We start from the raw sequence: 54,183 nt of genomic DNA, 5'->3' as shown, positions 1-54,183 counted from the left end.
CGCTGCTGACCCTGCACACGGACACCCCGGAGAAGTTCGACTACGCCCTGAGGTCCCTGGACGGTTCCTGGGACATCGCGGCGGAGGGCACGGCGTTCACCCCCAAGCCGATCGTTCTCGACCGCATCGCCTGATCAGGCACCGCCCAGAGCCGCCCAGGCATCCCGCTCGTTCGGCAACCGCAGACCCCCCAGGGTGATCCTGCGGTTGCCGTTCGCCGGCGCCCACAGCCCGTCGCGGGCGGCGATCTCCCGTGCCAGGGCCCGCTGCTCGCCCGTCGGCTCCTGGGGCCAGCCGGCCGCGAAGCCCACCTCCAGATAGGGGCCCAGGTCAGGGCACGGGGCGACCTTGAAGGCGTACGGAAGCACCGCCGTCGCCGCCTCCTGGAGCCGGGCGAAGTCCCGCACCCGGCTGCACAGCACCGCGATCAGCGTCCACCGGGCCGGTTCACCCTCGAAGCGGGCCAGGGGGGACAGCTCGTCGAAGGCCGTCGGCGTACGGGCCATCGACAGCAACTCCGCGTGCGCCGCCGGGTCCTCGGCCAGCACGGGTGTCATCGCCGCCGCGCAGCGGACCAGCGGACTGGGGTCCGACAGGAACGGACCGGCCTCGCCACCCAGGCCGCCGAGGTCCATGACCAGCGAGGCCCGCTCCGCCACCGACTCGGCCGACCGCGCGAGGTCCGCCAGCCGGGGCAGGAGCCCGGGTGTACGGACGGCCGCCGCCGGATGGTTCAGCAGGCGGGCCGCCGTCGCCCACGCGAGGGCACGGACGCCCGGGTCCCGGTCGTCGAGGAACTCCGCCACCGGATCGAGGAGTTCGGGCAGCAGGTCCCAGCAGTCGAGCGCCGCCCCCGCGAGGACGAGAGAGCCCGTGTCGTCGTCGTCCGACCACATGTCGAGCTGGTCGTCCCCGTCCAGGGCCACGTACCGGGCGGTCCACTCCCCGGTCGGCGCCGCCGCCACCTCGCCCCGCAGTTTCTCCGCGTGCCCGCCCAGGTTCACCGCCGACGCCACGTCCCGTACGAAGGACAGCGCGAGCAGCGGCGCTTCCCGCAGCCGGCCCGCCACGATCCGCAGGACCGGCGGCGTCGCCGGCCAGACACCGCCCTGGTGCAGGATCGCGGACCACAGATGCTCGCGCGCGCCCTCCAGGGAGCCCCGCAGCACCTCCGCCGTGTCCGTCGCCACCCCGTAGGCGTGGAACAGCCGGTCCCACGCCACCTCCGCCTCGGACCCGCTCATCCCAGCGGCTCCCCGAGGAGCTTCGGCAGCTGCCGCATGTCGTCGAAGACCAGCGTCCGCGGGCCCATCAGCCGGTCCGCCCGCGTCAGACCCCCGCAGTAGCCGAAGGCGCGCATCCCGGCCGCCCGGGCCGCCGCCACTCCGTACGGGCTGTCCTCCACCACCGCGCACCGCTCCGGCGCCACGCCCATGCTCTCGGCCGCGTGCAGGAACAGGTCCGGCGCCGGCTTGCCCCTGGCCACGTCGCGCGCGCTGAACATCCGGCCCTCGAAGCGTTCCAGCAGGCCCGTGCGCGTCAGATTGCGGCGGATCGTGGCATGGCTGCCGTTCGACGCCAGACAGAACGGCACCTCAAGGGCGTCGAGCGCGTCCGTGACGCCCTCGACCACCGTCAGCTCCGCGTCCAGGGCCCGCTCGTAGACCGGCCGGTAGGGCAGGTGCCAGTCGGCCTCCAGCGGCCGCCCGAGCCGCTCCTCCAGGATCGCCGTGAGCACCTCGCTGGACGAACCGAGGAAGTGCTCGACGATCTCCGCCTCGGTGAACTCGGCGCCGAGCTCCGCGAAGACCTCCCGGTCGATACGGCAGTAGATCCGTTCGCTGTCCACCAGAACGCCGTCACAGTCGAAGATCACCAGTTCGACAGGCTCGTGCATCATGCGCGCAGCTTAGGGGGTGTCGTGTGGATCTTGCCGGGCTCCCGCCCGATCCGGCCGGATCCACAGGACTCCCCGACCGGGTCCGATGAGTTCCGGCCGTGGCGCGGGTCTCCTAGGTGTGGACACCAGTCAACCGCTCGTTCTGACCCTGGGCGCCCGGGCCACCCCGGACGAGGTCGCCCGCCTGTGCGCCGTGCTCGAAGGGGTGCCGCCCACCGAGGTCGTCTGCGAGATCGGCGCGCTCGCGCACGCCGATCTCGCCGCCGTCGACGCCCTCGCCAGGCTGCGGCTCGCCGCCGGGCGGCTCGGCCACCGCCTCACCTTCCGGGGAGCCGGGGCCGAGCTCCGGCTGCTCCTCGGACTCGTCGGCCTGAGCGACCTCGTATGACCGCGCCCCGGCGAACGCCTACGCCTCCAGCCGCTCCGGCAGGTCGAAGAGCGGGAACCACCGCTTGGTGTCCAGGAAGAAGTCCATGCCGCCGACCTTGCCGTCCCTCAGCTCCAGGACGATCAGCGCCCACGGGCTGTAACCGCCCTCCGGGTCCGGGTGGTAGTGCGCGAACGCCGGCGAGCCGTTCGCCACCGTCGGCACCAGCTTCGAACCGCGGCAGACGTCCCCGACGCCGAGCATCCAGCCCACGATGTCGTCGTGCCCCCGCAGCCACAGGTCGTACGGCGGCATGGACATCGTCGCGTCCTCGTGCAGGAGCGCCGTCAGCGCCTTCATGTCGTACCCCTCGAAGGCGGCGACATAGCGCTCCAGGAGCTCCTTCTGTTCCTCGTCGAGCGGGTCCGCGGCGTCCGAGGCCGCCGGTTCGTTCTCGGCGATCGTGGCGCGCGCCCGCTGGAGCGCGCTGTTGACCGAGGCGACCGTGGTGTCGAGCAGCTCGGCGACCTCGCTCGCCTTCCAGGCCAGCACCTCGCGCAGGATCAGCACGGCCCGCTGCTTGGGCGGCAGGTGCTGCAGCGCGGCGACGAACGCCAGGCGCACGGTCTCGCGGGACACGGCCGTCTCCGCCGGGTCGGCCACCGACGGCAGCACCCGCCCGTCCGGCACCGGCTCCAGCCAGGTGATCTCCGGCCGGGCGTTCAGCTGCGCCTGGGCGACCGGTGTCGCGGCGGTCAGATCCATCGGCCGGGCCCGCCGGTTGCCCGCGTTGAGGGAGTCGAGGCAGACGTTGGTCGCGATGCGGTACAGCCAGGAACGCAGCGACGAGCGCCCCTCGAAGGAGTCGAGGGACCGCCAGGCGCGCACCATCGTGTCCTGCACGGCGTCCTCGGCCTCGAACGAGGAGCCGAGCATCCGATAGCAGTAGCCGGTCAACTCGGTGCGGTACTTCTCCAGTTGAGAGTTCCGGTCATCGGTAGCGGTCGCCAGGTCACTCATGCAGGTCCACCCCACTCGCCCCTCACCGGCACCGGTTCTGTGCCGATGAGGGGAAGCTACCGCAGCCCACTGACAGCCGGGGTCAGGTTCCCGGCTTCCGCCCGTAGACGTACACGTCGTCGCCGTTCCTGAGCAGGTTCCAGTACGCCTTGGCGTCGGCCGGACGCATATTGACGCAGCCCCCCGAACCCGGCGGGTTCCACATGGACTTGGTGGTGGAGTGGAAGGCCTGCCCGCCGTCGAAGAACTGCGCGTACGGCATGGACACGTGGTAGATCGTCGACCAGTGGTTGATGTTCCGCCAGTAGATCCTCTTGGCGCCGGTCCGGGTCTCCGTCCCGTCCTTGCCCGTGCGGACGGGCACCGGGCCGTACTTCAGCCGCGAGCCGTCCTGGATCCAGCTCAGCTGGCGGGTCAGGTCGACGCAGGCGATCCGCCCCTTGTTCGTCGGGCAGGCCCCGGCCCTGTTCGGGTTCGTGCCGGCCGCCCGCTGCGCCAGCATCGTGGACATCGTCCGCCAGGTCAGCGGGCCGGCGTACCCCTGCGTCGGGGTGATGCCGTGCGTCCGCTGGAACGCCTGGATCGCCCGGCAGTCGGCGAGCGACTGCCGCCCGTCCACCGCCCGCCCCAGGAACTTCTCCACCTGCTTCTGGTACGGCCCCGTCGTCACGTTGCACGAGGCCGCCTGCGCCGGCGCCGCCCCGAGCGCCACCGTCAACGGCACCACCATGGAGGTGATGCCGAGGACGATCCCGGCCCGCCTTCGTATCCCGTTCATGATCACCAACTCCCCCTCGAGTCCTATGACTCAGGACGACCGGGGGAGCGGTTCGGTTGTACGGATCCGGGACGGATTCAGTGCGCCGTGCGGAGCCGGGGGCGCCGCGCCTCGCCGCGCGCCGCGACCCGCGCGCTGTGGCTGCCGTAGAGGGTGATCGACATGACGCCGAGCACCGCGACCAGACCCAGCAGGACCGTGCCGGCCCAGCCGCCCGAGTGGAAGGCGATCGCGCCGAGCGTGCCGCCGGCGCTGCTGCCCAGGTAGTACGCCGACTGGTAGAGCGCCGACGCCTGCGCGCGGCCGGTCGTGGCGGTACGGCTCACCGAGGAGGAGGCGACTGCGTGCCCGGCGAAGAAGCCCGCCGTGATCAGGACCAGGCCCAGCAGCACGGCGGCGAGCACGTCGGCCAGGGAGAGCAGCAGACCGGCCGCGGTCGTGCCGACGGCCAGGTAGAGCGCGCCGCGTCGGCCGAGCCGGCCGACCAGCTTCCCGGCCGCGGCCGAGGAGACCGTACCGACGAGGTAGACCAGGAAGATCGAGCCGATCACACCCTGCGGGAGCGAGAACGGGGCCTCGACCAGGCGGTACCCGATCACCGTGTAGACCGCGCCGAACACCGTCATGAACAGCGCGCCGATCGCGTACAGGCGCATCAGCAGCGGGTCGGCGAGGTGGGTGCGGACCGCCGTGGCCAGCGCCTTCGGGCTCAGCGAACCGGGCGTGAAATGACGGGCCCCGGGAAGCAGGACGCGGAAGACGACCGCGCAGGCCACCGCCATCAGGCCGACCGCGAGGAGCCCCGCGCGCCAGCCCCACATCTGCGCCGCCCAGCCGGTGACGATCCGGCCGCTCATGCCGCCGATCGAGTTGCCCGCGACGAACAGGCCGATCGCGGCGATCAGCGCCCTCGGCCGCACCTCCTCGGCGAGGAACGCCATGGCGGAGGCGGGCAGGCCCGCGAGCGCCGCGCCCTGGACCGCCCGCAGGGCGATCAGCCATTCCAGGTTCGGGGCGAAGGGGACGAGCAGTCCGACGACGACCGCGACGGCGAGCGAGGCGGTCATCATCGTGCGCCGGCCGAAGCGCTCGGAGAGGGCGCTCAGCGGGAGGACGAGGAGGGCGAGGGCGCCGGTCGCGGCGGAGACCGTCCAGGAGGCCGCGGAGGCGCTCGCTCCGAACTCCGCGGAGATCGCGGGGAGGAGGGCCTGGGTGGAGTAGAGGAGCGCGAAGGCGGCGAGTCCGGCGGCGAAGAGGGCGAAGCTCATGCGGCGGTGGCCGGGGGCGCCGGGGGCGAGGCGGGTGTCGGCGGCCGTGCTGGTGGCGGCCGCCTTGGTACTGGCGGAAGGCATGTCTCGAACGTAGGCCGATCCGGTTCATGCGTCCAATGCACGGAACTGCTGTAATCGTTCCCATGGTGCATGAGTACAGGTCACAGAGTCGGCTGTCACCGGGTAGTTACGAAGAAGACATGGGACTGCTGCTCGCGCCCCGGCTCGCGTACTTCGCGGCGGTCGCCCGGCACGAGCATGTGACCCGGGCGGCGGCCGAGATGGGGGTCCCGCAGTCGACCCTGTCGCGGGCCATGGTCCGGCTGGAACAGGACCTCGGGGTCGCGCTGTTCGCCCGCAAGGGGCGCACCGTCTCGCTCACGCCGGCCGGCCGCACGTTCTACGCCTCCGCCGAGCGGGCGCTGGCGGAGGTGGAGCGCGCGGCGGACTCCGTACGGGCGGACGCCGACCCGACGGCGGGCCGGGTGGCGTTCGGGTTCCTGCACACCATGGGCTCCGAGACCGTGCCCGGGCTGATCCGCGCCTTCCGTGTGGACCACCCCCGCGTCCGCTTCACCCTCGTCCAGAACTACGGCGAGGCGATGATCGAGCGCCTGCGGGCGGGCGACCTGGACCTGTGTCTCACCTCGCCCGTGCCCGACGCGCCCGACCTGGTCGCCCGCCGCATCGACGAGCAGCGGCTGCGGCTGGTGGTGCCCGACGACCACCGGCTCGCCTCGCGCAAGCGGGTCCGGCTCGCGGAGGCGGCGGACGAGACGTTCGTGACCCTGGAGCCCGGCTACGGGCTGCGCCGCATCACCGACGACCTGTGCGCCGAGGCCGGGTTCAAGCCCAGGGTCGCCTTCGAGGGCGAGGAGGCCGAGACGCTGCGCGGCCTGGTCGCGGCCGGTCTGGGCGTCGCCCTGCTGCCCCCGCCGGCCGTCCCGCGCCCGGGCGTCGTCGAGCTCAATGTGACGGCCCCCCGCGCCGTCCGGGAGATCGGCGTCGCCTGGCTCGACGGTCATCCGGACACGGCGCCGGTGGCCGCCTTCAAGAAGTTCCTGCTGAGCAAACGGGGAAATCTGTTGCCGGAGTGAACATGTGTGAATTTCCCGTACGGTCTTCGGCCGGTTTCTGCGGACGAGGGCGAAGATAATGCAGTTGGTCCGGTGAGGTGGTCTTTTCCCGGGGCCCGGTGAATGCAACGTTTCTGCATTCCCGGTGGCACTTAGCTGGAGTGTGAAATCGCAAGCAATTGGTCGCTCGTCCGCGCGAGGGCGAGCGGTTCGTCCGGGAGGTGCTGTGTCGGGGTTGACCGCGGTGGGATGGGAGTCGGCCGTCTCGCCGTCTTCGCTGTTCGGCTGGGCCCGCGATCTGGTGGCCCCGGCCCTGCGCGCGGCCGTCGCCGGCCTGCCGGAGCCGGAGCGCCGGATGACGGGTTACCACCGGGGCTGGCACGAGGCCGACGGAAACGGCCCGGCCGGCGAGGCGCCGGAGGGAGGCAAGGCGGTTCGCCCGGCGCTGGCGCTGCTCGGGGCGCGGGCGGTCGGCGGCTCCGCGGAGTGCGCGGTGCCGGCCGCCGTGGCCGTGGAGCTGGTGCACGACTTCTCGCTCCTGCACGACGACGTGATCGACAAGGACTGCCTGCGCAGGCACCGCCCCGCCGTGTGGGCCGTCTACGGCACCGGCGCCGCGGTGCTCGCCGGTGACGCGCTGCTCGTCGTCGCGTTGCGGACGCTCTTCGACGTGCCGGGGCCGCGCGGCGAGGCGGCGGTCCGGGAGCTGGTCGCGGTCCTCGGCGACCTGATGCGGGGGCAGAGCCAGGACGTCGCCTTCGAGAAGGCCGAGTCGGTGGAGACGGCGGACTACCTGGCGATGGCGGAGGGGAAGACGGGAGCCCTCATGGGCGGCGCCTGCGCGCTGGGCGGCCTGCTGGCGGGAGCCGACGCGGAGCGGGTCGCGGGCCTGCGGGACTTCGGGCGGTGCCTGGGCGTCGCGTTCCAGTGCGTGGACGACCTGCTGGGCATCTGGGGCGCCAGTGAGCGCAGCGGCAAACCGGTGGGCGCGGATCTCGCGGCGCGCAAGAAGTCCCTGCCCGTGGTGGCGGCCCTGTCGACGACCGGGGAGGCGGGGAGGAGGCTCGCCGCCCTCTACGGCGGTACGCGGCCCCTGGACGAGGCGGACGTCGCGCTCGCGGCGACGCTCATCGAGGAGGCCGGCGGGCGCGAGCGGACCGAGCAGGAGGCGAAGCGTCAACTGACGGGAGCCTTCCGGGCGCTGTCACGTGCCCAGCCCGCTCCGGAGGTGTACCGGCAGCTCCAGGACGTGGCGCTGCTGCTCACCCGGCGCGACCACTGACCACGCCCCTGACCGCGACCCCGGGAAGGCCGTAACCTGCGGCCGTCCCGGCGGGTTCTGCATTCCGGCGGGCCGTGATTCTTCCGCTTTCCGGGCCGACTATCTGAAGACAGTGGTTTTGTGAGGCAGAGCGATATTCACATGAGGAGTCGGCGCATTCCCGGCCCGTCGGCGGTGAGTGTGTACGGACTGCACGTCATGCGCGGCCGTCACGCCATTCTGACGGACATCAGTTTCACCGTTCCGCGGGGCTCGATCGTCGGGCTCCTCGGGCCGAGCGGCTGCGGGAAGACGACGCTTCTGCGGGCGGTCGTGGGGATCCAGCCGTGCACCGCCGGACACGTACAGGTGTTGGGCATGCCCGCCGGGGTCCGCGCCCTCAGCTCACGGGTGGGGTACGTGACCCAGGCGCCCTCGGTCTATCCCGACCTGACCGTGCTGGAGAACCTGCGGTACTTCTCGGCCGCCCTGGGGCTGCGGGGCTGGCGCCGGGAGAACGCGGTCGTGCGCGTGGTGAAGGAGGTTGACCTGGCGGAGTACGCGGACAAACCCGTCGCCCGTCTGTCGGGCGGACAGTACTCCCGCGTCTCCCTCGCCGTCGCCCTGCTGGGCACCCCCGCTCTGCTGGTCATGGACGAACCCACCGTCGGGCTCGACCCCATGGTCCGGCGCGAGTTGTGGCTGGTCTTCAAACGCCTCGCGCAGGAGGGCACCACGTTGCTCGTCTCCAGCCACGTCATGGACGAGGCCGACCGCTGCGACCGGCTGCTGCTGATGAGGGCCGGCCGGCTCCTCGCCTCGGCCGGACGGGCGGAACTGCTCGCGCACACCGGGTGCCAGAGCGTGGAGGAGGCCTTCATGCACCTCGTCCGGTCGTCCCAGACCCTGGAGGAGGAAGAGGAGCACCTCCTCCCCGGCAGGGTGCCGGGACCCCTGCTCACCGACGACCCGCTGCCGGACCCGGACCTGCCGTACTTCGCAACGGAAGCCCGCTCATGACCTTCGCCGGCGAACCCTCCTCGGAGGTGCGCTGCTTCGGCCGCGCTCTGCCGTTCACGCCCAGCATCACCGCCGCCACGGCCCAGCGGGTCCTCCAGCAGATCTCCCGGGACCGCGGCAGCACCGCGCTGATGCTCGCCATCCCGTGCATGCTCATGGTCCTGCTCAAGCTGATGTTCCACGACGCGGAGGCGTCCTTCGAGCGCATCGGACCCCAGGTCTTCGGGATCTTCCCCGTCATCGTCATGTACCTGGTCGCGTCGGTCTCCACCCTGCGCGAACGCACCTCCGGCACGGCCGAGAGGCTGCTGACCCTCCCGGTGCAGCGGCTCGACATCGTCTTCGGCTACAGCCTGGCGTTCGCCTTCCTCGCGCTCGTCCAGGCGGTCCTGTCGACCTTGCTGTCCGTCGGTCCGCTGGGCCTGGACATCAAGGGCCCGGCCTATCTCCTCATGATCATCGCCATGCTCGGGGCGCTGCTCGGGCTGGCCCTCGGCCTCCTCGTGAGCGCCTTCGCACGCAACGAGTTCCAGGCCGTGCAGTTCCTCCCCGCGGGCGTCCTGCCACAGTTCCTGGTGTGCGGACTGTTCGTGCCGCGGGCGGAGATGCACGGGTTCCTCGACGGCCTCGCCCAGCTCATGCCCATGACGTACGCGGTGCAGGCCGCCACCGAGGCCGCCTCCCACGAGGGCGTCACCGGCGTCTTCGTGCGCGACGCCGCCCTCATCCTGCTCTGTGTCGTCGTGGTCCTCGTCGCGAGCGCCGCCACCCTCAAGAGATGACGGCGGACGGGGCGCGGACCCGTCCCGGACAGCCCGATGGGGTGCGGCGTCGCCGCACCCCATCGGGCTGTCCCGCGTGCCGAGGCGGTCGCTAGCCCCGGTTCGACGTGCCCCAGGAGAAGCCGGCCCCGAAGTGTCCGTTGCGCGGGATCTCGAAGGGGCCGAAGTGCAGCGGCTGCTCACCCCGCCCACCGAAGCCGCCGTACGGACCGTCGGCGGTCACGGCCGGCGCGGCGGCGGCGGCGTACGCCGAGGGCCCGACACCCGCCACGACGATCGCGACGGACAGGACGGACACCGCGGCGGCGCGGCGAATGAACGACATGAGAACTCCTTGGAATCAGAGGGGAAGGACTGCGATCAGCCTATCGATATTCCGTTGTGCAGCCCGGTGGAAAATGCCGTGATTCCCTCAAAAGGGTCCGCATGCAATATCACATGAACAGCCGGATTGCCGTTCACATTCCTTCTGGTGAAAGCGCGCCAGGATTTCGGGGATTTATGGCTGTACGAAAAGCGTGTCGTTTCCTCACGCCAGATCCCTGTCCCACCACCAGGCCACGGTCGGTGCCCCGGGCAGCGGCTCGGGCGTGGCGTCCGACGGCTCCTCCGCCCAGGCGAGCGGCGCCGCCTCCATCGGATCGGGTACGCGGCCCAGGCTGACGTAACGGGGAACCTGGAGCCCCCACTCGGCGTTGCCGCGAATGCCGTGGCGCAGGCCCTGGAGGTAACTCGCCAGCTCGACGCCGGCCGTGGGCCGCACCCGGTCGTACAGCGCCATGAAGCGGGTCAGGACCCGGTCCCTGATCCGGTTCGCCTCCTCCACCGCCTCGGCGAGCGCCATCCCCCGATGGTGCGTGAGCACGCTGTAGATGTTCTGGTCGGTGTGCCCCCGGCTCATCTCCTTGCGCAGGGAGTGGCGGTCGTTGTCCAGCGCGGCGACGAGGATCGCCATCTCCGTCAGGGCGCGCACGGCGGGCCGGTCCATCTCGTCGCCCGGCACCTCGAGCCCCGTGGCCAGCTCCAGCATCGCGAACGTCGGCTCCCCGCCGGCTGCCAGCAGCCGCATGGCCACGAACTCGTCGAGGTCCGGCATCCTGCCGCTCGCCTGGTTGCCGATCTGCCAGGCGACCCCGGACAGCCAGGCCCGGTGAGCCACCAGGAAGCGGCGGACCTGCGTCGGCGTTCCGAAGGAACGGAAGCGCCCGACGATGTCCTGCAGGGGGCGGACGTAACGCTCCCCGTGCTCGTCGGCCGACGGCGCCTCGGCCGCCCGCTGGATGAGCCCGGCCAGCACGTTGAATTCGGCCGGCCGGCTGCTCAGCGGCCCGTTGTCGCACCGCGCGTCGTCGAAGGCGAAGCCGAAGTAGACCCACAAGGAGGTCGCCAGCAGTCGCTCGTCCTCCGCCACCGGCGCGAAACGGGCGAAGAAATCCGTACTGTGCGTGGCCACGACCCAGGCCGTCTCCCGCTCGGTCACGCACATCCCGCTGTCGCGCACCCATTGCTCCGCCTGGGCCTCGATCCGGCGGGAACGAGGGTGGAGGGCGGATTCCAACGGGCAGTAGATCAGCGGAAAATCTGCTTCCTGGGCGTGCGTGCGCATGGATGACCTCGAAGGGTGTGGGGAAAGCGGTGCCCCCATGCTTCAGGAATTGCCCCCGGTCGCTCCTGTGGGGCGCGAGCGATTCCCCCGGGATCCTTCAAAAAGGCCAAGGATGATCACGCGTTGACGCCGGGCCGGCTATCGGCGCCGGGAAGCGCGGCCGAAGCCCGCCGCCAGGGGCATCCGCAGGCCGAGGGGCGGCGGGGCCGCGAGGGCGTCGGCGACCGGGCGGGCGTAGGCGCGGGTGAAGAGCGAGCCCAGGACGAAGTCGGCGGCGAGCGCGAGGACCTCGTCGTGGTACTGCCGCAGCGCGTGGCCGTCGGAGTGGACCTCGAAGCGGCACGTGTCGCGGTTCGACTTCTTCGCCCGTTCCGCGAGCCGGTACGACAGCTCGGGATCCGTCCGGGCGTCGTTGGTGCCGTGCACGATCAGCACCCGGCGCCCCACCAGTTGGCGTACCGGCTCCGGCTTCGCCGCCACGTCGTCCTCCGGGAGCCACGGCGCCAGGGCCAGCACCGCGTCGACCGCCGTGTGCCCGGCCGCCCGTAGCGCGGCCCGCCCGCCCATCCCGTGGCCCGCCAGGCAGACCGGCACATCGCCGTAGCGCCGTACCGCCTCCGTGACCGCCCAGGACGCGTCCGCGGCCAGCTGGGCGTCCGCGCCGTTCCAGCCGCGCCCCCGGTAGCGCACCATGTGCACCACGAGGCCGTCCTCCCGCCCGGCCGCGGCCAGTCGCCGCCCCAGCGGCAGCAGCGCCGCGTGGGCCCGTACGGAGGCGCCCCGCGCGGAGGTCGCCTCCCCGTTCGGGAGGAGCAGGACCACACCGCCCACCGCCGTACCGGGGTGCGATGCGCCGACGGACCGTCCGAGCCGGGGTGTCCGGCCGCCGGCAGTCCCGAGGAGTGCGGAGTGCGCCATGGCAGAACAGTCTCAGAAGCCGAGGTGTACGCCATCCGTACGCGCGGTCACTGTTACGTATCGACAAGCGAGTTGAGGAGGGGCGCTCTACGCGCGTAGGCGTTAGAGTGCCGAAATGACGAGCCAGATCCCCAACGTCCCCACCGCGGACCAGATCCGCCGCGCCCCGAAGGTGCTCCTCCACGACCACCTCGACGGCGGACTGCGCCCCGGCACGATCATCGACCTCGCCCGCGCCCAGGGCTACGACAACCTCCCCGAGACCGAGCCGGGCAAGCTCGGCATCTGGTTCCAGGAGGCCGCCGACTCCGGCTCGCTGGAGCGCTATCTGGAGACCTTCGCGCACACCTGCGCCGTCATGCAGACCCGCGAGGCCCTGGTCCGGGTCGCCGCGGAGTGCGCGGTCGACCTCGCCGAGGACGGCGTCGTCTACGCGGAGGTGCGGTACGCCCCCGAGCAGCATCTGGAGGCCGGGCTGACCCTGGAGGAGGTCGTGGAGGCCGTCAACGAGGGCTTCCGCGAGGGCGAGCGGCAGGCCAGGGCCGCCGGCCACCGCATCCGCGTCGGCGCGCTGCTGACCGCCATGCGGCACGCCGCCCGTGCCCTGGAGATCGCCGAACTGGCCAACCGCTACCGGGACTCCGGCGTCGTCGGCTTCGACATCGCCGGCGCCGAGGCCGGTTACCCGCCCACCCGCCACCTCGACGCCTTCGAGTACCTCAAGCGGGAGAACAACCACTTCACCATCCACGCCGGCGAGGCATTCGGCCTGCCGTCCATCTGGCAGGCCCTGCAGTGGTGCGGCGCCGACCGGCTCGGGCACGGCGTGCGCATCATCGACGACATCGAGGTCGCCGAGGACGGCTCGGTGACGCTCGGCCGGCTGGCCGCGTACGTCCGGGACAAGCGCATCCCGCTGGAGATGTGCCCGACGTCGAACCTCCAGACCGGGGCGGCCGCCTCCATCGCCGAGCACCCCATCGGGCTGCTCCGCCGGCTGCATTTCCGGACCACGGTCAACACCGACAACCGCCTCATGAGCGGGACGAGCATGAGCCGCGAATTCGAGCTGCTGGTCGAGGCTTTCGATTACACGCTCGACGACATGGCGTGGTTCACCGTCAATGCGATGAAATCAGCGTTCATTCCTTTCGATGAACGCCTCGCGATGATCAATGACGTCATCAAGCCCGGATATGCCGAGCTGAAGTCCGAATGGCTGTTCCAGCAGACCTCTGTGACCAGCGATTCTTCACGTCGGGCGGACTGACGGCGGGGATCGGGACGAGCGGTGCGGCGGTCGGGAGACACACTTCCGACCGCCTTTCGGTGTTTGCGGGAGCGTCTTCTGATGGCTAGCTTGCAGAGCTGCTTTGCATCCCCGAATTCTCTGCTTTCCCCGAAGCTCCATGATCCCCAAGATCCTCAAGGATGATTTTCTGATGAAGCAGTCTGCCGCCAAGACGCTCGGTGTCGCCGCTCTCGGTGCCGCTTTCGCCGCTGCCGCCGCCGGCACGGCCGCCGCCGCCCCGGCCGCGCCCGCCGTCCCGGACGCGCTCGGCCTGGTCACCCAGACCGTGCCGCTGGGTGACGGTCTCACCGAGCTCCCCGACGGCGCCGCCGAGTCCCTCCTGGGCGGCGAGGCCGCCGTCGACCAGGGCGTCAAGACCCTGCCCGCCGCCGCCGGCGCGGCCGTGGAGCACGCCCCGCTCGACGGTGCCACCGGCGCCCTCGGCGGCACCCCGCTCGGCGGCCTGCTCGGCGGCCTGCCGCTGAACGGCCTGCCGCTCGGCTGATCACGCCCCCACGCGCCGATGGGGCGCGCACCCGAACCCGGGTGCGCGCCCCATCGGCGTGCGTACGTCTCCGCGTCTACCAGGCCGTACTCGCCGGCTTCTCCGTGGGAAGCAGCATCCACAGCGCCAGGTACAGCAGGAACTGCGGGCCGGGCAGCAGGCAGGAGACGAGGAAGATGACCCGCATGGTGGTGGCCGAGGTGCCGAAGCGCCGTGCCAGCGCTGCGCACACTCCGCCGATCATGCGGCCCTCACGGGGGCGGACAAGTGCGGCCATGGTGGGCTCCTTCGAAGCGGTGTCTCCGGGACCCGCTCATCGGGCTCCCTGATGACTCCATGCTCGCCCGTCACCGGGGACAAAGCGTCGGTCTACGGGGCGATCCCGACCCTGGGAATCGTCGGGGTAGGCCCCTGAGAACCCTCGTCCCGCAGCAGTGTGGAACCCCTGCCCCGGCTGGTCCCCGAGGAGGACCGGCCCGGCCGGGGGTCCCTCCCGCGGCGCAGCCGCGCCCGGCCGGCGGGCACGAGGAGCAGATGGGCCAGGGCGACCCCGGCGGTGTTCAGGAGCAGCGAGTCCACGTCCACCACCTGCCCGGGCACGGCGGTCTGCAGCAGTTCGACGGCGAGGGACACCAGCGCCCCGGCGGCGACCGTACGGGCCAGGGACGCCCACGGCGACACATGGAGCCGGCCGTCGGCCATCGGGAGCAGGACACCGAGCGGGGCCAGGAGCAGCAGCCTCTCGCCGATCCGCTGGACCGCCTCGACCGGGCCGAGCACCAGATCGGCCCTGATCCCGGCCAGGGGCGTCAGGTTCGGCGCCGTCACCCAGGCCACGTCGCGTGGGCGGAGCGTCACCCAGGCGACGAGGAGCAGATGCGCGAGGAGGAGGACGAACCCCGCCACGCGGACGACCACGGCGGCACTGCCGCCCGAACCTTGACGCTGCACGCCCCCCAAGACGCGCCCCGTGCCGGAATCGGTTCCGCCGCTCGCGCGACGGCTCGGTTCAGGAGGCGGACGGTTCCGGCGCGGCCACCGTGGGAGCCACCGACTCGGGGCGCTCCCGCAACTCGGCCGTGCACCGGTAGCGGTGCGGCGGGTAGCCGCCGGGACCGCCGAGCACCACCGTGTCGCCGCCCGCACCGGCCGCGCTGCGCGCGAAGGTGCAGACGATCTGCGCGAGGGCGGTCGGCGTCAGGTCCTCCGGCTGTCTGCTCAGCCGCAGCGCGTCCGAGGGATCGCCCTTGTGGCCCCGGGTGACGACCAGGGGACCCTTCACGGCCGTGGAGAACCCGGCCTCCCGCTCGCTGCCCGACGGCTCGCTCTGCAACTGCGCGAGCAGGGCCGACGCGGTCCGCACCGGGTCCCCTCCGACCTTCTCCTCGGGCAGCGGCGACTTGCGGTCCACCGCCTCCAGCTGCGAACCGCACACCAGGAACACCCGGACCGGCATGCCCGTGCTCTGTGTGGCGACCTGGTCGTCCGACACGCTGCACGGCACCCGCGAAGGCGCCGGGCCCGCGTCCACGGGGACGGACGTCGTCCTGATCCCGCATCCGGAGGCGAGCGCGGCCACCACGAGGGCCGACGCCAGCACCCCCGTACGTACTCCCGTACGGCGAAGCCGTCTCAACGCTCCTCCACCTCGCCCTGTTCGCCGCCGTCCGTCGCACCCGCGCCGGCTCCGACACCGGCGTCCGGATCGGCATCGGGGTCGGCGACGGCGTCGGGGTCCTGCGGAAGGCGCAGCACGAACACCGCGCCGTCACCGTCCGGCGAGTTCGCCGCGGTGATCGAACCGCCGTGGATCAGCGCGTTCTCCATCGCGATCGACAGCCCCAGACCACTGCCCTCCGAACGGGGCCGCGACGCGCTCGCCTTGTAGAACCGGTCGAAGACGTGCGGCAGGACCTCCTCCGGGATACCCGGGCCGTGGTCCCGTACCTCGATCACCAGCTCGTGGCCCTCCGTACGGATCGCCACCCGCACCGGCGACCCGCCGTGCTTGAGCGCGTTGCCGATGAGGTTCGCCAGGATCACGTCGAGCCGGCGCGGATCGAGCCGCGCCATCATCCCGCGCTCGGCGTCCAGCTCCACGGCGTCCAGCCAGGCCCGGGCGTCGATGCACGCGGTGACCTGGTCGGCCACGTCCACGTCGTCCAGGACGAGCCGCGCGGTGCCCGCGTCGAAGCGGGTCACCTCCATCAGGTTCTCCACGAGGTCGTTCAGCCGCCGCGTCTCGCTCACGACGAGCGCCACGGCCGGCGCGATCATCGGGTCGAGGGAGTCCTGCTCGTCCTCCAGGACCTCCGTGACGGCCGTCAGCGCGGTCAGGGGAGTGCGCAGCTCGTGCGACATGTCGGCGACGAAGCGCCGGCTGGACTCCTCCCGCGCGCTCATGTCGTCGACCTTCTTCTGCAAGGACTCGGCCGCACTGTTGAACGTCCGTGAGAGATCGGCCAGTTCGTCCGTGCCCGAGACCCGCAGGCGGGTGTCGAGCTTCCCCTCGCCCAGCTGCCGGGCCGCCTCGCCGAGCCGGTGCACCGGCCGCAGGACGGTCGTGGCGGCGGCCTGCGCGAGCAGCGCGGAACCCACCAGCGCGAGCAGGGTCGCGATCCCCAGGGACCAGGCCAGCGAGTTCAGATCCGCCCGCTCGGCCTCCAGCGACTTGAACATGTAGCCGGTCGGCCCACCGCCGTCGATCTTCGTCCCGCCGACCAGGAACGGCGTCCGGCCGCGCTCCGTACGCTGCCAGAACAGGTGGTACGGATGGGCGTTGCCCTCCGTGACCGGCCGCTCCGTGTCCACGGCCACCCGCAGCGCGGCCGGCACGTCCGCCAGCGTGAAGGTGTCAGGGTCCGAGGCCCCGATGATCGGCTTGCCCGCCTCCCGTTCACCGAGCAGCAGCACGCTGTAGCCGGAGCTGCCGCCCGCCATCTGCTCGGCCGTGCGCCGCAGCTCCTCCTCGGTGGGGTGCAGGGGCAGCGCCGCGGCCCGGTTCTGCATCTCCTGCCGGAAGTCGTTCAGCGCGCCGTCCTGGGTCCGGGTCAGGACCGCCTCACGGTTCAGCCAGTACGCGATCCCGGAGGCCGACACGGCGGCCGTGAGCGCGACCAGGGCGAAGACCACGACCAGCCGCAGTCGCAGGCTGGTGAAGCGCAGCCCCGAGAACATTCCTCGTCTCACGCAGGGACGTCCAGCCGGTAGCCGACTCCGCGTACGGTACGGATCAGGGTCGGCGAGGAGGGCACGTCCTCCACCTTGGCGCGCAGCCGCTGGACACAGGCGTCGACCAGCCGCGAGTCGCCCAGGTAGTCGTGCTCCCACACCAGCCGCAGCAACTGCTGCCGGGACAGGGCCTGTCCGGGCCGCCGGCTCAGCTCGAGGAGCAGCCGCAGCTCGGTCGGCGTGAGCTGCAGATCCTCCCCGTTCTTCGTCACCGTCATCGCCGAACGGTCGATCACGAGCGAGCCGAACGTCGCCGAGTCGGTGGACTCGCGCTCCCCGCGGCGCAGTACGGCCCGGATCCGGGCGTCGAGCACCCGCCCCTGGACCGGCTTCACGACGTAGTCGTCGGCTCCCGACTCCAGTCCGACGACCACATCGATGTCGTCGCTGCGCGCGGTCAGCAGGATGATCGGCAGCTGGTCGGTGCGCCGGATGCGCCGGCACACCTCGAAACCGTCGATCCCGGGCAGCATGACGTCCAGGACGATCAGGTCCGGACGCTGCTCGCGGAGCAGTTTCAGGCCGTCCTCTCCCGTCGCCGCGGTGGCCACTCGGTGGCCCTGGCGTGACAGGGAGAGCTCGAGGGCCGTGCGGATGGCGTCGTCGTCCTCGATCAGCAACAGGAAAGGCACGGACGCCATTCTGTCCCATGCGGCAACGGAGTACGACTGTGCGGGGGGACCGGCCCCTGTGACACGCCTGTGACAGTCGGCGGACACCGCGATGAAGTGGGCCGGGCAAGCTTCTTGGCACACGGACAGAAACCCACTCCAACCGACGGGGGGCGCGAGATGAACGCACTGCACAGCACCACCTCGAGCGCAGTAGTCACGCGTCTCCACGATGTCGTCGTTCGGAGCCCGGAGAAGTCCGGCGCGGTGAACGGGCGGGGGTGCGTTCGCAGCGTCGGGCGTCAGCACAAGGCGCCGTACATGGTGGCCGTGGCTGACGGGGGAGCGGCGTACGGGGAGGTCAAGGGGGAGCGGCAGTCGGGGTCCGAGGCGGAGTTCACCGCCTACGTCGCCGAGCGCCGTGCCTCCCTGTACGCCACCGCCTACCACCTGACCGGTGACCGCTTCGAGGCGGAGGACCTGCTCCAGAGCGCGCTGTTCTCGACGTACCGCGCCTGGGACCGGATCAGCGACAAGGCGGCGGTGGGCGGCTACCTGCGCCGCACCATGACGAACCTGCACATCAGCGCCTGGCGCCGGCGCAAGCTCAACGAGTACCCGACCGAGGAGCTGCCGGAGACGGCGGGCGACACGGACGCGATGCGCGGCACCGAACTGCGCGCGGTCCTCTGGCAGGCGCTGGCCCGTCTGCCCGAGCTCCAGCGCACGATGCTGGTGCTGCGCTACTACGAGGGCCGTACGGATCCGGAGATCGCGGAGATCCTGGACATCAGTGTCGGCACGGTGAAGTCGAGCATCTGGCGCTCCCTGCGCCGGCTGCGCGAGGACGAGGTCCTCAGCTTCGGCCGTGACGAGGAGGAGTCCTTCGGCGAGCTGGTGGCCTGAGGCTGGGGGGCAACGGGGGAAACACGGGGGACCGTACGGGGGGTACGGGGGAAAAGGCGCGGGTCGGACAAGCCGGGGGGGCTTGTACGGCCCGCGTCGTGCTTCCCCGGGTCAGCGCCCCACCGGCGCCCGGTGGCGGCCCGCGGCGGCCGCCGCGAGGCGGCCCAGGGCCTCCTGCTTGGCGCACGGGTGGGCGCCCAACTCCGTCTGGCGGGCCACGATGGAGCGCTCGGCGCGCATCAGGCGCCAGCCCCGGCGGATCAGGAACGGCACCGACTTGCGGCCCTCCCTGAGATCGCGCAGGAGCCGGCGGCGGAACGTGGTCGAGGGGCGGCCGCGCAGACACAGCGCGTCGGCGAGCACGCCCAGCTCCCGGCAGCGCTCGACGATCTCCGCCGCGAAGATCCCCTCCGCCACGAACAGCGGCGTCCGCCCGATGTCCAGGGTGTCGTGGTCCACGCGCGCGCTGGTGGCGAGGTCGTACACGGGGATGGCGGTGCGTCCCGTGCGGCACAGTTCGGCGATCGCGGCGACGGCGGCGTCCGCGTCCCAGGAGAGCGGGGAGTCCCAGTCGATGTCGGCGCTGCCCGCGACGAGCGGGAGCGTCGGGTCGTCGCCCTCCTTGTAGAAGTCGTCGAGGCGCAGCACCGGGAGGCCGGCGAGGGCGGCGAGGGACGACTTGCCGGAGCCGGAGGGGCCCGCGAGCAGGACGACACGGGTCGGGATCGGTAGGGAACTCACGGGACACCAGTGTGAACCATTCCCGCGGGCGGGAGGCCCCCGAGGGACGGGGTGGTATCGAGCGTCACACCGGAACTACGTCTGGTGCCTCCCGGATCACCCTGCGTCGCGGGCATCTGCCGACGTGGCACAGCGACCCAGGACCGCCCGGCGCACGGCGGTGGAGCCGGTGGAGCGGGACCGAGTCCCGCTCCACCGGCTTCCCGAAGAGCCCGCCCGGCCCGCGCGCGGACGGGCTCCGGACATCCGCTAGTACGCCGAGCCGGACGCGCCGAGCGAACCCGTCGGGTGCCAGACCGTCTTGGTCTCCAGGAAGGCCGTCATCCGCTCCGTGCCCGGGGCCTCGGTGAAGTCCACCGAGCGCGGGCGCAGGACGCGCTTGAGGTTGTCCGCCGCCGCGATCTCCAGCTCGCGCGCCAGATCCTCGTCGGCGCCCGTCAGGTCGATCGCGTTGACGTCCTGGTGGGCCGCCAGGTGCGGGCCCATCTCCGCGGCCTTGCCGGAGAGGATGTTGACGACGCCGCCCGGCAGGTCGGAGGTGGCCAGCACCTCGCCCAGGGACAGGGCCGGCAGCGGGGCCTTCTCCGAAGCGATCACCACGGCCGTGTTGCCGGTCGCGATCACCGGGGCGATCACCGACACCAGGCCGAGGAACGACGACTCCTGGGGCGCCACGACCGTGACGACACCGGTCGGCTCCGGGGTGGAGAGGTTGAAGAACGGGCCCGCGACCGGGTTCGCCCCGCCCACGATCTGGCCGATCTTGTCGGTCCACCCGGCGTACCAGACCCAGCGGTCGACGGCCGCCTCGACGACCTCGGCCGCTTTGGACTTGGACAGGCCCTCCGCGTGCGCCACCTCGTGCACGAACTGGCTCCTGCGGCCCTCCAGCATCTCGGCGACGCGGTAGAGGATCTGGCCGCGGTTGTACGCCGTGGCCCCCGACCAGCCGCCGAACGCCTTGCGCGCGGCGACGACCGCGTCACGGGCGTCCTTGCGGGAGGAGAGCGGTGCGTTCGCCAGCCACTTGCCCTTGTGGTCCTGCACTTCGTACACCCGGCCGCTTTCGGAGCGGGGGAACTTGCCCCCGACGTACAGCTTGTAGGTCTTGAGGACACTGAGTCGCGCGTCAGACATCGAGGTAGGCCTCCAGACCGTGGCGGCCACCCTCGCGGCCGAAGCCCGACTCCTTGTAGCCGCCGAAGGGCGAGGTCGGGTCGAACTTGTTGAACGTGTTGGCCCAGACGACACCGGCCCGGAGCTTGTTGGCCACGGCGAGAATCCGCGAGCCCTTCTCCGTCCAGATGCCCGCCGACAGGCCGTACTGGCTGTTGTTGGCCTTGGCGACCGCCTCGTCCGGCGTGCGGAACGTCAGCACGGACAGCACCGGGCCGAAGATCTCGTCGCGGGCGACCGTGTGCGCCTGGGTGACGTTCGTGAAGAGCGTCGGCGCGAACCAGTAACCGGCGGACGGGAGCTCGCAGGCCGGGGACCAGCGCTCGGCGCCCTCCGCCTCGCCCTTCTCCACCAGTGCGTTGATACGGGACAGTTGCTCGGCCGAGTTGATGGCGCCGATGTCCGTGTTCTTGTCCAGCGGGTCGCCCAGACGCAGCGTCGACAGCCGGCGCTTGAGCGAGTCGAGCAGCTCGTCCTGGACGGACTCCTGGACCAGGAGGCGCGAGCCCGCGCAGCAGACCTGGCCCTGGTTGAAGAAGATGCCGTTGACGATGCCCTCGACGGCCTGGTCGATCGGCGCGTCGTCGAAGACGATGTTGGCGCCCTTGCCGCCCAGCTCCAGCGTGAGCTTCTTGCGCGTGCCCGCGACCGAGCGCGCGATGGACTTGCCGACCGCGGTCGAGCCGGTGAAGGCGACCTTGTTCACGTCCGGGTGCTCGACCAGCGCGGCACCCGTGTCCCCGTAACCGGGAAGGATGTTGACGACACCCCTGGGGAGCCCCGCCTGGCGGCAGATGTCCGCGAAGAACAGGGCGGAGAGCGGAGTCGTCTCGGCGGGCTTCAGGACGACCGTGTTGCCCGTCGCGAGCGCGGGGGCGATCTTCCACGCCAGCATGAGGAGCGGGAAGTTCCACGGGATGACCTGGCCCGCGACGCCCAGCGGGCGCGGGTTCGCGCCGTAGCCGGCGTGGTCGAGCTTGTCGGCCCAGCCCGCGTAGTAGAAGAAGTGCGCGGCGACCAGCGGGAGGTCCGCGTCGCGGGTCTCCTTGATCGGCTTGCCGTTGTCCAGCGTCTCCAGGACGGCCAGCTCGCGGCTGCGCTCCTGGATGATCCGGGCGATGCGGAAGAGGTACTTGGCGCGCTCGGAGCCGGGCAGCGACGACCACGTGCCGAACGCCTTGCGTGCCGCCTTCACCGCGCGGTCGACGTCCTCCGCGCCCGCCTGGGCGACCTCGGAGAGGACCTCCTCCGTGGCGGGGGAGACCGTCTTGAAGACCTTGCCGTCGGCCGCGTCGACGAACTCGCCGTCGATGAACAGGCCGTACGAGGGGGCGATGTCGACGACGGACCGCGACTCGGGCGCGGGTGCGTACTCGAATACAGATGCCATGTTGATCAGTCCACCGTCACGTAATCGGGGCCGGAGTAGCGGCCGGTCGCCAGCTTCTGACGCTGCATGAGCAGGTCGTTGAGCAGGCTGGAGGCGCCGAAGCGGAACCAGTGGTTGTCCAGCCAGTCCTCGCCGACGGTCTCGTTGACCAGGACCAGGAACTTGACGGCGTCCTTGGTGGTCCGGATGCCGCCCGCCGGCTTCACGCCGATCTGGACGCCGGTCTGCGCGCGGAAGTCGCGCACGGCCTCCAGCATCAGGAGCGTGTTGGCGGGGGTCGCGTTGACCGCGACCTTGCCGGTCGAGGTCTTGATGAAGTCCGCGCCCGCCATCATGCCGAGCCAGGAGGCACGCCGGATGTTGTCGTACGTGGACAGCTCGCCGGTCTCGAAGATGACCTTGAGGCGGGCCTCGCCGGAGGCCTCCTTCACGGCTCGGATCTCCTCGTAGACCTTCATGTAGTTCCCCGCGAGGAAGGCCCCGCGGTCGATCACCATGTCGATCTCGTCGGCGCCGGCGGCGACGGCGTCCCGGGTGTCGGCGAGCTTCACGGGGAGCGCGGCGCGGCCCGCCGGGAAGGCCGTGGCGACGGAGGCGACCTTGACGGCGGAGCCCCTCAGGACCTCCTTCGCCGTGGCCACCATGTCGGGGTAGACGCAGACCGCGGCGGTCGTCGGGGTCGTACGGTCGGTCGGATCGGGGTTGACGGCCTTGGCGGCGAGCGCCCGGACCTTGCCCGGGGTGTCCGCGCCTTCCAGCGTCGTCAGATCGATCATGGAGATGGCCAGGTCGATGGCGTAGGCCTTGGCCGTCGTCTTGATCGAGCGGGTGCCGAGGGACGCGGCGCGTGCTTCCAGGCCCACGGCGTCGACGCCGGGCAGCCCGTGGAGGAAGCGGCGCAGCGCACTCTCGGACGTGGTCACGTCGGCGAATGCAGGTGCTGCGGATGCAGTGGTGGGCATGGTCACCAGTCGAGCATATCTACGCGCGTAGCGACCTGTACAGCCCCGGGGTTTCGAAGGGGGCTGTGCGCGGGCCGGGGCCGGGCCCTCCGCCCGAGCCCGCGCGCACCCCGTGAGGCAGAATCGGGACCATGACGAACCCGCCCCCGCCCTCTCAGCAGCCCGCCGAGCCGACCTACGCCGACCGGGTCTTCCGGTCGTCCATGGGCATCGCGGGCGGTGTCCTGCTGCTCGTCCTGGCCGGGTGGTTCTGCGGTGACGCGATGGTCCGCGGGGAGGGGCGCACCCCGTGGGTCGCCCTGGCGGGTCTGCTGTGCGTCGTGCCGCTCGTCGTCGCGTTCACGATCCGGCCCGCGGTCTTCGCGAACGACGACAGGCTCCGGGTCCGCAACCCGTTCCGCTCCATCCTGCTCCCGTGGGCGGCGGTGGCCGACGTCCGCGCCGGGTACTCCAGCGAGGTGCTGACCCGGACCGGGACGACGTACCAGCTCTGGGCCGTGCCCGTCTCCCTGCGCCAGCGCAAGCGGGTGGCCCGCCGGCAGGCACGCGCCGCTCAGGACGACCCGCACGGCCGCACGTCCGTCCACGCGAGCGTGGACGACCAGGAGCGCCTCGCCCCGGCCGACCAGACGATCGCCGACCTGCGCGAACTCGCCGAGCGCTGCGCCGGCCGCCCGGGCGCCCAGGGAGTTCCGCAGGTGCGCTGGGCGTACGAGATCATGGCGCCGGCGGTGGCGGGGCTGGTCCTGCTGATCGTCCTGCTCGCGACGGGCTGAGCCCGGGACGACGCCTGGGACGACGCCCGGGACGACGCCCGGGACGACGGCCGGCGAGCGCGGCGGGGGAGCGGGTCCGGGGAGCCCCCGGCCGGCGCCCCCGCCGGCCGCTCAGGGTGCGCCCGACCAGACCAGGAGCATGTAGCCGCCCAGCCACGTCGAGGACAGGACCGCCCCCGCGAGCACCAGCGCGGCCACATGGCGGCGCGCCCGGGACACCGCGAGGGCGAGCGGCAGCAGCAGGGGGAAGCCGGGCAGCAGGAAGCGGGCGCGGGGGAAGTACACGCCGCCGCTGCCCAGGACCACGAGCAGCAGCACCCCGGCGAAGACGAGCAGCGCCGGCGGCTGGCGGTCGGCCAGGCAGAGCAGGAACAGGAGCGCGGAGCCGATCAGGACCAGCGAGACCACGACCAGGAAGAGCTGCGGGGTCCGGTCGTACACGAACAGCTCGCGCAGCGTCCGCGCGGTCACGGCCCCGCCGTCCCACTCGTTGGTCCACAGCCGCTGGACGGCGAAATAGCCGTCCCAGCGGCCCAGCCGCAGGCCCACCCAGCCCACGAAGCCGAGCCAGCCCAGCGGGGCCACGAGGGCGGCCGCCAGGGCCGGCCGGCTGCCGCGCCGGGCGGCGAGCAGCCCCGCCACCGTCACCGCCGCCGCGACCGCGATCCCGGTCGGCCGGGTGAGCCCCGCGGCCACCGCGAGACCGGCGGCCCAGGCCCAGCGCCCGTCCAGGACGGCGTACAGCGCCCAGGCGGCGAGCGCGGTGAACAGCGACTCGGTGTAGCCCATCCACTGCACCGCGGCGACCGGTGTCGCGCCCCACAGCACCGCGAGGACCGTGCCGGTCCGCCGGCCGTGCAGCCGGTCGCCGACGGCGAAGACGCCCCAGGCGGCGACCAGCGAGCAGACCACCGCGAGCACCAGTCCGACGGAGGCGCGCGAGCCCGGGGTCACGGCGGCGAACGCCTTGATCAGGGCGGGGAAGAGCGGGAAGAACGCCAGGTTGTTCTCGTAGACCCGCGTGCCGAGCTCCCGCTCGTACCCGTGGTCGGCGATCCCCACGTACCACTCGGAGTCCCACGACGCGGCCAGCGTCGGCCAGACGCCGTGCCCCTTGAGATGCGCCCAGCGGGCGAGCACCAGCAGACCGAGGAGCCGCACGGCCAGAAAGCCGGCCAGCGCGGGCGCGGCGTGGCGCAGTGTGCCGCGCACCCGCTCCGGAAGACGCTCGCCGCGCGGGGACGGAGGTCGCCGGGAGGCGGGAACGGTCGGTCGGACGGTCAGGACCGGGGGCACTGCGGCGGCTCCAGGAAGGCTCGGCGGGACACCGGGTCACCCTGGCCCGGCCCACCCGGCGGCGGGACGCGGGTTAGGACGACTGCCGTACCGAATTCACCCGTACGGGAACGGCGAGAGGCCCGCACGGAAGCGATTCCGCACGGGCCTCGGCCGAAAACAGCCACCGCGAACAGCCGCCGCGGCCGGGCCGCGGGCCGGCCGGTGCTCAGAGCCCGGCCGCCTCCGACAGGTCCCGCTTGATCGCCGAGAGCACCTCGGCGCCCTTCGCCCGGGCCGCCGCCAGCTCGCTCGCGTCGGCCACCGGGATCACGACCTCCAGGTAGCACTTCAGCTTGGGCTCCGTGCCGGACGGACGGACGATGACCCGGGCCTTGTAGTCGCCGTCCAGGTAGTAGCGCAGACCGTCCGTCGGGGGCAGCGACTCCGTGCCCTTCGTCAGGTCCTCCGCCGTCGTCACCGTCAGCCCCGCGAGCCGGACCGGAGGCCGCTCGCGCAGCGCGCTCATCGCGTTCGCGATGACGCTCAGGTCCTCGACCCGCACCGACAGCTGGTCCGTGGCGTGCAGGCCGTGGGCCACCGCCAGGTCGTCGAGGAGGTCGGTGAGCGTACGGCCCTGCTCCTTGAGCTCCGAGGCCAGCTCGGCGACGACCAGCGCCGCCGTGATGCCGTCCTTGTCGCGGACGCCCTCGGGGTCGACGCAGTAGCCCAGCGCCTCCTCGTAGCCGTACCGCAGGCCGTCCACGCGGGCGATCCACTTGAAACCGGTCAGGGTCTCCTCGTGTCCGACGCCCGCCGCCCCGGCGATCCTGCCGAGCAGCGAGGACGACACGATCGACTCCGCGAAGACGCTGCTCTTGTCACCGGACACCCCTTTGCGCACCAGGTGCGCCGCGAGCAGCGAGCCCACCTCGTCACCGCGCAGCATCCGCCAGCCGCCCTCGACCGCCGGGTCCGGCACGGCCACCGCGCAGCGGTCGGCGTCCGGGTCGTTGGCGATCACGATGTCGGGAGCCACGGCGCGGGCCGCCTCGAAGGCGAGGTCCATGGCGCCCGGCTCCTCCGGGTTCGGGAAGGCGACGGTCGGGAACGCCGGGTCGGGCTCGGCCTGCTCGGCCACGAGCGCGGGCGGCGGGAAGCCGGCCCGGGCGAAGGCCGCCGTCAGGACGTCCTTGCCGACGCCGTGCATGGCCGTGTAGACGGTCCGGACGGTGCGGGGGCTGCCGGGGGTCAGGACGGCGTCCGTACGCGCCAGATAGGCGTCCAGGACCTCGTCACCGAGGGTCTCCCAGCCTTCCGACGGCCGGGGGACGTCGCCCAGCGAGCGCACGGCGTCGATCTCGGCGGCGATCTCCGCGTCCGCGGGCGGCACGATCTGCGAGCCGTCACCGAGGTAGACCTTGTAGCCGTTGTCGCGCGGCGGGTTGTGGCTCGCGGTGACCTCGACACCGGCGACGGCGCCCAGGTGCCTTATGGCGAACGCCAGGACGGGCGTCGGCAGCGGGCGGGGCAGCAGGGCCGCCCGCAGTCCGGCGCCGGTCATCACGGCGGCGGTGTCCCGCGCGAAGTCGGCCGACTTGTAGCGGGCGTCGTAGCCGATCACGACCAGGCCACCGGTCTGCCCCTTGGCCTTCAGGTACGCGGCGAGGCCCGCGGCGGCCCGGATGACGACCGAGCGGTTCATCCGCATGGGGCCCGCGCCGAGCTCGCCGCGCAGTCCGGCCGTACCGAACTGCAGCGTGCCCGCGAACCGGGCGGCGAGCTCGTCGGTGTCACCGGTCTCGATGAGTGCGGCGAGCTCCTCGCGGGTCTCGCTGTCGGGGTCCTCGGCGAGCCAGGCCTTGGCCCGGGCCAGGAGGTCGTCCTGCGTCACGGTGGGTGCCTTTCGGAGGTACGGGGGAGGGTACGGGCGGGGGTCGGTGCCGCTGCGCGAAGCCTTCCCCCACCCCGCCCCTCCCCGAAACGGGGGGCGGGCCCCCGGACCCCGTACGGCTCCGGCCGTCTTCAGGGGGCGGGGGCAGGGCGCCGTACGGGTCAGATGCGGTCGAGGACCCGCGTCAGGAGCTCGCCCATCCGCGCCGCCGAGTCGCGGCCCGCCTGGAGGACCTCCTCGTGGTTCAGCGGCTCGCCCGACAGGCCCGCCGCCAGGTTGGTGACCAGGGAGATGCCCAGGACCTCGGCGCCCGCCTCGCGGGCCGCGATGGCCTCCAGGACCGTGGACATGCCGACCAGGTCGCCGCCCATGACGCGGACCATGTTGATCTCGGCCGGGGTCTCGTAGTGCGGGCCGGGGAACTGCACGTAGACGCCCTCTTCGAGGGTCTCGTCGACCTCCTTGCACAGCGCGCGCAGCCGCGGCGAGTACAGGTCGGTGAGGTCCACGAAGTTGGCGCCGACGATCGGGGAGGCGGCCGTCAGGTTGATGTGGTCGCTGATCAGGACCGGCTGACCGGGGCGCATGCCCTCGCGCAGACCACCGCAGCCGTTGGTGAGCACGACGGTCCGGCAGCCGGCGGCGACGGCGGTGCGCACACCGTGGGCGACGGAGGCGACGCCCCGGCCCTCGTAGAAGTGCGTGCGGCCCAGGAAGACCAGCACGTGCTTCGCGCCGATCTTGTACGAGCGGACCTTGCCGCCGTGTCCCTCGACGGCCGGCGGCGGGAAGCCGGGAAGCTCGGTCACGGGGAACTCGGCCTCCGGAGCGCCGAGCGCGTCGACGGCCGGCGCCCAGCCGGAGCCCATGACGAGGGCGACGTCGTGGGTCTCGACTCCGGTCAGCTCGCGAAGACGCGCGGCAGCGGCCTCGGCGGCCTCGTACGGGGTGGCAGTTGCGTTCACTGACTCTCTCGCCTCGGGGAGGGGGGTCCGAGGGAGGAGCCCCGGACGGATTTCATACGCGCAGAAGCGTAGCCCGAGAATTCCTACGCGCGTAGATGACGATGCTGACGGACATGCGATCGTTGTCTTGTCGTTTCCGACGAATGGCGGGGCCGACGGCCCGCGCGTGTTCCGCCAGGCCGATACCGCCGCGAACCGGGGCCGGTCGCCCGTGCGGGGCCCAACCGCCCTCCGCGAGGGACGCGACCGGCTGCCCGCCCGGGTGTGACCGGCTAGCAGGGCCGCTTGCGCAGCTCCATCACGTAGTCGTGCGGGGCGCCCGCCGACTCGGCCGCGTCCGCGATCTCGCCGAGGTAGCGGGCGGAGGGCAGGCCGCCCTCGTACGCGTTCAGCACGTACACCCAAGCGGGCTCCTCGCCGTCCAGGGTGTCCACCCGGACCCGCATCCGGCGGTAGATGTCGAGGCCGACGCCCTCCCAGCGGTCCATCGAGTCCTCGTCCATCGGGGCGATGTCGTACAGCGCGACGAAGACCTGGGAACGCGGCGCCTCGACGATCGTGGCCAGCGCTCCCTCCCAGCCCATCTGCTCGCCGCCGAAGGTCAGCCGCCAGCCGTTGAGCCAGCCGGTGCCGCGCAGCGGGGAGTGCGGGGCGCGGCGGGTCATGAGCCGCGCGTCGAGGTTGCCGGCGTACGCGGCGTAGAGCGACATGGGATCGAGGGTACGGGAGGGGAGGGGGTACACGCGGAAGTCCGTGGTGGGGGGCCGTATGGAGGCCCCGGCGAGAGGCAGGCCCCGGCGTACGGGACAATGGGGTACGCACTTGAAGCGTGCGGGACAATGGCGTACGCACTGCAGCCCCAGCGGGGGGACCCCCCGGCAGAACGAGAGCGCGAGGCGTAGATCCCAGTGACCCGGATCGTGATCATCGGCGGCGGACCCGGCGGATACGAGGCGGCCCTGGTGGGCGCCCAACTCGGCGCGGAGGTGACCGTCGTGGACTGCGACGGCCTCGGCGGCGCGTCCGTCCTGACCGACTGCGTCCCCTCGAAGACCCTCATCGCGACGGCCGAGGTGATGACGACCTTCGACTCCTCGTACGAGGAGCTGGGCATCATCGTCGCGGACGACACCCCGCACGTGGAGCAGGCCGCCCGTGTCGTCGGTGTCGACCTCGGCAAGGTCAACCGCCGGGTGAAGCGCCTGGCGCTCGCCCAGTCGCACGACATCACCGCCTCCGTCACCCGGGCCGGCGCCCGTGTCCTGCGCGGCCGCGGGCGGCTCTCGGGCCGCCAGGCCGTGGACGGCTCCCGCCAGGTGATCGTGACCTCCGCCGACGGTTCGGAGGAGTCGCTGACCGCGGACGCCGTGCTGATCGCGACCGGTGGCCGGCCGCGCGAGCTGCCCGACGCGCAGCCCGACGGCGAGCGCATCCTGAACTGGACCCAGGTCTACGACCTCAAGGAGCTCCCGGAGGAGCTCATCGTGGTCGGTTCGGGTGTGACGGGTGCCGAGTTCGCCGGGGCCTACCAGGCGCTGGGCTCGCGGGTGACCCTGGTGTCCAGCCGTGACCGCGTGCTGCCGGGCGAGGACCCGGACGCGGCCGCCGTCCTCGAGGACGTCTTCCGCCGCCGCGGCATGAACGTCATGGCCCGCTCGCGCGCCGAGTCCGCCAAGCGCGTCGGCGACCGCGTCGAGGTCGCCCTCGCCGACGGCCGGATCATCTCCGGAACCCACTGCCTCATGGCGGTCGGCGCGATTCCGAACTCGGCCGGAATGGGGCTGGAGGAGGCCGGGGTCCGGCTCAAGGACTCGGGCCACATCTGGACCGACCGGGTCTCGCGCACCTCCGCACCGGGCGTGTACGCCGCCGGTGACGTCACCGGCGTCTTCGCGCTGGCCTCGGTGGCGGCGATGCAGGGCCGGATCGCGATGTACCACTTCCTCGGCGACGCCGTGGCCCCGCTGAACTTGAAGACCGTCTCCTCGAACGTCTTCACCGACCCCGAGATCGCGACCGTCGGCTTCACCCAGGCGGACGTCGACGCGGGCAAGATCGAGGCCCGGGTCGTCAAGCTGCCGCTGCTGCGCAACCCGCGCGCCAAGATGCAGGGCATCCGGGACGGCTTCGTCAAGATCTTCTGCCGTCCGGGCACCGGGATCGTGGTGGGCGGCTGCGTCGTGGCCCCGAAGGCGAGCGAGCTGATCCACCCCATCTCGATCGCGGTCGACAACAATTTGACGGTCGAACAGATCGCAAACGCTTTCACCGTGTACCCCTCCCTGTCGGGCTCGATCGCCGAAGTGGCACGGCAGTTGCACACCCGAAAGACGGCGGCCGAGGGCTGACCCGCCCTCCCGCCTGGGAAGATCTGGACAACCCCCGGCAAGGCGGGGCATAGAACGATCAACGACGGGGCCTCTCATACCACTTGGAGGCCCCGTCCATGCGCATCTTCTGCAATTCGGCGCATAGTGCTGAAAAGTATCCGGCGGTCAGGTTACTGTCAGTTTCGTGTTCGCTGCAGAACGTCGTCAGTTGATCCTCGAAATGGTGCGCGCCAACGGAGCCGTGTCGCTCCGGGAGCTCGCCCGCGTCGTCCAGACCTCAGAAGTGACCGTACGGCGAGACGTGCGGGCACTGGAGGCAGAAGGACTCCTCGACCGCCGGCACGGCGGTGCGGTACTGCCGGGCGGGTTCACCCGAGAATCCGGCTTCCCGCAGAAATCCCATCTCGCGACCGCGGAGAAGACCGCCATCGCCGACGTCGCCGCGAGCCTCGTCGAAGAGGGCGAGGCCATCGTCGTCGGCGCCGGCACGACCACGCAGGAGCTGGCCCGTCGGCTCGCCCGCGTGCCCGGCCTGACCGTGGTCACCAACTCCCTCCTCGTCGCCCAGGCACTCGCCCACGCCAACCGGGTCGAGGTCGTCATGACCGGCGGCACGCTGCGCGGCTCGAACTACGCGCTGGTGGGCAGCGGGGCCGAGCAGTCCCTCCAGGGGCTGCGGGTCTCCCGCGCCTTCCTCTCCGGCAGCGGTCTGACCGCCGAGCGCGGCCTGTCGACGTCCAACATGCTCTCCGCGAGCGTGGACCGGGCGCTGGTGCAGGCGGCGGCGGAGGTCGTGGTCCTGGCCGATCACACCAAGCTCGGCACCGACACCATGTTCCAGACGGTACCGACCGACGTGATCACCCGGCTCGTCACCGACGAGCCGCCGGCGCACGACGACCGGGCCGCGACGGAGCTCCAGGCGCTGGCCGACCAGGGTGTCCAGATCGCCGTGGCCGGGACGGGATCGAGCGCGGGACCGGCGGGTGACCCGGCGCCCCCGGGCGCCCGCCAGCGCCGTGACCTGCCGCTCCCCGGGCAGCGCGGCCGCCACCCGGCCGGCCAGTTCCGCGGCGCCCCGACCTCCGCCCTGACCGCCGAGGCGATGGCGCCGGAGCGCACGGCCCGGGTCGCGGACATGCGCCGCCGCTGACCAGCCGCTCGGCGGAGGACCGCATGCGGCGGCTCTCACGGAGCGTCAGGCTCTGAGGCCCCGCAGGGTCAGGTCGAGCAGTCGGTCCGGCAACGCCGCGTCGTCCGGGTTCTGTTCGGCGGCGAGCGCGATGGCGTTGGTGAGCTGCATCAGATCGCCGATGGACACATCGGCGCGGACCGTGCCCGCCTCTCGGGCGCGGGACAGCAGCGCCTCACCACTCGCACGCAGCGGCACGCTGCACTCCGTGAGCGCCGAACTCGCGTCCCGTGACGCCGACATGAGCGCCCGGGCGAACCCCCGGTACTCACCGGCGTGGGCGATCAGGGCGCGCAGCCACTCCACGAGCGCCGGACACGGCTCCTCGGCCGCCGCCAGCTCACGGCCCCGCCGGACCAGCGCCGCCAAAGCCTCCTGGAACACGGCGTTCACCAGCGCGTCCCGAGTGGGGAAGTGCCGGTACAGCGTGCCGATGCCGACCCCCGCGCGGCGGGCGACATCCTCCAGCGAGGCGTCCGTGCCCTGCTCGGCGAAGGCGGCCCGGGCTTCGGTCAACAGCCGCTCGTGATTGCGGCGCGCGTCGGCGCGCATCGGGGCTCCTCGGTTCGGCGAAGGGCCCGCAGGCGGCGTGCCTGCGGGCCCTTCCCAGCGTACGAACGGCGAACGCCGTCGGTCGGTCAGTCCTTGATCTCGCAGATCGCGGCGCCGGAGGTGATCGAGGCGCCGACCTCGGCGGAGAGGCCCTTGATGGTGCCGGAGCGGTGCGCGTTCAGCGGCTGCTCCATCTTCATGGCCTCCAGGACGACGATCAGGTCGCCCTCCTTGACCTCCTGGCCCTCCTCGACGGCCACCTTCACGATGGTGCCCTGCATCGGGGAGGCGAGCGTGTCGCCGGAGGCCGTCGGGCCGGACTTCTTCGCGGCGCGGCGCTTCGGCTTGGCGCCGGCGGCCAGGCCCGTGCGGGCCAGGGTCATGCCGAGCGAGGACGGGAGCGAGACCTCCAGGCGCTTGCCGCCGACCTCGACGACGATCGTCTCGCGGCCGGACTCGTCCTCCTCCTCGGCCTCGGAGCCCGCCGGGGCGAACGGCTTGATCTCGTTGACGAACTCGGTCTCGATCCACCGGGTGTGGACCCGGAACGGGTCGGCCGTGAAGGCGGGGTCGACGACCACGGCCTGGTGGAACGGGATGGCCGTGGCCATGCCCTCCACCTTGAACTCGGCCAGGGCGCGGGCGGCGCGCTGCAGCGCCTGCTCACGGGTGGCGCCGGTCACGATCAGCTTGGCCAGGAGCGAGTCCCAGGCCGGGCCGATGACCGAGCCGGACTCGACGCCCGCGTCCAGACGGACACCGGGGCCGGAGGGGGCGTCGAAGGTGGTGACGGTGCCGGGCGCGGGCAGGAAGCCCCGGCCCGGGTCCTCGCCGTTGATACGGAACTCGAAGGAGTGACCCCGCACGGCCGGGTCGCCGTACCCCAGCTCCTCGCCGTCGGCGATCCGGAACATCTCACGGACCAGGTCGATGCCGGTGACCTCTTCGGTGACCGGGTGCTCCACCTGCAGGCGGGTGTTGACCTCGAGGAAGGAGATCGTGCCGTCGGTGCCGACCAGGAACTCGACCGTGCCGGCGCCGACGTAGCCGGCCTCCTTCAGGATCGCCTTCGACGCCCGGTACAGCTCCGCGTTCTGAGCCTCGGTGAGGAACGGCGCGGGGGCCTCCTCGACGAGCTTCTGGTGGCGGCGCTGGAGCGAGCAGTCACGGGTGGAGACGACGACCACGTTGCCGTGGGTGTCGGCGAGGCACTGGGTCTCGACGTGCCGCGGCTTGTCCAGGTAGCGCTCGACGAAGCACTCGCCGCGGCCGAAGGCGGCGACGGCCTCGCGAACGGCGGAGTCGTAGAGCTCCGGCACCTCTTCGAGGGTGCGGGCGACCTTCAGACCGCGACCGCCACCACCGAAGGCGGCCTTGATCGCGATCGGCAGGCCGTGCTCCTCGGCGAAGGCGACGACCTCGTCGGCACCGGAGACCGGGTCGGGCGTACCGGCGACGAGCGGGGCGCCCGCGCGCTGGGCGATGTGACGGGCCGCCACCTTGTCGCCGAGGTCGCGGATGGCCTGCGGCGGCGGGCCGATCCAGGTCAGGCCGGCGTCGAGCACGGCCTGGGCGAACTCGGCGTTCTCGGAAAGGAACCCGTAGCCGGGGTGGATCGCGTCCGCGCCCGAGTCCTTCGCCGCCTGCAGCACCTTGGCCATGTCCAGATAGCTGGCGGCCGGGGTGTCACCGCCCAGAGCGAACGCCTCGTCGGCCGCGCGGACGTGCAGAGCGTCCCGGTCCGGATCGGCGTAGACGGCTACGCTGGCGATCCCGGCGTCCCGGCAAGCACGGGCGACACGGACAGCGATTTCGCCACGGTTGGCGATGAGCACCTTGCGCACGATGGCTCCCTCCTTGAAACAAGCTGAGTTTAGGGACTGCCGACACGGCACTTCGACCCGTCCCCAGTGGTGAGCTTGCCCACACGGAGCGTGATACGAGGCTTGCTCGGGTCGTGAAATCCCTTGTCGTACCACGGTACGCAGGGTTCCTCTACGGCACAGTAGCTCCGAGGTGTGGCACAGGTCTCTGTTCGGGGAGCCAGTCGCCGATCGGGTTTCTTTGTGGAGTCCCTACGAATGGCGCAATGATTCTTTGCCCTGTCATCCGTACGTGCGGACCCTTGTCCGAAGGTTTACCCGGCAGTAGCCTTCGCGCAGTCATTCGTACTGCAGGTAACAGCCGTAGCAGGCGTGTACAGGGGGAGGCCCGGGGTGGCCCGCAGACCGATAGCTCTCGTGACGGCGGCGGTGTTGTTCCTGGAGGCACCGGGAATCGTCGCGCTCAACGCCGTCATGGCACGGTTCGTCGAGGTGCAGTCGATGTCCCTCGACGGCCTCGATCCGGACCACATGGTGACCGGTACGTGGGTGCTCGGCATCGTCTCCGGGCTGCTCCTCGCGCTCTGCGCCACCGTGGCTCTCGTCGCCGGCATACGCGACAGGCGCCCCGGGCGCGCCGGCCGGGGTCTGCTCGTCGGCTGCGCCGTCGTGCACGGGGTGCTCGGCGCGGTGACGGTCGGTCTGATCGGCTGGGGCGCCTTCGCGTTCATGACCGTGGTGCTGGGGCTGATCGTGCTGACCCTGGTGGCGTACGGAAAGGGCGCCGACGCCCTGGAGCAGGCGCCGGCACCGGCGTAGGCCCGGAACGCCGGGCGGCCCGGAACGCCGGGCTGCCCGGAACGCCGGGCGAGGGGCGGGTCGAGCGCGGGCTGGGCGAGCGGGGGCGGGTCGGGCGCGGGCGGGTGCGCTCACTCCCACAGGTCGGTGATGGAGACCCCGAGCTTGCCGAGGAGGGTGCGCAGCAGGGGCAGCGACAGGCCGATCACATTGCCCGGATCCCCGTCGATCCCGTCGATGAACGGGGCCGAGCGGCCGTCGAGGGTGAACGCGCCCGCCACGTGCAGCGGTTCGCCGCTCGCCACGTACGCGGCGATCTCCTCGTCCGTCGGCTCGCCGAAGCGGACGACGGTCGAGGCGGTCGCCGACTCGTAGCGCTTGGCCGCCGTGTCGTACACACAGTGACCCGTCTGGAGGATGCCCACGCGCCCGCGCATCGCCTTCCAGCGCGTGGTGGCCTCCTCGGCGTCGGCGGGCTTGCCGAGGGCCTGGCCGTCGAGCTCCAGGACCGAGTCGCAGCCGATGACGAGTGCGCCGAAGACCTCGGGGCGGGCGGCGACGTGCGCGGCCTTGGCCTCGGCGAGCGCGAGGGCGAGTTCGGCCGGGGTGGGGGCGTGCGTCTTGTCCTCGTCGACGCCGCTCACGATCACCTCGGGGGCGAGTCCGGCCTGCCGCAGCAGTCCGAGACGGGCGGGTGAGGCGGAGGCGAGCACGACACGGCGGCGATCAGCAGTCATGGGGAAAGCGTAGCCAGTGCGGGCGCCCTCGGGGGGCCTTCACGAGCCCCCGGACGGCCTCGGAAACACTCGGGCGCCCCGTGACCCCGTCAGTGGACGCCGGCCACGAACATCGCCACCACCATCGCCAGGGCCAGCAGGATGGACGCGCGGCGCAGCATGGCCTGCATGTCGCGCATCTCCTTCGGCGGCTCGTTCTTCGGGTCGGACCAGAGCATGCTCCGATCCTGCGACCGCGACGGCCCGGGCGCCTGAGTACTCGTACTCAGACGCCCCGGCCCAACGGCCTCATTACGGCAGGGTGAACACTCCGTCGCCCGCCGCCGACAGCGCCGCCCGGACCGCGCGATCCGCGTCCTCGGGGCCCAGCGGCTCACGCGTGATCATGAAGCGGTAGTAGAGCGGCGCCGAGACCGCGCGCAGCAGTTCGAAGCCGTCCGTGTCCGGCGGGATCTCGCCCCGGGCCGCGCCCCGCTTCACCACCGGGGCCCACTCCTCCAGGCGGGCCCGGTAGAAGCCGTTCAGCGCCTCGGCGCACTCCTCGTCGCAGGCGGCGGCCGCGATGACCGCGCGGAAGACGGCGCCCATCCGCCGGTCGGTGAGGGTGGTGACGACGAGCGTGGCGTTGGCCCGCAGGTCGCCCGCCAGGCTGCCGGTGTCGGAGGCGGGGAGGGACTGCTCCGCCATGTCCCGCAGGAGGTCGGTGACGAGGCCGACCGGGGAGCCCCAGCGGCGGTAGACGGTCGTCTTGCCGACGCCCGCGCTCGCGGCGACGTGGTCCATGTTCAGCGCGTGGAAGCCCGCCGTGGCCAGGGCGTCCTCGGTCGCTTCGAGGACGGCCCGGCGCACCTTCGCGGTACGGCCCCCGGGGCGCACGGTGCCGGGCACGGCCGGCTGGCTCTCAGTCAAACGGGACTCCTGTTCCATTAATGACTCCGACTCTGCTACGGTCCTGGACATCCTAATGGAACCGAAAGCCCATTAAGGGGTCCGTCCATGGTCGCCACCGCGCTCTCCACCCGTACAGACGACTCACCCGCCCGCATGGACGGTCGCATGCGGCTCGTCCTCCTCGTCCTCCTCGTCGCCCAGTTCATGCTGGCCGTCGACTTCTCGATCCTGAACGTCGCGCTCCCCGTCATCGGCGAAGGACTCGGCTTCACCCTGGCCAACCTCCAGTGGATCGCCACCGCCTTCGCCCTCGCCGCCGCGGGATTCACCCTCCTCCTCGGGCGCGTCGCCGACATCGTCGGACGCCGCCGGCTCTTCCTGGCCGGCATGGCGCTCCTCGGGATCTCCTCCCTCGTCGGCGGACTCGCCACCAGTCCCGGGTTGCTGATGGCGGCTCGCGTCGCCCAGGGGCTCGCCACCGCCGCGGTCACCCCCGCCGGCCTCTCCCTGCTCACCTCCTCCTTCCCGGAGGGACCCCTGCGGGCCAAGGCACTCGGCCTCAACGGCGCCCTGATGTCGGCCGGGTTCACCACCGGCGCCGTCCTCGGCGGCGTCCTGACCGACCTGCTCTCCTGGCGCTGGGCCTTCTTCGTCAACGTGCCGGTCGCCCTCGCCGTGCTCCTCGTCGCCCCCGCCGTCCTGAAGGAGAGCCGCCCCGCCTTCCGCCCCCGTCTCGACGTCCCCGGCGCCATCACCGTCACCGGCGGGCTCCTCGCCCTCGTCTACGGCCTCACCACCGAACCCCTGGCGCTCCCCCTCGGCGCCGCGCTGCTCGTCGCCTTCTGGTTCGTGGAGCGGCGGGCCGCCTCGCCGCTCGTCCCCGTACGGATCCTCACGCGCCGCACCGTCGTCCTCGGCAACCTCGCCGGGCTCGTCGCCTTCGTCACCGAGACCTCGCTGGTCTTCCTGATGACGCTCTACCTCCAGGACGTCCTGGGCTTCTCGCCGCTCGCCGCCGGGCTGTCCTTCGGCGTCCTGGGCGCGGGCACGGTCCTCGGCGGGGTGTACGCGTCCCGGTTCATCGGCCGCTACGGCGCCCGTACGGCGCTCGTCGCCGGCGGACTCCTCCAGGCCGCAGCCACCCTCTCCCTCTACGCCCTCGGGGACGACCGGAGCTGGCTCTGGCTGCTGCTCGCCGGCACCTTCGCCGGCGGCGTCGGCAACATGCTCGCCATCGTCGGCTTCATGGTCACCGCGACCTCCGGACTGCCCGACTCCGAGCAGGGGATGGCCACCGGGCTCGCCACCATGACCCAGCAGATCGGCATCACCATGGGCACGCCGATCATGAGCGCCGTCGTGGTCACCTCCAGCACGGTCTTCGACGGCATCGGCATCGCGGTCCTCGTCAACGCCGCGATCGTCCTGGCGGGCGCGGTCCTCGCGGGCCTCTTCCTCCGCAGGGCGTGACGCCCGGTGCCGGTACGCCGGGACGCCCGGCCAGGCGTCCGCCGGTGCCGGGGTGCCAGGCCGCGGGTCCGTCCCGCCGTCGGGACGCCCCGGCACCGGTACGTCGGGATGCCCCGGCACCGGGACGCCGGGACGCACGAAGGCCGGACCTCCCGCACAAGAGGTCCGGCCTTCGCCGTGGTGCTGTCGACGCCTACGCCGGCCAGTAGGAGCGCGCCCAGGACCGCGGCCCCGGGCGGTGCCGTACCTCGCGCGCGATCCGCGACGGGTCCGACCAGCTCTCGGGAACCGCCGGGCCGCCGCCGGCCGCGGACGCCGCCGCAGTCGCCGCGGCCCGGGCCTGGACCACCGCCAGTGCGGCGGCCAACTCCTCCGGGGTCGGGTTTCCTCGTACGACCTTGATCACAGCGACTCCTTGTCAGGGCCTAGAGGGGGATGTTGCCGTGCTTCTTCGGAGGCAGGGATTCCCGCTTCGTCCGCAGCTGACGCAGGCCCTTGACGATCTGCGGGCGCGTGTCCGACGGCATGATCACACCGTCGATGTAGCCGCGCTCGGCCGCCGTGTACGGGTTGAGCAGCGTGTCCTCGTACTCCTGGATCAGCCGCGCGCGCTCGGCGGCCGCCTCGTTTGCGTCCTTGGCCGCCTCGATGGTGCGGCGGTGCAGGATGTTGACCGCGCCCTGCGCGCCCATGACCGCGATCTGCGCCGTCGGCCACGCCAGGTTCAGGTCCGCGCCCAGGTGCTTGGAGCCCATGACGTCGTACGCGCCGCCGAACGCCTTGCGGGTGATGACCGTGATCAGCGGGACGGTCGCCTCGGCGTACGCGTAGATCAGCTTCGCGCCCCGGCGGATGATGCCGCCGTACTCCTGGTCCACGCCCGGCAGGAAGCCCGGCACGTCGACGAAGGTGATGACCGGGATGTTGAAGGCGTCGCAGGTGCGGACGAAGCGCGCCGCCTTCTCGCTCGCGTTGATGTCCAGGCAACCGGCGAACTGCATCGGCTGGTTGGCGACGATGCCGACGGGGAAGCCCTCGACCCGGCCGAAGCCGGTCAGGATGTTCGGCGCGAACAGCGCCTGCGTCTCCAGGAACTCGCCGTCGTCCACGATGTGCTCGATGACGCCGTGCATGTCGTACGGCTGGTTCGCGGAGTCCGGGATCAGGACGTCCAGCTCACGGTCCTCGTCGTTCACCTCGGTCTCGGCGACCTCCGGGAAGGCCGGCGGCTCGGAGAGGTTGTTCGACGGCAGGTACGACAGCAGGGACTTGACGTACTCGATCGCGTCCTTCTCGTCGCCCGCCATGTGGTGGGCCACACCGGACGTGGTGTTGTGCGTCCGGGCGCCGCCCAGCTCCTCGAAGCCGACGTCCTCGCCGGTGACCGTCTTGATGACGTCGGGACCGGTGATGAACATGTGCGAGGTCTGGTCCACCATCACCGTGAAGTCGGTGATCGCGGGGGAGTAGACGGCACCGCCCGCGCACGGGCCGACGACCAGGGAGATCTGCGGGATGACACCCGAGGCGTGGGTGTTGCGGCGGAAGATCTCGCCGTACATGCCCAGCGCGCTGACACCCTCCTGGATGCGGGCGCCGCCGGAGTCGTTGATGCCGATGACCGGGCAACCCGTCTTCAGCGCGAAGTCCATCACCTTGATGATCTTCTGCCCGAAGGTCTCGCCCAGCGCGCCGCCGAACACCGTGAAATCCTGCGAGAAGACGGCGACCGGGCGGCCGTCGACCGTGCCGTAGCCGGTGACGACACCGTCTCCGTACGGCCGGTTCTTCTCCAGCCCGAAGTTGGTCGACCGGTGCCGGGCCAGCTCGTCGAGCTCCACGAAGGAGCCCTCGTCGAGCAGCAGCTCGATGCGCTCACGCGCGGTCAGCTTGCCCTTCGCGTGCTGCTTCTCCACGGCACGCTCGGAACCGGCGTGGGTGGCCTCGTCAATACGGCGCTGCAGATCCGCGATCTTGCCCGCGGTCGTGTGAATGTCGATTTCGTGTGGCTGTACCGACTCGGACATCGGGATGCGGCTCCCTGCCTGGTCACGGGGGTTCGTTGGCTACGAATGGGCTACTGCTCGGCTACTGACCCGTAGCGTATCGACGGCGATACGGTTCGGCACTGCGGTCTTTGCCACACCTAGTCTGGCTTGCATGACGTCCTCTCATGGCTCAGGAGGCCCCTGGTCCGACCTGGACCGGCCCCCTCTCAACGCCGCCGCGCTGCGCCGCGCCCTCGTGCTTCCCGACGGTCTGTGGACCTCGCTCGACGTGGTCCCCACCACCGGCTCCACCAACACCGACCTGGCCGCCCGCGCCGACGAACTGCCCGAGGGCGCGGTGCTCGTCGCCGAGGAGCAGACGGCCGGGCGCGGGCGGCTCGACCGCAGCTGGGTCGCGCCCGCCCGGTCCGGACTCTTCTTCTCCGTGCTGCTCAAGCCCGCGGTGCCGGTGCACCGCTGGGGATGGCTGCCGCTGCTCACCGGCGTCGCGGCGGCGACCGGGCTCGCGAAGTCCGCCGGGGCGGACCTCTCCCTCAAGTGGCCGAACGACCTGCTGGTTTCCGTCGGGGGCGAGGAACGCAAGACCGGCGGCATCCTCGCCGAACGGGCGGGCGAGGACGCGATCGTCGTCGGACTCGGCATCAACGTCACCCTGCGTGAGGACGAGCTGCCCGTCCCCGCGGCGGGCTCGCTGCTCCTCGCGAACGCGGTCTCCACCGACCGGGACACCCTGCTGCGATCGGTCCTGCGGTCCCTGGAGCACTGGTACGGGGAGTGGGTGCGGGCGGACGGCGACCCCGCGGCCTCCGGGCTCCAGGAGGCGTACGCCGCGGGCTGCGCCACCCTCGGCCGCCGCGTCCGGGCGGATCTCCCGGGTGAGCGCATGCTGGAGGGCGAGGCGCTTGCGCTGGACGGCGACGGCCGCCTGGTGGTGGCGACGGAGGGCGGCGGCACGGAGGCCGTCTCGGCGGGCGACATCGTCCACGTACGCGCTGGGTCGTAGAGCGCGTGAGGGCATCTGGGCCGCTCCGGCGGAACAGATGCCCACCGGCCCGGGCACGGTTCGGGCGTGAGCTGGCACACACCTGTCGTATCGTGGAGCGCGATCCAGGCGACAGATCGGCAGGGCAGTGGGCAGGGAACGGGCAGGAGGCGGCCGGTGACCGTCGACGACGCGCACAACGGCGGCGAGGCCGAGCCACCGGCGTACCCCACCCCGCACCATGTGGTCGACCACACGGCCGAGCCGACCGACGACCCGCTCGCCATCCGCCTCGAACAGCTCATCCTCGGCGCCGACCGCCGCTACACCCCCTTCCAGGCCGCCCGCACCGCCGGCGTCTCCATGGAGCTGGCCTCCCGTTTCTGGCGGGCCATGGGCTTCGCCGACATCGGCCAGGCCAAGGCGCTCACCGAGGCCGACGTGCTCGCCCTGCGCCGGCTCGCCGGTCTCGTGGAGGCGGGGCTGCTCAGCGAGCCGATGGCCGTGCAGGTCGCCCGGTCCACGGGGCAGACCACCGCCCGGCTGGCCGAGTGGCAGATCGACTCTTTCCTGGAGGGCCTCACCGAGCCGCCCGAGCCCGGCATGACCCGTACCGAGGTCACGTACCCCCTCGTCGAGCTCCTCCTGCCCGAGCTGGAGGAGTTCCTGATCTACGTCTGGCGCCGCCAGCTCGCCGCCGCCACCGGCCGGGTCGTGCAGGCCGCGGACGACGAGGAGATGGTCGACCGTCGGCTCGCCGTCGGCTTCGCCGACCTCGTCGGCTTCACGCGGCTGACCCGCCGCCTGGAGGAGGAGGAGCTCGGCGAGCTGGTCGAGGCGTTCGAGACGACCTGCGCCGACCTGGTCGCCGCGCACGGCGGCCGGCTGATCAAGACGCTCGGCGACGAGGTTCTGTACGCCGCCGACGACGCCGGCACGGCCGCCGAGATCGCCCTGCGGCTGATCGAGACGCTCAGCCACGACGAGACCATGCCGGCGCTGCGCGTCGGCATCGCCTTCGGCACGGTGACGACCCGCATGGGTGACGTCTTCGGCACGACGGTGAACCTGGCGAGCCGGCTCACCTCGATAGCGCCCAAGGACACGGTTCTGGTGGACGGGGCGCTCGCGAAGGAGCTGACCCGGACCGGCGACGCGCCGGTCTCGGAGACGCAGGCGGCCGAGGAGGCGGCCCGCGCCGAGAAGGAGGGCGACCAGCCCCCGACGTACCGCTTCGCGCTCCAGCCGATGTGGCAGCGCCCGGTGCGCGGACTCGGCGTGGTGGAGCCCTGGCAGCTGAGCCGCCGCCCCACCTAGGCATCCGCCCGCGCGGGGGGGCGGACGGCGCTTCCCCCCTAGGGGTGCCGGGTGGAGAGGGCCGCCCCTAGGATCCCCGGTGAACAGTCGTTAACCGGGAGGGTGCGGTCATGTCCCAGCAGTCGGAGCAGCGTTTTGGCGAGTTCGTCGCGGTCCGGAAGGTCGGGCACGTCGCCGAGCTCGTCCTCGACCGGCCCAAGGCCATGAACGCCGTCTCCTCCGAGATGGCCCGCTCCATCAGCGCGGCCTGCGCGGCGCTCGCCGAGGACGCGTCGGTACGGGTGACGGTGCTGACCTCCTCCAACGACCGCGCGTTCTGTGTCGGCGCCGACCTCAAGGAGCGCAACTCCTTCAGCGACGCCGAGCTCGTCCGCCAGCGCCCGACCGCGCGCGGGGCGTACACCGGCGTCCTGGAGCTGCCGATGCCCACCGTCGCCGCCGTGCACGGCTTCGCGCTCGGTGGCGGCTTCGAGCTGGCCCTCGCCTGCGATGTGATCGTGGCCGACGCCACGGCCGTGGTCGGGCTGCCCGAGGTGTCGGTGGGCGTGATCCCCGGAGGCGGCGGTACGCAGCTGCTTCCGCGCCGGGTCGGGGCGGCCCGCGCGGCCGAGCTGGTCTTCACGGCGCGCCGGGTGGAGGCCGTGGAGGCGCGCGAGCTGGGGCTCGTCGACCTGCTGGAGGAGGACGCGCGGACGGCCGCCCTGGAGCTGGCCGAACGGATCGCGGCCAACTCGCCGGTCGGGCTGCGCGCGGCGAAGCGCGCCATGCGGCTCGGGCAGGGCCTGGACCTGCGGGCGGGCCTGGAGGTCGAGGACGCGGCGTGGCGGTCGGTGGCGTTCTCGGGGGACCGGGCGGAGGGTGTGGCGGCCTTCAACGAGAAGCGCAAGCCGGCGTGGCCGGGTGAGTGAGCCCCCTGCACACTGGCGGAAATGTCCTTCTTTCATCCATATGTCACTTTCCGTGACGCTCCACAAGTAAAAACGGATGAAACCTACCTAAGCTGGAGGAATGGGAGAGGACGTGCGGCTGCGGGCCGTGGTGGCGCTGGCGCAGGCGATGGCGGCGGCGCACACACCGCGCGAGTTCTGGCGGGCGGCGGCGCTCGGTGCCCGCGACGGGCTCGGCGGGCACTTCGCCGCACTGTCCGTCTGGGAGCGGGACCACGGGCGGCTGAAGGTGCTGGTGAACGCCGGGGAGCGGGCGGTGGGGGAGGAGGAGTTCCCCGACGCGGAGACGTACCCCGTCCACCAGTTCCCCGAGATCACCGAGTTCCTGCACGAGCAGTGGGCGGGCGGCGGAGAGCCGGACGCCTGGGTGGAGACCGCGGGCGACCGGATCCCCACGGGCCGCGTCACCGGGCTTCGCCGGCGGGGGCGCGGCTGCTGCGTGGTCGCGCCGATCGTGTTGCACGGCCGGGCCTGGGGCGAGCTGTACGTGGCGCGGCCGGCCGGGGCGCGGGTCTTCGACCGCGACGACGCCGACTTCGCGGCGGTGCTCGCGGCCGTGGTGGCGGCGGGCATCGCCCAGGCGGAGCGCCTGGAGGAGGTGCGCAAGCTGGCCTTCACCGACCCGCTGACGGGGCTCGCGAACCGCCGCGCCGTCGACACCCGGCTGGACGAGGCGATCGAGCGGTACCGGGCGGACGGGTCCGTGGTGAGCCTGGTGGTCTGCGACCTGAACGGCCTGAAGCGGGTGAACGACACGCACGGCCACGCCGTCGGCGACCGTCTGCTGGAACGGTTCGGCTCGGTGCTCTCGCGGTGCGGGGCGATGCTGCCGGGGGCGCTGTCGGCGCGCCTGGGGGGCGACGAGTTCTGTCTGCTGTCGGTGGGACCGAGCGCGGACGAGGTGGTGGCGGTCGCGGACGAACTGTGCGTACGGGCCGGGGAACTGGAGCTCGGTGAGGGCGTCGCCTGCGGGGTGGCGTCGACGGGCGACCCCATCGGCCCGCTGAAGTCCGCCCGCCGCCTCTTCCGCCTCGCGGACGCGGCCCAGTACCGGGCGAAGGCGGCCCGCTCGTCGAAACCGGTCGTGGCGGGCCGCGACGGCACGGTCATCCAGCTCGCCGACGCCCCTCCGGGCGCCCGCGACCGCCGCCGCTTCCGTGACGCGCCGCCGGTGTAGTCCGGGCGCGCCGCCGGTGAAGGGCCGCGATGCCATGCGTCGGCCCGTCGCGCGGAAGGCTCCCCGGGGCCCGTGCGGAGCTGTGCGGCGGACACCTAGTGACAGGTCGCTCTTCAGTCCGTAGGGTGCTGAATATGGATATGCACACTGTCGTCCTTGGCACGTCCGGCACCACCCCCCAGGACGTCATCGACGTCGCCCGCCACGGCGCCCGGGTCGAGCTGTCGGCCGAGGCCGTGCGGGCGCTCGCCGGCGCGCGCGCCGTCGTCGACGCGCTCGCCGCGAAGCCCGAGCCCGTGTACGGCGTCTCGACCGGGTTCGGCGCGCTCGCCACCCGGCACATCAGCCCGGAGCTCCGTGCCCAGCTGCAGCGCAACATCGTCCGCTCGCACGCCGCCGGCATGGGCCCGCGCGTCGAGCGGGAGGTCGTGCGCGCGCTGATGTTCCTGCGGCTCAAGACCGTCGCCTCCGGGCACACCGGTGTCCGGCCCGAGGTCGCGCAGACCATGGCCGACGTCCTCAACGCCGGCATCACACCGGTCGTGCACGAGTACGGCTCGCTCGGCTGCTCCGGCGACCTCGCGCCGCTCTCCCACTGCGCGCTCACGCTGATGGGCGAGGGGGACGCCGAAGGCCCCGACGGCAGCGTCGGGCCCGCCGGTGAGCTGCTCGCCGCCGCCGGGATCGCGCCCGTCGAACTGCGCGAGAAGGAGGGCCTCGCCCTCCTCAACGGCACCGACGGCATGCTCGGCATGCTGATCATGGCCCTCGCCGACCTCGACACCCTCTACAAGTCGGCCGACATCACCGCGGCCCTCTCCCTCGAAGCCCTCCTCGGCACCGAGAAGGTCCTCGAACCGGAGCTGCACGCCATCCGCCCCCACCCGGGCCAGGGCGCCTCCGCCGCCAACATGCTCGCCGTGCTCAAGGGCTCCGGCCTCACCGGTCACTTCCAGGAGGAAGAGGCCCCGCGCGTCCAGGACGCGTACTCCGTGCGCTGCGCCCCGCAGGTGGCCGGCGCCGGCCGCGACACCATGGCCCACGCCCGTACGGTCGCCGAGCGCGAGCTCGCCTCCGCCGTCGACAACCCGGTGGTCCTCGCCGACGGTCAGGTGCGCTCCAACGGCAACTTCCACGGCGCCCCCGTCGCGTACGTCCTGGACTTCCTCGCCATCGCCGCCGCCGACCTCGGCTCCATCGCCGAGCGCCGCACCGACCGGCTCCTCGACAAGAACCGGTCCCACGGCCTGCCGCCCTTCCTCGCCGACGACGCCGGCGTCGACTCGGGCCTGATGATCGCCCAGTACACCCAGGCCGCCCTGGTCAGCGAGATGAAGCGGCTGGCCGTCCCGGCCTCCGCCGACTCCATCCCGTCCTCAGCGATGCAGGAGGACCACGTCTCCATGGGCTGGTCCGCCGCCCGCAAGCTGCGCACCGCGATCGGCAACCTCAACCGGATCATCGCCGTCGAGCTCTACGCCGCCACCCGCGGCATCGAGCTCCGCCGCGGCCTGACCCCCGCCCCCGCCTCGCAGGCCGCCATCGACGCCCTGCGCGCCGCCGGCGTCGAGGGGCCGGGCCCGGACCGCTTCCTCGCCCCCGACCTGGAGGCCGCCGACGCCTTCGTACGGGAGGGCAGGCTCGTCGCCGCCGTGGAGCCCGTCACCGGGCCGCTCGCGTAACCGTCACGGACGAGACGGCAGGGCCGCCTCCCCGGGCGCGGGGAGGCGGCCCTGCCGGCGTACGACTCAGTGGACCCGGCCGCCGCGTCTCATCGCCAGCGCCACGAAACCCGCTCCCACGGCGAGGAAACCCGTCCCGCCGATCAGATACGGCGTCGTGTCCGGGCCGCCGGTCTCCGCGAGACGGTTCTCGGTCGCCTCGCGCTCCTGCTGCGTCGAGGTGACCCGTTCCTCGTCGGTGGCGTTCGCGGACGGAACGAACCACAGCGCGACCAGCAGTGTCCCGGCCGCCGTGGCGGTCAGCAGTGGACGTCGGGCGACGGACACGGAGATTCGATCCCCCTTGCGGAAACCGCGAATTGGTAGGTGCGCCGATGCTAATGAACACAGCGGGTCGCAGGAAAGTCGAGCGCCCGCGCAGCCTACGCTCCCACGTATGAGTACTTCCGAGACATCACGTTATGTACGACTTCGGGTGGAAGTCGTCCTGGAGATCGACGGCCCCGAGGAGCTCACCGAGGCGGCCGTGGGCCGGATCGACACCGACGAGTTCATGCCCGACGACGAGCGCGGGCACGCCCGGTCCGCCGTGCGCGAGGACAGCGCCGAGGCCCTGGCGTACCTCATCGAGCCGTTCGACCTCGTCAGCCAGGTCCCCGGGATCGAGCTCGTCCAGGCCTCCTGGAGCAGCGAGGAGATCGACTACGACCCCGATGCCCAGGAGTGGGACCTCGACGAGGAAGATGAGGTGGACGACGACGACGAGGACGAGGACGAGGACGCGTACGACGCGGACGGCGGGGAACGGGTCTAGCAGGGGGGCACAGCGCCTCTGGAAGCCCCGGTACGGGCCCCCCGTGCCGGGGCTTCCCGCTGTACGGGAACCGGACGCTCCACGACGACGTGTGGATCAGTGGCGTTCCCCACAAACCGCCCGGTGACGGAACCGCGGGGGGTCATATGGATGTTCAGACGAGTGTTGGCAGGGATTCGGCGACGATGGAGAAGCGTGTGATGACGGACAGCAAGCGCCGGAGGGGCCTGGCGGCGACGGCCGCGGTGCTCGGCGGCGTATTGGTGCTCTCGGCGTGCAGTGACGGGGACAAGGGCGGTGCCCCCGACAGTTCCGCGTCGCAGTCACAGGCTCAGGTCGACGAGGCCGCGGCGCAGAAGACGTCGAAGGCCCAGATAGCCATCTCGCCGAAGAACGGCGCCGACAACGTGTCGATCAACAACGGCACCGAGGTCAAGGTCACCGAGGGCACGCTCTCCGAGGTCACCATGACCGACGCGGAGGGCAAGCCCGTCGAGGGCGAGATGTCCGCCGACAAGCTGAGCTGGAAGCCCAGCAAGCAGCTGAAGCGCTCCACCGTCTACAAGATCGCCGCCACCGCCAAGGACGCGGACGGTCTGGAGGCCCACGAGAACTCCTCCTTCACCACCGTCTCGCAGGCCAACAGCTTCATCGGCAGCTTCACGCCGGAGGACGGCTCCACCGTCGGCGTCGGCATGCCGGTCTCGATCAACTTCAACAAGGCGATCACCGACAAGAAGGCCGTCCAGAGCGGGATCACGGTCTCCTCCAGCAGCGGCCAGGAAGTCGTCGGGCACTGGTTCAACTCCCAGCGCCTGGACTTCCGTCCCGACGACTACTGGGCCGAGGGCTCGACCGTCACGCTGAAGCTGAACCTCGACGGGGTCGAGGGTGCCGAAGGCGTCTACGGTGTCCAGCAGAAGACCGTCACCTTCAAGATCGGCCGCAACCAGGTCTCCACCGTCGACGTCGCCACCAAGACCATGACGGTCAAGCAGGACGGCAAGACGATCAAGACCATCCCGATCTCCGCCGGCTCCTCGGAGAACCCGACCTACAACGGTCAGATGGTGATCTCCGAGAAGTTCAAGGAGACCCGGATGAACGGCGCCACCGTCGGCTTCACCGACGACGACGGCAAGGGCGAGTACGACATCAAGGACGTCCCGCACGCCATGCGCCTGTCCACGTCGGGCACGTTCATCCACGGCAACTACTGGGGCCCGGACTCCATCTTCGGCTCGGCCAACACCAGCCACGGCTGCGTGGGCCTGAACGACGTCAAGGGCGCCGGCGACCCGAACCAGATGGCCGCCTGGCTCTACGACCACTCCATCGTCGGCGACGTCGTCATCGTCAAGAACTCCAAGGACAAGACGATCGCACCCGACAACGGCCTCAACGGCTGGAACATGAGCTGGTCGGCGTGGAAGGCCGGCTCGGCGATCTGACGCCCGTACGGTGACGCGAACGGCGGCCCCTCGAACCCGAGGGAGCCGCCGTTTCCGTAGGCGCGGGTCGGACCGGCGTCACCGGACGCGCGGGTCGGACCGCCGTTTCCGTACGCGCGGGTCGGACCGGCCTCACCGCACGACGTCCTCGGACTCCACGCCCCACTGAGCCAGCAGCCGCATCGCGTCCGCCGAGGCCGTCCCCGGCTCCGCGTGATAGGTCACGAGCACGAGGTCGGGGTCCGCCCCCGCCACCTTCAAACTCTCGTACGACAGCGTCATCTCGCCCACCAGCGGATGCCGCAGCCGCTTGCTGCCGTGCCCCTTGTCCGCGACCGTGTGCGCCGCCCACAGCGAGCGGAACTCCTCGCTCTTCACCGACAGCTCACCGACCAGCGCGAGCAGCGCGGGATCGTCCGGGTAGCAGCCCGCGTACAGCCGCAGCACGCTCACCACCTCGGTCGCCTTGCACTCCCAGTCCAGGTACAGATCACGCGCGTTCGGCCCCAGGAAGATCAGCCGAGCCATGTTGCGCTCCTCGGGCTCCATCGCCACGAAGTCGCCGAGCAGCGCCCGCGCCATCCGGTTCCAGGCCAGGATGTCCAGCCGCCGCCCCAGGACGAGCGCCGGGACACCGTCCATCGAGTCCAGCAGATGCTGGAGCCCGGGCCGCACCTGCTGGGGCCGCGTGATCGCCGCCCGGTGCTTCTTCTTCGCCGTCGGCTTCGCCAGATGCGTCAGATGCGCCCGCTCGGTGTCGCTCAGCCGCAGCGCCCGCGCGATCGAGTCCAGCACCTCCATGGACACATTGCGGCCGTTGCCCTGCTCGAGCCGGGTGTAGTACGCCACGGACACCCCGGCCAGCTGCGCCAGCTCCTCCCGCCGCAGCCCCGGGACGCGGCGATGACGCCCGAACTCCGGCAGGCCCACGTCCTCCGGCTTCAGCCGGGCCCGGCGCGAGCGCAGGAATTCGCTGAGTTCGGCACTGAGATCCATGCAGCCCGATTATCCCAGGTCGTACGACCGGACGGACGGCTGTTCCTGTCCCTGCCAGTGGTAGGCACGCCGGACGTAGGCAGAACAGGGGCCTGGGTACCTCCTTCGCGCTCCGGCAGGCTTGCCGCCATGACCACGAACGTTTCCTCCGTAGCCGCCTATGCCGCACCCGTCGCGAACGCCCCGCTGGAGCGCACCACGGTGCCTCGGCGCGCGGTGGGCGAGCACGACGTCCTCATCGAGATCGCGTACGCCGGCATCTGCCACTCCGACATCCACCAGGCCCGCGACGGCTGGGGCGAGGGCATCTTCCCGATGGTCCCCGGACACGAGATCGCCGGCGTCGTCACCGAGGTCGGTGCCGGGGTCACCCGGCACAAGGTCGGTGACCGCGTCGGCGTCGGCTGCTTCGTCGACTCCTGCCGGGCGTGCGAGTACTGCCTCCAGGGCCTGGAGCAGTACTGCGTCCAGGGCGGCACCGGCACCTACAACGCCCTCGACAAGAACGGGGAGCCGACCTACGGCGGCTACTCCACCCACATCGTCGTCGACGAGAACTACACCCTGCGCATCCCCGACGGCATCGCCCTCGACGAGGCCGCCCCGCTGCTCTGCGCCGGCATCACCCTCTACTCGCCGCTCGCGCACTGGAAGGCCGGCCCGGGCAAGAAGGTCGCGATCGTCGGCCTCGGCGGCCTCGGCCACATGGGCGTGAAGATCGCCCACGCGCTCGGCGCCGAGGTGACCGTGCTCAGCCAGTCGCTGAAGAAGCAGGAGGACGGCCTCAAGCTCGGCGCCGACCACTACTACGCCACCAGCGACCCGGAGACCTTCACGAAGCTCGCCGGCTCCTTCGACCTGATCGTCTCGACCGTCTCGGCCCCGATCGACTTCGGCGCCTACCTGAGCCTGGTCAAGACGGACGGCGCCCTGGTGAACGTCGGCGCCCCCGAGGAGCCGATCGCGCTCAACCTGTTCTCGCTGATCGGCGGCCGCAAGACGCTCGCCGGCTCGATGATCGGCGGCATCGCCGAGACGCAGGAGATGCTCGACTTCTGCGCGGAGCACGGCCTGGGCGCGGAGATCGAAGTCATCCGCGCCGACCAGATCAACGAGGCGTACGAGCGGGTCCTGGCGAGCGACGTGCGCTACCGCTTCGTGATCGACGCGTCCACCATCTGACCGGCCGCGTACGGCGGCCGACGGACCGTGGGAGGCGTCGGAGCCGTCGCCGGGGCCGTACGCACGCGAGGGCCGGGGCATGACCTCCGGGGTAATCGACCCCGCACGTCACGCCCCGGCATCCTTCGTTCATGACCGCTTACGCGATGGCGAACCTGAGCCCCCAGCCCGTCCTCCACGACGAGGTCCTGCGCTACATCGACCGCATGCAGTCCACGCTCGACCCCTTCGGCGGCCGGTTCCTCGTGCACGGCGCCCCCGAGCGCGAGGTCCTGGAGGGCGCGTGGCCGGGCGCCCTCGTCCTCGTGGAGTTCCCCTCGCTCGACCACGCCCGGCGGTGGTACGACTCCGCCGCCTACCAGGAGATCAAGCCCCTGCGCGCCCGGCACATGGCGGGCGACATCCTCCTGATCGACGGCGTCCCGGACGGCTACGACCCGGCGGCCACGGCGGCGGCGATCCGTGCCGCCCAGGCCGCGTCAGACGGCGGGAGCGCCTGAGCGCAGCTCCAGCCGGGCGCCGCCGAAGCCCGCGCGGAAGCGGCGGTCGTGGGAGACCGCGACCACCGCACCCTCGAAGGCGGCCAGGGCCGCCTCCAGGTCCTCCACCAGCGAGAGCGCCACATGATTGGTCGGCTCGTCCAGAACGAGCAGGTCGGCGGGCCGGGTCACCAGCCGGGCCAGCTCGAGCCGCCGCCGCTGACCCACCGACAGCGCGGCGACGGGCACGGCCAGGTCCTCCTCCCGGAAGAGCCCGAGGGCGAGCAGTTCGTCCGCGTGCTCCTCGGGCAGGCCGGGGCGGCCCGCCGCGTACGCCGTGAGCAGCGGCTCGCGGGACGGTACGGCGGGCAGCTCCTGAGCCAGGTACCCGATGCGGGCGGGCCCGACGACCGTGCCGCCGTCCGGGCGCAGATCGCCGGCGAGAACCCGCAACAGAGTGGTCTTCCCGGCCCCGTTGGGCCCCGAGACGAGGAGCCGGTCGCCCGCCTCGACGCGCAGCTTGTCCAGGCGCAGCCGGTCGCCGACCACGATGTCGGTGAGCTCGGCGAGGAGCCGGGGCCGCGATCCGCGTTCGGCGGCCGTCCGGACCCGGGCCGTGAAGCGCAGGGGCTCCGGCGGGGCCGGCACCAGATCTCGGAGGAGCTGTTCCCGTCGCACCCGAGCCGCCCTGACCTGGCCGGACAGCTTGTTCTCGTGCGAACGGCGATGCTTGCCGAAGCCCTGCCGCGGATCCTTTCCGGACACCGCGAGCCGCTGCCCGGCCGCGGCCACCAGCTGCTCCGTACGGGCCAGTTCCTCCCGCCACTCCTCGTGCTCCCGCACCCGTCGGCGGCGGTCGGCGGCCTTCGCCGCGCGGTAGCCGGACCAGCCGTCGCCGTACCGGCTCACCGCGCGCGTAGCCCGGTCGACCTCCAGGATCGCCGTCGCCATCCCCTCCAGGAACGCGCGGTCATGGGTGACGGCCACCACCGTGCCGCGATGGGTCCGCAGCCGCTCCTCCAGCCAGTCGGCGGCGGCCCGGTCGAGATGGTTCGTCGGCTCGTCGAGCAGTAGGAGTTCGGCGCCCGAGGCCAGGACGCAGGCGAGGGCGAGCCGGGACTGTTCGCCGCCGGACAGCGTGCCGATCCGGCGTTCGTATCGGACCCGTCCGAGGCCGAGTCCGTGCAGAGCGGCGTCGACCCGGGCGTCGGCCTCGTACCCGCCGCGCTCCTCGTACCGGGCCACCAGCTCGCCGTACGCGGCGAGTTCCGCGGCCGTCGCTGAGCCGAGCGACTCCTCGGCGGCCCGCATCCGCCGCTCCATCGAACGCAGCTCGGCGAGCGCCGCGTCGACGGTGTCCCGCACGGTGTGCTCGGGGCCGACGCCGAAGGTCTCGGCGAGCGTCTGGGCGAGGTGGGCGGTGCCGCCGGGGAAACGGACGGTGACCTCCCCGGCGTCGGGGGCATCCGCCCCGGCGAGCAGTCGCAGCAGCGTGGACTTCCCGGAGCCGTTCTCACCGATGACGGCGGTCTTCTCGCCGGGTCGGACGGAGAACGAGATCCGGTCGAGGACGGAGCGGTCCCCGTATGCCTTGGAGACGTCCTTGACGGTCATGTGGGCGCGGTCGCGCATGGGATCTTTCCCTGAGGAGTGGGGTTCTTCCGGGCCGGGGCAAGGGACACCGGGACCACCACTGCCGCGCCCAGGGGGGCGCCGGTCAGCGGGTCACGCCGTGTCCGCGGCCGGAATCAGAGAAAGAAGTAGTACGAACCCATACGGCCGAGTCTAGCGACGCGGCCCGCCGACGGCGCAGCCAATAATGCGCGGTGACGACGGCGAGCAGCGGGCCCCAGGCGAGCAACGGCACGTAGCAGGCGGTCATGACCAGGTAGGCGATCCCCTGGGGCGACTCGGGATGGCCCATGGCCTCCGGGCTGTTCCAGCCGAAGGCGCCGAGCGTGGTGATCGTGATCAGAGCGAGCGCCCCCGCCCCCGCCAGCGGCACCGTGAACGAGGTCGGCACCCGACGCCCGCCGATCAGGGGCGCCCAGCGGGGGAAGACCTGCCCCCAGGACTGGACGAGCCCCAGCGCGAGGAGCCCGAGAGCCTCGGCGAACAGGGTCAGGCCGATCATGTAGAGCGAGAAGAAGCCGCCGGGCTCGACGTCGGCCAGCTCGTCGGCGCCGCTGAAACCGACCGGGATGCCGAAGGCGGCGGCCAGCCGCCACAGCCCGCTGGGCAGAGGCGCGAGCGCGGCGAGGTGGGCGGTCCGGACCACCCAGCGGGGCGGGGTGTCGACGACTGTTTCCACGGCTGTCTTCATGCTCAGGGTCCCTTCTCCCGCGGCCCGTTCGGCACCGCGTCCGGTTGACCCGGTCAGCTTCGTCCGGGCCGGGGCCGGGGGCCCATCCGCCGACCGGCAGATCCTCGCGCCGGGACGCGCCCGCCCTCTGCCGATCGGCAGAGGGCGGGCGGGCGGCAGGGTCCGTAGGGTGAGCGCGGGGGTGAGGACATGACAGGGGTGTGGGTGGCGTCCGGGCCGGCGCTGATCGCGGGGGGCGCGCTCGTCACGGCGGCGGTTCCGGGAGCGTGGCCCGGTCCGCCTCGCGCACGGCGGGCGTACGCGGGGCGGACGGCCGGCCTCGCCGGGGCGGCGCTGCTCGCCGTACTGCCGCTCGTCGACGGTACGTACGAGCAGTCGCGACCGCTGCTCGCCGCCGCCTGTCTGCTCGTCGCGCTGCAGGCGGTCGCCTACCGCTGGGCGCCGCGTCGCGAGGCGCTCGCCGGCGGGGGCCTCGCCGCGGTGGCGACGGCCCTGTGGACGGTGCCGCTCCTGCCGGCCGCCTCCTTCTTCGAGCACGTCGGCATGAGCGCCTTCTGGTGTCTGCCCTCGCTGGGCGCGGCCGTCGTCGGCGGCTACCCGCGCCTCACGGACCGGCGCCGGGCCCGCGCCGTGCGCGAGGCGCGCCGGGCCCAGCAGCTCCTGCTCGCCCACGACCTGCACGACTTCGTCGCCCACGACATCAGCGGCATCGTCGCGCAGGCGCAGGCAGCCCGGTTCGTCGCCGGCCAGGACCCGTCCGCCGCCCTGCCCGCCCTGGAACGCATCGAGCGTGCCGGACTCGCCGCCCTCGCCTCCCTCGACCGTACGGTCGCGCTGCTGCGCACCGCGCCGGACACGGAGCGCGCACCCCTTCCCGGCCTCGCCCAAGTCGTCGCGCTGGTCGACAGGTTCGGCGAGGAGGGGCGGACCGCGAGCCGCCTCGCCATCGCCGACGGCGTGGAGCGCGCGCTCTCCCGGGAGACCGCCGCCACCCTCCACCGGGTGGTGACCGAGGCGCTGACCAACGTCCGCCGCCATGCCCCCGGGGCGACCTCGGCCGACGTCGAACTCACCCTCGCGGAAGGGGGCGTACGCCTCACCGTCACCAACGACGGGGCGCGCCCCCGCCCTTCCGCGCGCGAACGAGGCGGCACCGGACTGCTCGCCCTCGCCGCACACGTCCGCGCGGCCGGCGGAAGCCTGCACACCGCGCCCGTCCACGACGGCGTCTGGCGCCTGACCGCCACGCTGCCCCTGACAGGAGACAGCGCATGACCACCCGCATCCTGATCGCCGACGACCAGGAAGA

The 54,183-nt window shown here is 72.1% G+C and carries 57 protein-coding genes (2 of these 57 only partly in view); 25 read left to right on the top strand and 32 right to left on the bottom strand.

The genetic code is table 11. The annotated features are described in order from the left end of the window. Positions 1-134, top strand: partial view of a thymidine phosphorylase gene (locus ACZ4VW_RS03065; protein WP_467957782.1) — the final stretch only. It extends 1,144 nt beyond the left edge of the window; only the last 134 of its 1,278 coding nucleotides appear in the window; the start codon falls outside the window, past its left edge; it ends in the stop codon at positions 132-134. Here ACZ4VW_RS03065 and ACZ4VW_RS03060 read toward each other — a convergent pair whose 3' ends face one another. Next, the gene (locus ACZ4VW_RS03060) at positions 135-1,244 is read right to left on the bottom strand and encodes a HEAT repeat domain-containing protein (RefSeq protein ID WP_467957780.1); all 1,110 of its coding nucleotides are present in this window, start codon (positions 1,242-1,244) and stop codon (positions 135-137) included. It lies immediately after the preceding gene. Beyond that, the gene (locus ACZ4VW_RS03055; protein WP_467957778.1) at positions 1,241-1,900 is read right to left on the bottom strand and encodes an HAD family hydrolase; all 660 of its coding nucleotides are present in this window, start codon (positions 1,898-1,900) and stop codon (positions 1,241-1,243) included. Before ACZ4VW_RS03055 ends, ACZ4VW_RS03060 begins: the two co-directional genes overlap by 4 nt. A gap of 118 nt (positions 1,901-2,018) precedes the next feature. Between ACZ4VW_RS03055 and ACZ4VW_RS03050 the strand changes: the two genes are divergently transcribed. Continuing rightward, on the top strand, positions 2,019-2,288 hold the full coding sequence (locus tag ACZ4VW_RS03050; protein WP_467957776.1) for an STAS domain-containing protein: 270 nt from the start codon (positions 2,019-2,021) through the stop codon (positions 2,286-2,288). 18 nt (positions 2,289-2,306) lie between these two features. Here the strand turns inward: ACZ4VW_RS03050 and ACZ4VW_RS03045 are convergent, their stop codons facing one another. The 3 genes from ACZ4VW_RS03045 to ACZ4VW_RS03035 all read right to left on the bottom strand — a co-directional run bounded on the left by ACZ4VW_RS03045 (position 2,307) and on the right by ACZ4VW_RS03035 (position 5,417). Next, positions 2,307-3,287 (bottom strand): sigma-70 family RNA polymerase sigma factor, encoded by a 981-nt coding sequence (locus tag ACZ4VW_RS03045; protein ID WP_467957774.1) that lies wholly within the window; start codon positions 3,285-3,287, stop codon positions 2,307-2,309. Between the two features lie 82 nt (positions 3,288-3,369). Then, on the bottom strand, positions 3,370-4,017 hold the full coding sequence (locus tag ACZ4VW_RS03040) for a L,D-transpeptidase family protein (protein ID WP_467958159.1): 648 nt from the start codon (positions 4,015-4,017) through the stop codon (positions 3,370-3,372). 125 nt (positions 4,018-4,142) lie between these two features. Further along, the gene (locus ACZ4VW_RS03035) at positions 4,143-5,417 is read right to left on the bottom strand and encodes an MFS transporter (RefSeq protein ID WP_467957772.1); all 1,275 of its coding nucleotides are present in this window, start codon (positions 5,415-5,417) and stop codon (positions 4,143-4,145) included. A gap of 62 nt (positions 5,418-5,479) precedes the next feature. Here ACZ4VW_RS03035 and ACZ4VW_RS03030 point away from each other — a divergent pair, with 62 nt between their 5' ends. The 4 genes from ACZ4VW_RS03030 (at position 5,480) to ACZ4VW_RS03015 (ending at position 9,475) form a co-directional block, all read left to right on the top strand. Further along, positions 5,480-6,433, top strand: a complete 954-nt coding sequence (locus ACZ4VW_RS03030) for a LysR family transcriptional regulator (protein WP_467957770.1) — start codon at positions 5,480-5,482, stop codon at positions 6,431-6,433. Between the two features lie 205 nt (positions 6,434-6,638). Further along, positions 6,639-7,694, top strand: a complete 1,056-nt coding sequence (locus ACZ4VW_RS03025) for a polyprenyl synthetase family protein (RefSeq protein WP_467957768.1) — start codon at positions 6,639-6,641, stop codon at positions 7,692-7,694. Between the two features lie 198 nt (positions 7,695-7,892). Beyond that, positions 7,893-8,693 carry an ABC transporter ATP-binding protein gene (locus ACZ4VW_RS03020; protein ID WP_467957767.1) on the top strand — a complete coding sequence of 267 codons (801 nt, stop codon included), beginning with the start codon at positions 7,893-7,895 and terminating at the stop codon, positions 8,691-8,693. Then, a complete protein-coding gene (locus tag ACZ4VW_RS03015; protein WP_467957765.1) occupies positions 8,690-9,475 on the top strand; it encodes an ABC transporter permease in 786 nt (261 codons plus the stop codon). The genes ACZ4VW_RS03020 and ACZ4VW_RS03015 overlap by 4 nt, the downstream gene beginning before the upstream one ends. Before the next feature lie 91 nt (positions 9,476-9,566). On the opposite strand, the gene ACZ4VW_RS03010 is transcribed toward ACZ4VW_RS03015, so the two are convergent. The 3 genes from ACZ4VW_RS03010 to ACZ4VW_RS03000 form a co-directional block, all read right to left on the bottom strand. Then, positions 9,567-9,800 (bottom strand): hypothetical protein, encoded by a 234-nt coding sequence (locus ACZ4VW_RS03010; RefSeq protein WP_467957763.1) that lies wholly within the window; start codon positions 9,798-9,800, stop codon positions 9,567-9,569. Between the two features lie 204 nt (positions 9,801-10,004). After that, positions 10,005-11,081 carry a terpene synthase family protein gene (locus ACZ4VW_RS03005; protein WP_467957761.1) on the bottom strand — a complete coding sequence of 359 codons (1,077 nt, stop codon included), beginning with the start codon at positions 11,079-11,081 and terminating at the stop codon, positions 10,005-10,007. Between the two features lie 138 nt (positions 11,082-11,219). Next, the gene (locus ACZ4VW_RS03000; RefSeq protein ID WP_467957759.1) at positions 11,220-11,999 is read right to left on the bottom strand and encodes an alpha/beta hydrolase; all 780 of its coding nucleotides are present in this window, start codon (positions 11,997-11,999) and stop codon (positions 11,220-11,222) included. Between the two features lie 115 nt (positions 12,000-12,114). On the opposite strand from ACZ4VW_RS03000, the gene ACZ4VW_RS02995 reads away from it, so the two are divergent. Further along, positions 12,115-13,269 carry an adenosine deaminase gene (locus ACZ4VW_RS02995; RefSeq protein ID WP_467957757.1) on the top strand — a complete coding sequence of 385 codons (1,155 nt, stop codon included), beginning with the start codon at positions 12,115-12,117 and terminating at the stop codon, positions 13,267-13,269. A 172-nt stretch (positions 13,270-13,441) separates the two neighbouring features. Continuing rightward, positions 13,442-13,795 carry a hypothetical protein gene (locus ACZ4VW_RS02990; protein WP_467957755.1) on the top strand — a complete coding sequence of 118 codons (354 nt, stop codon included), beginning with the start codon at positions 13,442-13,444 and terminating at the stop codon, positions 13,793-13,795. A gap of 76 nt (positions 13,796-13,871) precedes the next feature. Here ACZ4VW_RS02990 and ACZ4VW_RS02985 read toward each other — a convergent pair whose 3' ends face one another. The 5 genes from ACZ4VW_RS02985 to afsQ1 form a co-directional block, all read right to left on the bottom strand. Continuing rightward, the gene (locus tag ACZ4VW_RS02985; RefSeq protein WP_467957753.1) at positions 13,872-14,072 is read right to left on the bottom strand and encodes a PspC domain-containing protein; all 201 of its coding nucleotides are present in this window, start codon (positions 14,070-14,072) and stop codon (positions 13,872-13,874) included. Positions 14,073-14,164: 92 nt separating this feature from the next. Continuing rightward, positions 14,165-14,746 carry a VanZ family protein gene (locus ACZ4VW_RS02980; RefSeq protein WP_467957752.1) on the bottom strand — a complete coding sequence of 194 codons (582 nt, stop codon included), beginning with the start codon at positions 14,744-14,746 and terminating at the stop codon, positions 14,165-14,167. A 58-nt stretch (positions 14,747-14,804) separates the two neighbouring features. Then, positions 14,805-15,395 carry a hypothetical protein gene (locus ACZ4VW_RS02975; protein ID WP_467957750.1) on the bottom strand — a complete coding sequence of 197 codons (591 nt, stop codon included), beginning with the start codon at positions 15,393-15,395 and terminating at the stop codon, positions 14,805-14,807. Positions 15,396-15,427: 32 nt separating this feature from the next. Beyond that, positions 15,428-16,972 (bottom strand): ATP-binding protein, encoded by a 1,545-nt coding sequence (locus tag ACZ4VW_RS02970; RefSeq protein WP_467958157.1) that lies wholly within the window; start codon positions 16,970-16,972, stop codon positions 15,428-15,430. 8 nt (positions 16,973-16,980) lie between these two features. Next, a complete protein-coding gene (afsQ1, locus tag ACZ4VW_RS02965; protein WP_355105474.1) occupies positions 16,981-17,658 on the bottom strand; it encodes a two-component system response regulator AfsQ1 in 678 nt (225 codons plus the stop codon). Positions 17,659-17,817: 159 nt separating this feature from the next. Here afsQ1 and ACZ4VW_RS02960 point away from each other — a divergent pair, with 159 nt between their 5' ends. Further along, positions 17,818-18,543: a SigE family RNA polymerase sigma factor gene (locus ACZ4VW_RS02960; RefSeq protein WP_467957748.1), complete on the top strand. Its 726-nt coding sequence runs from the start codon at positions 17,818-17,820 to the stop codon at positions 18,541-18,543. A 111-nt stretch (positions 18,544-18,654) separates the two neighbouring features. Here the strand turns inward: ACZ4VW_RS02960 and ACZ4VW_RS02955 are convergent, their stop codons facing one another. The 4 genes from ACZ4VW_RS02955 to deoC form a co-directional block, all read right to left on the bottom strand. Beyond that, positions 18,655-19,284, bottom strand: coding sequence for an ATP-binding protein (locus ACZ4VW_RS02955; RefSeq protein ID WP_467957746.1), 630 nt, complete (start codon positions 19,282-19,284; stop codon positions 18,655-18,657). 249 nt (positions 19,285-19,533) lie between these two features. Then, positions 19,534-20,421 carry an aldehyde dehydrogenase family protein gene (locus ACZ4VW_RS02950; RefSeq protein ID WP_467957744.1) on the bottom strand — a complete coding sequence of 296 codons (888 nt, stop codon included), beginning with the start codon at positions 20,419-20,421 and terminating at the stop codon, positions 19,534-19,536. Next, entirely contained in the window at positions 20,414-21,850 is a 1,437-nt protein-coding gene (locus ACZ4VW_RS02945; protein ID WP_467957742.1) for an aldehyde dehydrogenase family protein, read from the bottom strand. The genes ACZ4VW_RS02950 and ACZ4VW_RS02945 overlap by 8 nt, the downstream gene beginning before the upstream one ends. A gap of 5 nt (positions 21,851-21,855) precedes the next feature. Continuing rightward, on the bottom strand, positions 21,856-22,812 hold the full coding sequence (gene deoC, locus ACZ4VW_RS02940) for a deoxyribose-phosphate aldolase (protein WP_467957741.1): 957 nt from the start codon (positions 22,810-22,812) through the stop codon (positions 21,856-21,858). Between the two features lie 131 nt (positions 22,813-22,943). On the opposite strand from deoC, the gene ACZ4VW_RS02935 reads away from it, so the two are divergent. Further along, on the top strand, positions 22,944-23,588 hold the full coding sequence (locus tag ACZ4VW_RS02935) for a PH domain-containing protein (RefSeq protein ID WP_467957739.1): 645 nt from the start codon (positions 22,944-22,946) through the stop codon (positions 23,586-23,588). Positions 23,589-23,699: 111 nt separating this feature from the next. Here the strand turns inward: ACZ4VW_RS02935 and ACZ4VW_RS02930 are convergent, their stop codons facing one another. The 4 genes from ACZ4VW_RS02930 to ACZ4VW_RS02915 all read right to left on the bottom strand — a co-directional run bounded on the left by ACZ4VW_RS02930 (position 23,700) and on the right by ACZ4VW_RS02915 (position 28,432). Next, a complete protein-coding gene (locus tag ACZ4VW_RS02930) occupies positions 23,700-24,884 on the bottom strand; it encodes a mannosyltransferase family protein (RefSeq protein WP_467957737.1) in 1,185 nt (394 codons plus the stop codon). 208 nt (positions 24,885-25,092) lie between these two features. Then, positions 25,093-26,757, bottom strand: coding sequence for a phospho-sugar mutase (locus ACZ4VW_RS02925; protein ID WP_467957735.1), 1,665 nt, complete (start codon positions 26,755-26,757; stop codon positions 25,093-25,095). Between the two features lie 161 nt (positions 26,758-26,918). Further along, the gene (locus ACZ4VW_RS02920; RefSeq protein ID WP_467957733.1) at positions 26,919-27,722 is read right to left on the bottom strand and encodes a purine-nucleoside phosphorylase; all 804 of its coding nucleotides are present in this window, start codon (positions 27,720-27,722) and stop codon (positions 26,919-26,921) included. Positions 27,723-27,994: 272 nt separating this feature from the next. Beyond that, positions 27,995-28,432, bottom strand: coding sequence for a gamma-glutamylcyclotransferase family protein (locus ACZ4VW_RS02915; protein WP_467957731.1), 438 nt, complete (start codon positions 28,430-28,432; stop codon positions 27,995-27,997). Positions 28,433-28,630: 198 nt separating this feature from the next. On the opposite strand from ACZ4VW_RS02915, the gene ACZ4VW_RS02910 reads away from it, so the two are divergent. After that, complete coding sequence (locus ACZ4VW_RS02910) at positions 28,631-30,070, top strand: NAD(P)H-quinone dehydrogenase (RefSeq protein WP_467957729.1); 1,440 nt, start codon at positions 28,631-28,633, stop codon at positions 30,068-30,070. A 202-nt stretch (positions 30,071-30,272) separates the two neighbouring features. Next, a complete protein-coding gene (locus ACZ4VW_RS02905; protein WP_467958155.1) occupies positions 30,273-31,205 on the top strand; it encodes a DeoR/GlpR family DNA-binding transcription regulator in 933 nt (310 codons plus the stop codon). Positions 31,206-31,250: 45 nt separating this feature from the next. Here ACZ4VW_RS02905 and ACZ4VW_RS02900 read toward each other — a convergent pair whose 3' ends face one another. Both ACZ4VW_RS02900 and ACZ4VW_RS02895 read right to left on the bottom strand, forming a co-directional pair. Then, positions 31,251-31,796, bottom strand: coding sequence for a TetR/AcrR family transcriptional regulator (locus tag ACZ4VW_RS02900; RefSeq protein ID WP_467957727.1), 546 nt, complete (start codon positions 31,794-31,796; stop codon positions 31,251-31,253). An 86-nt stretch (positions 31,797-31,882) separates the two neighbouring features. Further along, a complete protein-coding gene (locus tag ACZ4VW_RS02895) occupies positions 31,883-33,640 on the bottom strand; it encodes an acetyl-CoA carboxylase biotin carboxylase subunit (protein WP_467957725.1) in 1,758 nt (585 codons plus the stop codon). Between the two features lie 372 nt (positions 33,641-34,012). Between ACZ4VW_RS02895 and ACZ4VW_RS02890 the strand changes: the two genes are divergently transcribed. Further along, complete coding sequence (locus tag ACZ4VW_RS02890; protein WP_467957723.1) at positions 34,013-34,438, top strand: hypothetical protein; 426 nt, start codon at positions 34,013-34,015, stop codon at positions 34,436-34,438. 110 nt (positions 34,439-34,548) lie between these two features. Here ACZ4VW_RS02890 and ACZ4VW_RS02885 read toward each other — a convergent pair whose 3' ends face one another. The 3 genes from ACZ4VW_RS02885 to ACZ4VW_RS02875 all read right to left on the bottom strand — a co-directional run bounded on the left by ACZ4VW_RS02885 (position 34,549) and on the right by ACZ4VW_RS02875 (position 36,114). Further along, positions 34,549-35,154, bottom strand: a complete 606-nt coding sequence (locus ACZ4VW_RS02885) for a nucleoside triphosphate pyrophosphatase (protein ID WP_467957721.1) — start codon at positions 35,152-35,154, stop codon at positions 34,549-34,551. A gap of 89 nt (positions 35,155-35,243) precedes the next feature. Then, positions 35,244-35,372 (bottom strand): morphogenic membrane protein MmpB, encoded by a 129-nt coding sequence (mmpB, locus tag ACZ4VW_RS02880; protein ID WP_467957719.1) that lies wholly within the window; start codon positions 35,370-35,372, stop codon positions 35,244-35,246. A 73-nt stretch (positions 35,373-35,445) separates the two neighbouring features. Then, complete coding sequence (locus ACZ4VW_RS02875) at positions 35,446-36,114, bottom strand: TetR/AcrR family transcriptional regulator (RefSeq protein WP_467957717.1); 669 nt, start codon at positions 36,112-36,114, stop codon at positions 35,446-35,448. A gap of 36 nt (positions 36,115-36,150) precedes the next feature. Between ACZ4VW_RS02875 and ACZ4VW_RS02870 the strand changes: the two genes are divergently transcribed. Then, entirely contained in the window at positions 36,151-37,515 is a 1,365-nt protein-coding gene (locus ACZ4VW_RS02870) for an MFS transporter (RefSeq protein WP_467957715.1), read from the top strand. Between the two features lie 193 nt (positions 37,516-37,708). Here the strand turns inward: ACZ4VW_RS02870 and ACZ4VW_RS02865 are convergent, their stop codons facing one another. Both ACZ4VW_RS02865 and ACZ4VW_RS02860 read right to left on the bottom strand, forming a co-directional pair. Further along, positions 37,709-37,921 (bottom strand): acyl-CoA carboxylase epsilon subunit, encoded by a 213-nt coding sequence (locus ACZ4VW_RS02865; protein ID WP_389173344.1) that lies wholly within the window; start codon positions 37,919-37,921, stop codon positions 37,709-37,711. Positions 37,922-37,940: 19 nt separating this feature from the next. Beyond that, positions 37,941-39,542, bottom strand: coding sequence for an acyl-CoA carboxylase subunit beta (locus ACZ4VW_RS02860; RefSeq protein ID WP_467957713.1), 1,602 nt, complete (start codon positions 39,540-39,542; stop codon positions 37,941-37,943). Between the two features lie 133 nt (positions 39,543-39,675). On the opposite strand from ACZ4VW_RS02860, the gene ACZ4VW_RS02855 reads away from it, so the two are divergent. The 5 genes from ACZ4VW_RS02855 (at position 39,676) to hutH (ending at position 45,629) form a co-directional block, all read left to right on the top strand. Further along, positions 39,676-40,527, top strand: coding sequence for a biotin--[acetyl-CoA-carboxylase] ligase (locus tag ACZ4VW_RS02855; protein WP_467957711.1), 852 nt, complete (start codon positions 39,676-39,678; stop codon positions 40,525-40,527). 156 nt (positions 40,528-40,683) lie between these two features. Further along, positions 40,684-41,823 carry an adenylate/guanylate cyclase domain-containing protein gene (locus ACZ4VW_RS02850; protein WP_467957709.1) on the top strand — a complete coding sequence of 380 codons (1,140 nt, stop codon included), beginning with the start codon at positions 40,684-40,686 and terminating at the stop codon, positions 41,821-41,823. A gap of 110 nt (positions 41,824-41,933) precedes the next feature. Beyond that, entirely contained in the window at positions 41,934-42,731 is a 798-nt protein-coding gene (locus ACZ4VW_RS02845; protein ID WP_467957707.1) for an enoyl-CoA hydratase/isomerase family protein, read from the top strand. A gap of 100 nt (positions 42,732-42,831) precedes the next feature. Continuing rightward, a complete protein-coding gene (locus ACZ4VW_RS02840; protein WP_467957705.1) occupies positions 42,832-43,947 on the top strand; it encodes a GGDEF domain-containing protein in 1,116 nt (371 codons plus the stop codon). 140 nt (positions 43,948-44,087) lie between these two features. Then, positions 44,088-45,629 (top strand): histidine ammonia-lyase, encoded by a 1,542-nt coding sequence (hutH, locus tag ACZ4VW_RS02835; protein WP_467958153.1) that lies wholly within the window; start codon positions 44,088-44,090, stop codon positions 45,627-45,629. A 66-nt stretch (positions 45,630-45,695) separates the two neighbouring features. Here hutH and ACZ4VW_RS02830 read toward each other — a convergent pair whose 3' ends face one another. After that, positions 45,696-45,956 (bottom strand): LAETG motif-containing sortase-dependent surface protein, encoded by a 261-nt coding sequence (locus ACZ4VW_RS02830; protein ID WP_467957703.1) that lies wholly within the window; start codon positions 45,954-45,956, stop codon positions 45,696-45,698. 109 nt (positions 45,957-46,065) lie between these two features. Between ACZ4VW_RS02830 and ACZ4VW_RS02825 the strand changes: the two genes are divergently transcribed. Both ACZ4VW_RS02825 and ACZ4VW_RS02820 read left to right on the top strand, forming a co-directional pair. After that, positions 46,066-46,443 carry a hypothetical protein gene (locus tag ACZ4VW_RS02825; protein ID WP_467957701.1) on the top strand — a complete coding sequence of 126 codons (378 nt, stop codon included), beginning with the start codon at positions 46,066-46,068 and terminating at the stop codon, positions 46,441-46,443. Between the two features lie 185 nt (positions 46,444-46,628). Further along, the gene (locus ACZ4VW_RS02820; RefSeq protein ID WP_467957699.1) at positions 46,629-47,894 is read left to right on the top strand and encodes a L,D-transpeptidase; all 1,266 of its coding nucleotides are present in this window, start codon (positions 46,629-46,631) and stop codon (positions 47,892-47,894) included. A 132-nt stretch (positions 47,895-48,026) separates the two neighbouring features. Here the strand turns inward: ACZ4VW_RS02820 and ACZ4VW_RS02815 are convergent, their stop codons facing one another. Next, positions 48,027-48,890, bottom strand: a complete 864-nt coding sequence (locus ACZ4VW_RS02815; protein WP_467957697.1) for a helix-turn-helix domain-containing protein — start codon at positions 48,888-48,890, stop codon at positions 48,027-48,029. 129 nt (positions 48,891-49,019) lie between these two features. Between ACZ4VW_RS02815 and ACZ4VW_RS02810 the strand changes: the two genes are divergently transcribed. Next, positions 49,020-50,072, top strand: a complete 1,053-nt coding sequence (locus tag ACZ4VW_RS02810; protein WP_467957695.1) for an NAD(P)-dependent alcohol dehydrogenase — start codon at positions 49,020-49,022, stop codon at positions 50,070-50,072. A 131-nt stretch (positions 50,073-50,203) separates the two neighbouring features. Beyond that, positions 50,204-50,572 carry a DUF1330 domain-containing protein gene (locus ACZ4VW_RS02805; protein ID WP_467957693.1) on the top strand — a complete coding sequence of 123 codons (369 nt, stop codon included), beginning with the start codon at positions 50,204-50,206 and terminating at the stop codon, positions 50,570-50,572. On the opposite strand, the gene abc-f is transcribed toward ACZ4VW_RS02805, so the two are convergent. Both abc-f and ACZ4VW_RS02795 read right to left on the bottom strand, forming a co-directional pair. Further along, positions 50,552-52,183, bottom strand: a complete 1,632-nt coding sequence (gene abc-f / locus ACZ4VW_RS02800; protein ID WP_467957691.1) for a ribosomal protection-like ABC-F family protein — start codon at positions 52,181-52,183, stop codon at positions 50,552-50,554. The genes ACZ4VW_RS02805 and abc-f overlap by 21 nt on opposite strands. Positions 52,184-52,268: 85 nt before the next feature. Further along, complete coding sequence (locus ACZ4VW_RS02795) at positions 52,269-52,874, bottom strand: hypothetical protein (protein ID WP_467957689.1); 606 nt, start codon at positions 52,872-52,874, stop codon at positions 52,269-52,271. 189 nt (positions 52,875-53,063) lie between these two features. Here ACZ4VW_RS02795 and ACZ4VW_RS02790 point away from each other — a divergent pair, with 189 nt between their 5' ends. Beyond that, positions 53,064-54,149 (top strand): sensor histidine kinase, encoded by a 1,086-nt coding sequence (locus ACZ4VW_RS02790; RefSeq protein ID WP_467957687.1) that lies wholly within the window; start codon positions 53,064-53,066, stop codon positions 54,147-54,149. Next, positions 54,146-54,183, top strand: the start of a protein-coding gene (locus ACZ4VW_RS02785; protein WP_467957685.1) for a response regulator. Its footprint extends 601 nt past the window's final position; only the first 38 of its 639 coding nucleotides appear in the window; it begins with the start codon at positions 54,146-54,148; the stop codon falls past the right edge of the window. Before ACZ4VW_RS02790 ends, ACZ4VW_RS02785 begins: the two co-directional genes overlap by 4 nt.

The sequence above is a fragment of the Streptomyces sp. NPDC029139 genome (genome assembly GCF_055564335.1).
The sequence above is the reverse complement of the archived record's forward strand: the minus strand, read 5'-3'. Positions and strand labels throughout refer to the sequence as shown.

Excerpts from the sequence above, each read along its gene's own strand:
- ACZ4VW_RS02825 (WP_467957701.1), top strand. The coding sequence starts at position 46,066 with ATGAGTACTTCCGAGACATCACGTTATGTACGACTTCGGGTGGAAGTC.
- ACZ4VW_RS03040 (WP_467958159.1), bottom strand. The coding sequence starts at position 4,017 with ATGGTGGTGCCGTTGACGGTGGCGCTCGGGGCGGCGCCGGCGCAGGCG.
- mmpB (WP_467957719.1), bottom strand. The coding sequence starts at position 35,372 with ATGCTCTGGTCCGACCCGAAGAACGAGCCGCCGAAGGAGATGCGCGAC.
- ACZ4VW_RS02995 (WP_467957757.1), top strand. The coding sequence starts at position 12,115 with ATGACGAGCCAGATCCCCAACGTCCCCACCGCGGACCAGATCCGCCGC.
- ACZ4VW_RS02950 (WP_467957744.1), bottom strand. The coding sequence starts at position 20,421 with ATGTCTGACGCGCGACTCAGTGTCCTCAAGACCTACAAGCTGTACGTC.
- ACZ4VW_RS02885 (WP_467957721.1), bottom strand. The coding sequence starts at position 35,154 with ATGACTGCTGATCGCCGCCGTGTCGTGCTCGCCTCCGCCTCACCCGCC.
- ACZ4VW_RS02870 (WP_467957715.1), top strand. The coding sequence starts at position 36,151 with ATGGTCGCCACCGCGCTCTCCACCCGTACAGACGACTCACCCGCCCGC.
- ACZ4VW_RS03020 (WP_467957767.1), top strand. The coding sequence starts at position 7,893 with ATGCGCGGCCGTCACGCCATTCTGACGGACATCAGTTTCACCGTTCCG.
- ACZ4VW_RS02915 (WP_467957731.1), bottom strand. The coding sequence starts at position 28,432 with ATGTCGCTCTACGCCGCGTACGCCGGCAACCTCGACGCGCGGCTCATG.
- ACZ4VW_RS02840 (WP_467957705.1), top strand. The coding sequence starts at position 42,832 with ATGGGAGAGGACGTGCGGCTGCGGGCCGTGGTGGCGCTGGCGCAGGCG.
- ACZ4VW_RS02855 (WP_467957711.1), top strand. The coding sequence starts at position 39,676 with ATGACGTCCTCTCATGGCTCAGGAGGCCCCTGGTCCGACCTGGACCGG.
- abc-f (WP_467957691.1), bottom strand. The coding sequence starts at position 52,183 with ATGCGCGACCGCGCCCACATGACCGTCAAGGACGTCTCCAAGGCATAC.
- ACZ4VW_RS02845 (WP_467957707.1), top strand. The coding sequence starts at position 41,934 with ATGTCCCAGCAGTCGGAGCAGCGTTTTGGCGAGTTCGTCGCGGTCCGG.
- ACZ4VW_RS02945 (WP_467957742.1), bottom strand. The coding sequence starts at position 21,850 with ATGGCATCTGTATTCGAGTACGCACCCGCGCCCGAGTCGCGGTCCGTC.
- ACZ4VW_RS02790 (WP_467957687.1), top strand. The coding sequence starts at position 53,064 with ATGACAGGGGTGTGGGTGGCGTCCGGGCCGGCGCTGATCGCGGGGGGC.
- hutH (WP_467958153.1), top strand. The coding sequence starts at position 44,088 with ATGCACACTGTCGTCCTTGGCACGTCCGGCACCACCCCCCAGGACGTC.
- ACZ4VW_RS02985 (WP_467957753.1), bottom strand. The coding sequence starts at position 14,072 with ATGGCCGCACTTGTCCGCCCCCGTGAGGGCCGCATGATCGGCGGAGTG.
- ACZ4VW_RS02990 (WP_467957755.1), top strand. The coding sequence starts at position 13,442 with ATGAAGCAGTCTGCCGCCAAGACGCTCGGTGTCGCCGCTCTCGGTGCC.
- ACZ4VW_RS03060 (WP_467957780.1), bottom strand. The coding sequence starts at position 1,244 with ATGAGCGGGTCCGAGGCGGAGGTGGCGTGGGACCGGCTGTTCCACGCC.
- ACZ4VW_RS03055 (WP_467957778.1), bottom strand. The coding sequence starts at position 1,900 with ATGATGCACGAGCCTGTCGAACTGGTGATCTTCGACTGTGACGGCGTT.
- ACZ4VW_RS02815 (WP_467957697.1), bottom strand. The coding sequence starts at position 48,890 with ATGGATCTCAGTGCCGAACTCAGCGAATTCCTGCGCTCGCGCCGGGCC.
- ACZ4VW_RS02935 (WP_467957739.1), top strand. The coding sequence starts at position 22,944 with ATGACGAACCCGCCCCCGCCCTCTCAGCAGCCCGCCGAGCCGACCTAC.
- ACZ4VW_RS02820 (WP_467957699.1), top strand. The coding sequence starts at position 46,629 with ATGGAGAAGCGTGTGATGACGGACAGCAAGCGCCGGAGGGGCCTGGCG.
- ACZ4VW_RS03030 (WP_467957770.1), top strand. The coding sequence starts at position 5,480 with ATGGTGCATGAGTACAGGTCACAGAGTCGGCTGTCACCGGGTAGTTAC.
- ACZ4VW_RS03010 (WP_467957763.1), bottom strand. The coding sequence starts at position 9,800 with ATGTCGTTCATTCGCCGCGCCGCCGCGGTGTCCGTCCTGTCCGTCGCG.
- ACZ4VW_RS02805 (WP_467957693.1), top strand. The coding sequence starts at position 50,204 with ATGACCGCTTACGCGATGGCGAACCTGAGCCCCCAGCCCGTCCTCCAC.
- ACZ4VW_RS03005 (WP_467957761.1), bottom strand. The coding sequence starts at position 11,081 with ATGCGCACGCACGCCCAGGAAGCAGATTTTCCGCTGATCTACTGCCCG.
- ACZ4VW_RS02860 (WP_467957713.1), bottom strand. The coding sequence starts at position 39,542 with ATGTCCGAGTCGGTACAGCCACACGAAATCGACATTCACACGACCGCG.
- ACZ4VW_RS03000 (WP_467957759.1), bottom strand. The coding sequence starts at position 11,999 with ATGGCGCACTCCGCACTCCTCGGGACTGCCGGCGGCCGGACACCCCGG.
- ACZ4VW_RS02960 (WP_467957748.1), top strand. The coding sequence starts at position 17,818 with ATGAACGCACTGCACAGCACCACCTCGAGCGCAGTAGTCACGCGTCTC.
- ACZ4VW_RS02905 (WP_467958155.1), top strand. The coding sequence starts at position 30,273 with ATGGTGCGCGCCAACGGAGCCGTGTCGCTCCGGGAGCTCGCCCGCGTC.
- ACZ4VW_RS02795 (WP_467957689.1), bottom strand. The coding sequence starts at position 52,874 with ATGAAGACAGCCGTGGAAACAGTCGTCGACACCCCGCCCCGCTGGGTG.
- deoC (WP_467957741.1), bottom strand. The coding sequence starts at position 22,812 with ATGCCCACCACTGCATCCGCAGCACCTGCATTCGCCGACGTGACCACG.
- ACZ4VW_RS02970 (WP_467958157.1), bottom strand. The coding sequence starts at position 16,972 with ATGTTCTCGGGGCTGCGCTTCACCAGCCTGCGACTGCGGCTGGTCGTG.
- ACZ4VW_RS02875 (WP_467957717.1), bottom strand. The coding sequence starts at position 36,114 with ATGTCCAGGACCGTAGCAGAGTCGGAGTCATTAATGGAACAGGAGTCC.
- ACZ4VW_RS03035 (WP_467957772.1), bottom strand. The coding sequence starts at position 5,417 with ATGCCTTCCGCCAGTACCAAGGCGGCCGCCACCAGCACGGCCGCCGAC.
- ACZ4VW_RS02810 (WP_467957695.1), top strand. The coding sequence starts at position 49,020 with ATGACCACGAACGTTTCCTCCGTAGCCGCCTATGCCGCACCCGTCGCG.
- ACZ4VW_RS02900 (WP_467957727.1), bottom strand. The coding sequence starts at position 31,796 with ATGCGCGCCGACGCGCGCCGCAATCACGAGCGGCTGTTGACCGAAGCC.
- ACZ4VW_RS03045 (WP_467957774.1), bottom strand. The coding sequence starts at position 3,287 with ATGAGTGACCTGGCGACCGCTACCGATGACCGGAACTCTCAACTGGAG.
- ACZ4VW_RS03015 (WP_467957765.1), top strand. The coding sequence starts at position 8,690 with ATGACCTTCGCCGGCGAACCCTCCTCGGAGGTGCGCTGCTTCGGCCGC.